This window comes from Actinacidiphila sp. bgisy144, assembly GCF_057708105.1.
Window position 1 is genome coordinate 1 of record NZ_JBYIRM010000019.1, and the last position, 56,553, is coordinate 56,553.

The 56,553-nt window shown below is 73.8% G+C and carries 51 protein-coding genes (1 of these 51 only partly in view); 23 read left to right on the plus strand and 28 right to left on the minus strand.

What is annotated here, in order from left to right; genetic code table 11:
• Positions 1–222: 222 nt before the first annotated feature.
• From AC3EVP_RS21805 to AC3EVP_RS21820, 4 genes are read right to left on the minus strand one after another with little or no spacing between them, the layout of a single operon-like run.
• Positions 223–1,221 carry a S66 peptidase family protein gene (locus tag AC3EVP_RS21805; RefSeq protein ID WP_435132016.1) on the minus strand — a complete coding sequence of 333 codons (999 nt, stop codon included), beginning with the start codon at positions 1,219–1,221 and terminating at the stop codon, positions 223–225.
• Complete coding sequence (locus AC3EVP_RS21810) at positions 1,218–3,212, minus strand: prolyl oligopeptidase family serine peptidase (protein WP_435132019.1); 1,995 nt, start codon at positions 3,210–3,212, stop codon at positions 1,218–1,220. Before AC3EVP_RS21810 ends, AC3EVP_RS21805 begins: the two co-directional genes overlap by 4 nt.
• The gene (locus AC3EVP_RS21815; protein WP_435132022.1) at positions 3,209–4,597 is read right to left on the minus strand and encodes a M20/M25/M40 family metallo-hydrolase; all 1,389 of its coding nucleotides are present in this window, start codon (positions 4,595–4,597) and stop codon (positions 3,209–3,211) included. The genes AC3EVP_RS21810 and AC3EVP_RS21815 overlap by 4 nt, the downstream gene beginning before the upstream one ends.
• A complete protein-coding gene (locus AC3EVP_RS21820) occupies positions 4,590–5,426 on the minus strand; it encodes a M55 family metallopeptidase (RefSeq protein WP_435132024.1) in 837 nt (278 codons plus the stop codon). The genes AC3EVP_RS21815 and AC3EVP_RS21820 overlap by 8 nt, the downstream gene beginning before the upstream one ends.
• Positions 5,427–5,950: 524 nt before the next feature.
• Between AC3EVP_RS21820 and AC3EVP_RS21825 the strand changes: the two genes are divergently transcribed.
• Positions 5,951–7,657: an MFS transporter gene (locus AC3EVP_RS21825; protein ID WP_435132027.1), complete on the plus strand. Its 1,707-nt coding sequence runs from the start codon at positions 5,951–5,953 to the stop codon at positions 7,655–7,657.
• Positions 7,658–7,939: 282 nt separating this feature from the next.
• On the opposite strand, the gene AC3EVP_RS21830 is transcribed toward AC3EVP_RS21825, so the two are convergent.
• Positions 7,940–10,300, minus strand: coding sequence for an MFS transporter (locus tag AC3EVP_RS21830; protein WP_435132300.1), 2,361 nt, complete (start codon positions 10,298–10,300; stop codon positions 7,940–7,942).
• A gap of 406 nt (positions 10,301–10,706) precedes the next feature.
• Positions 10,707–11,150 (minus strand): SRPBCC family protein, encoded by a 444-nt coding sequence (locus AC3EVP_RS21835; protein ID WP_435132030.1) that lies wholly within the window; start codon positions 11,148–11,150, stop codon positions 10,707–10,709.
• 171 nt (positions 11,151–11,321) lie between these two features.
• On the opposite strand from AC3EVP_RS21835, the gene AC3EVP_RS21840 reads away from it, so the two are divergent.
• From AC3EVP_RS21840 to pssA, 10 genes are all read left to right on the plus strand, one after another.
• Positions 11,322–12,440, plus strand: a complete 1,119-nt coding sequence (locus AC3EVP_RS21840) for an Rv2578c family radical SAM protein (protein WP_435132032.1) — start codon at positions 11,322–11,324, stop codon at positions 12,438–12,440.
• 19 nt (positions 12,441–12,459) lie between these two features.
• Entirely contained in the window at positions 12,460–12,990 is a 531-nt protein-coding gene (locus tag AC3EVP_RS21845; protein ID WP_435132035.1) for a GNAT family N-acetyltransferase, read from the plus strand.
• A gap of 332 nt (positions 12,991–13,322) precedes the next feature.
• Positions 13,323–15,275 carry a 3-hydroxyacyl-CoA dehydrogenase family protein gene (locus AC3EVP_RS21850; protein ID WP_435132037.1) on the plus strand — a complete coding sequence of 651 codons (1,953 nt, stop codon included), beginning with the start codon at positions 13,323–13,325 and terminating at the stop codon, positions 15,273–15,275.
• A 181-nt stretch (positions 15,276–15,456) separates the two neighbouring features.
• Entirely contained in the window at positions 15,457–16,245 is a 789-nt protein-coding gene (locus AC3EVP_RS21855) for a TetR family transcriptional regulator (protein ID WP_435132040.1), read from the plus strand.
• A gap of 278 nt (positions 16,246–16,523) precedes the next feature.
• Positions 16,524–17,876 (plus strand): crotonyl-CoA carboxylase/reductase, encoded by a 1,353-nt coding sequence (gene ccrA / locus AC3EVP_RS21860; RefSeq protein ID WP_435132043.1) that lies wholly within the window; start codon positions 16,524–16,526, stop codon positions 17,874–17,876.
• Positions 17,877–18,078: 202 nt separating this feature from the next.
• Entirely contained in the window at positions 18,079–20,043 is a 1,965-nt protein-coding gene (locus AC3EVP_RS21865; RefSeq protein ID WP_435132303.1) for a protein meaA, read from the plus strand.
• 2 nt (positions 20,044–20,045) lie between these two features.
• A complete protein-coding gene (locus AC3EVP_RS21870) occupies positions 20,046–20,624 on the plus strand; it encodes a MaoC family dehydratase (protein ID WP_435132305.1) in 579 nt (192 codons plus the stop codon).
• 1 nt (position 20,625) lies between these two features.
• On the plus strand, positions 20,626–21,840 hold the full coding sequence (locus AC3EVP_RS21875; RefSeq protein ID WP_335978753.1) for an acyl-CoA dehydrogenase family protein: 1,215 nt from the start codon (positions 20,626–20,628) through the stop codon (positions 21,838–21,840).
• Between the two features lie 181 nt (positions 21,841–22,021).
• Positions 22,022–22,669, plus strand: coding sequence for a phosphatidylserine decarboxylase (locus tag AC3EVP_RS21880; RefSeq protein ID WP_335978755.1), 648 nt, complete (start codon positions 22,022–22,024; stop codon positions 22,667–22,669).
• The gene (pssA, locus tag AC3EVP_RS21885) at positions 22,656–23,495 is read left to right on the plus strand and encodes a CDP-diacylglycerol--serine O-phosphatidyltransferase (protein WP_335978758.1); all 840 of its coding nucleotides are present in this window, start codon (positions 22,656–22,658) and stop codon (positions 23,493–23,495) included. The genes AC3EVP_RS21880 and pssA overlap by 14 nt, the downstream gene beginning before the upstream one ends.
• A gap of 415 nt (positions 23,496–23,910) precedes the next feature.
• On the opposite strand, the gene AC3EVP_RS21890 is transcribed toward pssA, so the two are convergent.
• Positions 23,911–25,065, minus strand: a complete 1,155-nt coding sequence (locus AC3EVP_RS21890) for a glycerate kinase (RefSeq protein ID WP_435132048.1) — start codon at positions 25,063–25,065, stop codon at positions 23,911–23,913.
• Between the two features lie 85 nt (positions 25,066–25,150).
• Between AC3EVP_RS21890 and AC3EVP_RS21895 the strand changes: the two genes are divergently transcribed.
• On the plus strand, positions 25,151–25,675 hold the full coding sequence (locus tag AC3EVP_RS21895) for an NUDIX domain-containing protein (RefSeq protein WP_435132050.1): 525 nt from the start codon (positions 25,151–25,153) through the stop codon (positions 25,673–25,675).
• A gap of 22 nt (positions 25,676–25,697) precedes the next feature.
• On the opposite strand, the gene AC3EVP_RS21900 is transcribed toward AC3EVP_RS21895, so the two are convergent.
• Positions 25,698–26,177 carry an SCP2 sterol-binding domain-containing protein gene (locus AC3EVP_RS21900; RefSeq protein WP_335978764.1) on the minus strand — a complete coding sequence of 160 codons (480 nt, stop codon included), beginning with the start codon at positions 26,175–26,177 and terminating at the stop codon, positions 25,698–25,700.
• A 242-nt stretch (positions 26,178–26,419) separates the two neighbouring features.
• Between AC3EVP_RS21900 and AC3EVP_RS21905 the strand changes: the two genes are divergently transcribed.
• The 3 genes from AC3EVP_RS21905 (at position 26,420) to AC3EVP_RS21915 (ending at position 28,303) form a co-directional block, all read left to right on the plus strand.
• The gene (locus tag AC3EVP_RS21905) at positions 26,420–26,851 is read left to right on the plus strand and encodes a hypothetical protein (protein ID WP_435132053.1); all 432 of its coding nucleotides are present in this window, start codon (positions 26,420–26,422) and stop codon (positions 26,849–26,851) included.
• 69 nt (positions 26,852–26,920) lie between these two features.
• A complete protein-coding gene (locus AC3EVP_RS21910; protein WP_435132056.1) occupies positions 26,921–27,766 on the plus strand; it encodes a helix-turn-helix transcriptional regulator in 846 nt (281 codons plus the stop codon).
• A gap of 57 nt (positions 27,767–27,823) precedes the next feature.
• Positions 27,824–28,303: a PGPGW domain-containing protein gene (locus AC3EVP_RS21915; protein ID WP_435132058.1), complete on the plus strand. Its 480-nt coding sequence runs from the start codon at positions 27,824–27,826 to the stop codon at positions 28,301–28,303.
• A 37-nt stretch (positions 28,304–28,340) separates the two neighbouring features.
• On the opposite strand, the gene AC3EVP_RS21920 is transcribed toward AC3EVP_RS21915, so the two are convergent.
• From AC3EVP_RS21920 to AC3EVP_RS21955, 8 genes are all read right to left on the minus strand, one after another.
• Complete coding sequence (locus tag AC3EVP_RS21920) at positions 28,341–29,774, minus strand: phytoene desaturase family protein (protein WP_435132061.1); 1,434 nt, start codon at positions 29,772–29,774, stop codon at positions 28,341–28,343.
• Positions 29,771–30,703 (minus strand): inositol monophosphatase family protein, encoded by a 933-nt coding sequence (locus AC3EVP_RS21925; protein WP_435132063.1) that lies wholly within the window; start codon positions 30,701–30,703, stop codon positions 29,771–29,773. The genes AC3EVP_RS21920 and AC3EVP_RS21925 overlap by 4 nt, the downstream gene beginning before the upstream one ends.
• A 43-nt stretch (positions 30,704–30,746) precedes the next feature.
• The gene (locus tag AC3EVP_RS21930; protein ID WP_435132065.1) at positions 30,747–32,312 is read right to left on the minus strand and encodes an NCS1 family nucleobase:cation symporter-1; all 1,566 of its coding nucleotides are present in this window, start codon (positions 32,310–32,312) and stop codon (positions 30,747–30,749) included.
• 78 nt (positions 32,313–32,390) lie between these two features.
• Positions 32,391–33,407 carry a TIGR03842 family LLM class F420-dependent oxidoreductase gene (locus AC3EVP_RS21935; RefSeq protein WP_435132067.1) on the minus strand — a complete coding sequence of 339 codons (1,017 nt, stop codon included), beginning with the start codon at positions 33,405–33,407 and terminating at the stop codon, positions 32,391–32,393.
• Between the two features lie 58 nt (positions 33,408–33,465).
• Entirely contained in the window at positions 33,466–34,866 is a 1,401-nt protein-coding gene (gene hydA, locus AC3EVP_RS21940; RefSeq protein WP_435132070.1) for a dihydropyrimidinase, read from the minus strand.
• The gene (locus AC3EVP_RS21945; RefSeq protein ID WP_435132072.1) at positions 34,863–36,209 is read right to left on the minus strand and encodes an aspartate aminotransferase family protein; all 1,347 of its coding nucleotides are present in this window, start codon (positions 36,207–36,209) and stop codon (positions 34,863–34,865) included. The genes hydA and AC3EVP_RS21945 overlap by 4 nt, the downstream gene beginning before the upstream one ends.
• Positions 36,210–36,213: 4 nt before the next feature.
• Positions 36,214–37,056: a nitrilase-related carbon-nitrogen hydrolase gene (locus AC3EVP_RS21950; protein WP_335978781.1), complete on the minus strand. Its 843-nt coding sequence runs from the start codon at positions 37,054–37,056 to the stop codon at positions 36,214–36,216.
• Positions 37,057–37,223: 167 nt separating this feature from the next.
• Positions 37,224–38,483: a hypothetical protein gene (locus AC3EVP_RS21955; protein ID WP_435132074.1), complete on the minus strand. Its 1,260-nt coding sequence runs from the start codon at positions 38,481–38,483 to the stop codon at positions 37,224–37,226.
• A gap of 192 nt (positions 38,484–38,675) precedes the next feature.
• On the opposite strand from AC3EVP_RS21955, the gene AC3EVP_RS21960 reads away from it, so the two are divergent.
• The 4 genes from AC3EVP_RS21960 (at position 38,676) to AC3EVP_RS21975 (ending at position 42,248) form a co-directional block, all read left to right on the plus strand.
• On the plus strand, positions 38,676–39,107 hold the full coding sequence (locus AC3EVP_RS21960) for a MarR family winged helix-turn-helix transcriptional regulator (RefSeq protein WP_435132076.1): 432 nt from the start codon (positions 38,676–38,678) through the stop codon (positions 39,105–39,107).
• A gap of 43 nt (positions 39,108–39,150) precedes the next feature.
• Complete coding sequence (locus AC3EVP_RS21965; protein WP_435132079.1) at positions 39,151–40,710, plus strand: MFS transporter; 1,560 nt, start codon at positions 39,151–39,153, stop codon at positions 40,708–40,710.
• Between the two features lie 82 nt (positions 40,711–40,792).
• The gene (locus tag AC3EVP_RS21970; RefSeq protein WP_435132081.1) at positions 40,793–41,359 is read left to right on the plus strand and encodes an isochorismatase family protein; all 567 of its coding nucleotides are present in this window, start codon (positions 40,793–40,795) and stop codon (positions 41,357–41,359) included.
• Positions 41,360–41,507: 148 nt separating this feature from the next.
• The gene (locus tag AC3EVP_RS21975; protein WP_335978789.1) at positions 41,508–42,248 is read left to right on the plus strand and encodes a hypothetical protein; all 741 of its coding nucleotides are present in this window, start codon (positions 41,508–41,510) and stop codon (positions 42,246–42,248) included.
• A 37-nt stretch (positions 42,249–42,285) separates the two neighbouring features.
• On the opposite strand, the gene AC3EVP_RS21980 is transcribed toward AC3EVP_RS21975, so the two are convergent.
• From AC3EVP_RS21980 to AC3EVP_RS21990, 3 genes are all read right to left on the minus strand, one after another.
• Positions 42,286–43,305: a zinc-dependent alcohol dehydrogenase family protein gene (locus AC3EVP_RS21980; RefSeq protein ID WP_435132084.1), complete on the minus strand. Its 1,020-nt coding sequence runs from the start codon at positions 43,303–43,305 to the stop codon at positions 42,286–42,288.
• Positions 43,306–43,390: 85 nt separating this feature from the next.
• Positions 43,391–43,846, minus strand: coding sequence for a MerR family transcriptional regulator (locus AC3EVP_RS21985; RefSeq protein WP_335978792.1), 456 nt, complete (start codon positions 43,844–43,846; stop codon positions 43,391–43,393).
• 115 nt (positions 43,847–43,961) lie between these two features.
• Positions 43,962–44,714, minus strand: coding sequence for a ZIP family metal transporter (locus AC3EVP_RS21990; protein WP_335978794.1), 753 nt, complete (start codon positions 44,712–44,714; stop codon positions 43,962–43,964).
• Between the two features lie 250 nt (positions 44,715–44,964).
• Between AC3EVP_RS21990 and AC3EVP_RS21995 the strand changes: the two genes are divergently transcribed.
• Positions 44,965–45,357, plus strand: a complete 393-nt coding sequence (locus AC3EVP_RS21995; protein WP_335978796.1) for a DUF6479 family protein — start codon at positions 44,965–44,967, stop codon at positions 45,355–45,357.
• A gap of 53 nt (positions 45,358–45,410) precedes the next feature.
• Here the strand turns inward: AC3EVP_RS21995 and AC3EVP_RS22000 are convergent, their stop codons facing one another.
• The 9 genes from AC3EVP_RS22000 to AC3EVP_RS22040 all read right to left on the minus strand — a co-directional run bounded on the left by AC3EVP_RS22000 (position 45,411) and on the right by AC3EVP_RS22040 (position 53,612).
• Positions 45,411–45,713 (minus strand): TfoX/Sxy family DNA transformation protein, encoded by a 303-nt coding sequence (locus AC3EVP_RS22000; RefSeq protein WP_335978798.1) that lies wholly within the window; start codon positions 45,711–45,713, stop codon positions 45,411–45,413.
• Positions 45,714–45,936: 223 nt separating this feature from the next.
• Positions 45,937–46,716 carry an exodeoxyribonuclease III gene (locus tag AC3EVP_RS22005; RefSeq protein ID WP_335978800.1) on the minus strand — a complete coding sequence of 260 codons (780 nt, stop codon included), beginning with the start codon at positions 46,714–46,716 and terminating at the stop codon, positions 45,937–45,939.
• A 42-nt stretch (positions 46,717–46,758) separates the two neighbouring features.
• A complete protein-coding gene (locus tag AC3EVP_RS22010; RefSeq protein ID WP_435132089.1) occupies positions 46,759–47,391 on the minus strand; it encodes an MBL fold metallo-hydrolase in 633 nt (210 codons plus the stop codon).
• 36 nt (positions 47,392–47,427) lie between these two features.
• Positions 47,428–48,804 (minus strand): bifunctional 3-oxoadipate enol-lactonase/4-carboxymuconolactone decarboxylase PcaDC, encoded by a 1,377-nt coding sequence (pcaDC, locus tag AC3EVP_RS22015; RefSeq protein ID WP_335978804.1) that lies wholly within the window; start codon positions 48,802–48,804, stop codon positions 47,428–47,430.
• A gap of 60 nt (positions 48,805–48,864) precedes the next feature.
• Entirely contained in the window at positions 48,865–49,494 is a 630-nt protein-coding gene (locus AC3EVP_RS22020; protein ID WP_335978806.1) for a hypothetical protein, read from the minus strand.
• Positions 49,491–50,639, minus strand: coding sequence for an ROK family glucokinase (locus tag AC3EVP_RS22025; RefSeq protein WP_335978808.1), 1,149 nt, complete (start codon positions 50,637–50,639; stop codon positions 49,491–49,493). The genes AC3EVP_RS22020 and AC3EVP_RS22025 overlap by 4 nt, the downstream gene beginning before the upstream one ends.
• A complete protein-coding gene (locus tag AC3EVP_RS22030) occupies positions 50,636–51,580 on the minus strand; it encodes an ATP-binding cassette domain-containing protein (protein WP_435132307.1) in 945 nt (314 codons plus the stop codon). Before AC3EVP_RS22030 ends, AC3EVP_RS22025 begins: the two co-directional genes overlap by 4 nt.
• Positions 51,580–52,629, minus strand: a complete 1,050-nt coding sequence (locus AC3EVP_RS22035; RefSeq protein ID WP_435132092.1) for an ABC transporter permease — start codon at positions 52,627–52,629, stop codon at positions 51,580–51,582. Before AC3EVP_RS22035 ends, AC3EVP_RS22030 begins: the two co-directional genes overlap by 1 nt.
• Positions 52,626–53,612, minus strand: coding sequence for a sugar ABC transporter substrate-binding protein (locus tag AC3EVP_RS22040; protein ID WP_335978851.1), 987 nt, complete (start codon positions 53,610–53,612; stop codon positions 52,626–52,628). The genes AC3EVP_RS22035 and AC3EVP_RS22040 overlap by 4 nt, the downstream gene beginning before the upstream one ends.
• 331 nt (positions 53,613–53,943) lie before the next feature.
• Between AC3EVP_RS22040 and AC3EVP_RS22045 the strand changes: the two genes are divergently transcribed.
• The 3 genes from AC3EVP_RS22045 to iolC form a co-directional block, all read left to right on the plus strand.
• Entirely contained in the window at positions 53,944–55,008 is a 1,065-nt protein-coding gene (locus tag AC3EVP_RS22045; protein WP_435132310.1) for a Gfo/Idh/MocA family protein, read from the plus strand.
• 158 nt (positions 55,009–55,166) lie between these two features.
• The gene (locus tag AC3EVP_RS22050; protein WP_435132095.1) at positions 55,167–56,015 is read left to right on the plus strand and encodes a TIM barrel protein; all 849 of its coding nucleotides are present in this window, start codon (positions 55,167–55,169) and stop codon (positions 56,013–56,015) included.
• A 95-nt stretch (positions 56,016–56,110) separates the two neighbouring features.
• Positions 56,111–56,553, plus strand: the 5' end (the start) of a protein-coding gene (gene iolC / locus AC3EVP_RS22055; RefSeq protein ID WP_435132313.1) for a 5-dehydro-2-deoxygluconokinase. The gene runs 490 nt beyond the window's last position; only the first 443 of its 933 coding nucleotides appear in the window; its start codon is at positions 56,111–56,113; its stop codon lies off the right edge, out of view.

A 56,553-nucleotide genomic window follows, 5' to 3' on the forward strand; every position in this document is an offset into this window, starting at 1 on the left:
CCCGTCCGCTCCAGCTCGAGCCCGGATGGTCCCGCCGCGGGCCCGTCCGGCAGCGCCCGTACCGCCGGTAGCGGCGCCGCCGGACAGCTCCCGCACAGCCGGGACACAGCCCCGCCCCCGCACCCGCCGTGACCGGACGATATACGGCAGATACGCCGGTCCGCGGTCGGCGACCACCGCAGCCCCCGTACGCAAGGCCCGCCCGGGGCGGGCCTTGCGCCCTCACGCCAGCGCGGGCACCCCCATGCTCAGGACCGGGCCGGGCGCCGCCGGGTCGCCGGGCGCGGGCGGCGGCGCGTCGAGGACCGCCGGGACGCCGAGCGGCATCGTGAGCGTGGACGCGCAGTGACCGAAGCCGAACTCCTCGACGATCGGCACCCCGAGCGGCCCGAGCAGGTCCACCACGAGGTCGCGCACCGCCTCGTACGGGCCGCACTCCGCCCAGGAGCCCAGCACGACACCGGCGACCCCCTCGAACCAGCCGGCGCGCAGCAGCTGGGTGAGGTAGCGGTCCAGCCGGTACGGCTCCTCGCCGACGTCCTCCAGCAGCAGGATTCCGCCGGCCGCCGACGCGCGGGCGTACGGCGTGCCCAGGTCGGCGGCGAGCAGCGACAGGCAGCCGCCGAGGGTGACGCCCTCGGCCCGGCCGGGCACGAGGGTGCGGGCCCCGGCGGGAGCCATCACCTGGACCGACTCCGGCTCGAACAGGGTGCGGCGCAGGCCCTCCCGGGTCGGGGCGTCGTCGAGGAAGGTGGCGGCCGCGGCCATCGGGCCGTGCACGGTGGCCAGGCCCAGCCGGGTGGCCACCGCTTCGTGCAGGGCGGTGATGTCGCTGTACCCGATCAGGGCCTTCGGCGGTGCGGCCCGCAACTCCTCCCAGTCGAGCAGGTCGACCATGCGCTGCGCGCCGTAGCCGCCGCGGGCGCAGAGCACCGCGGTGGTGGCCGGGTCGCACCAGGCGTCCTGGAAGTCGTCCGCCCGGGCCGCGTCGTCGGCGGCGAGGTAGCCGCTGCGGTGGCCGTCCAGGACGTGCGGGGCCACCTGCGGCACCAGGCCCCAGCCGCGCAGCACCTCCAGGCCCGCGTCGAGCCGGTCGGCCGGTATCGGGCCGCTGGGGGCCACCACCGAGATACGGTCGCCCGGGGCGAGCCGCCGCGGGCGGATCAGCGCGGGCACGGGGACGCCCACGGCGTCGGCGACGCGCCTGAGTCGTTCGGTCATGTGGTCAGCTCCAGGACCGGCACCCCGTCCGGGGTGAAGCCGAAGACCTGCCCGTACAGGGACAGTTCGGCCTCCAGGCAGGTCACCATGGTGTCGAGGCGGCGGAAGCCGTGGCTCTCCCCGGCGAAGGCGCGGTAGGCGTGCGGGATGCCGCGCCCGGCGACGGCGGCGAGGAACCGCTCGCACTGCACCGGCGGGCAGATCACGTCGTCGAGCCCCTGGAGCAGCAGGAAGGGCACCGCGATCCGGTCGCTGCGGGTGATCGGCGAGCGCTCGCGGTACCGCTCGGGCACCTCGTCGACCGGGCCGACCAGCGACTCCAGGTACTGCGACTCGAAGTCGTGGGTCTCGCCGCCCTGCTTCGACCAGCCGAGCAGGTCCAGGATCGGGTAGATCACGGTGCCGCAGGCGTAGGTGTCGGTGCTGGTCAGCGCGGCCGCGCTGGTCCAGCCGCCGGCGCTGCCGCCGCGGATGGCGAGGCGCCGCGGGTCGGCGGCGCCCTCGGCGACCAGCCCCTGCGCGACCGCCGCGCAGTCCTCGACGTCCACCACGCCCCACTGCTCGCGCAGCCGGTTGCGGTAGGCGCGGCCGTAGCCGGTGGAGCCGCCGTAGTTGACCTCGGCGACGCCGATACCGCGCGAGGTGAAGTAGGCGATCTCCAGGTCCAGCACCATCGCCGCGCGGCTGGTCGGCCCGCCGTGCACCCAGATCACATACGGTCCGGGGCCCTCGGCGCGGAACTGCGGGTGGCGCGGCGGGTAGAGGTGGGCGTGCACCTCGCGGCCCCCGGGGCCGGTGAAGGTGCGGGCGACGGGCTCGGGGAGGTAGTCGGGGTCCACGGTGTCGTGGTGCGCGTTGCCGATCACCTGGGTGCGGCCGGTGGCGGTGTCCAGCTCGACCACCTCGTAGGAGGTGCGGGCGCTCGCGGCGATGCCGATCACCCGGCCGCCGGTGGCGGCGAGCGTCGGGTTCCACTCCGTCCACGGGCCGGGGGCGTCGGTGACCTCGCCGGTGGCGGTGTCGAGCAGGCCCAGCCGGGGGGCGCCCACGCCGTGCAGCACCGCGACCAGGCCGCCGTCCAGCGGCAGGAACCAGCGGTGGCCCAGCTTCCACAGCGCGCCGGCGAACTCCTCCTCGCGCGGGCACAGGGCGGCCGCGGCACCGCTGTCCGGGTCGATCCGGTGCAGGTTCCACCAGCCGGTCCGGTCGGTGGCGGCCAGCAGGCTGCCGTCGGGCGCCCACTCGACCTGCGGGAAGGACTCCTGCGGGCCGCCGATCAGGGTGCGGGCCGGGCCGAAGACGCCGTCGGCGCCGACCTCGGCGACCCGCAGCTCGGTGCCGTCCCACGGCATCAGCGGGTGGTCCCAGGCGAGCCAGGCCGCCCGGCTGCCGTCCGGCGACAGCCGCGGCCCCGTGACGAACCGGTGCCCGGCCGCGGCCAGTTCGCGGACCGCGCCGCGGTCCTCGGCGGCCGAGCCGTCCAGCGGGACGGCCGCGGGCACCCGGCGCACGTCGGACGGGCCGTCGCCGGTGAACTCCTCCAGCACGCCCCAGACCTCGCCGCGCTCCGGGCTGATCGTCAGATCCGCCCAGCGCAGGCCCTCGCCGACCGGCGAGAGGGGGGTGAGCGGTCGGGGGGTGCGGTCCGGCCCGTCCGGGCGGAAGGCGTACAGCCGCTGGTCGGCGTGGTGGGCGAAGACGATCAGCACGGAGCCGTCGAGGACCGCGCCGGCCCAGGGGGTGCCGCCGTACTCGATGACGCGGCTGCGGACGTTCCAGGGCGCGGGCAGCGGGCACTGCTCGGTGCCGTCGGGCAGGCGGCGGACCAGCGCGCGCCGGCCGCCCTCGGCGGGCCGGGGCGCGGTCCACCACACCTCGTCGCCGACGACGCCCACGAACTCCGGGCTGCCGTCGTGGGAGGCGGCGGTGGCGGCGTCGATCGGCGACGGCCAGCTGCCGTAGCCGACGGCCTCGCGGTCGGTGGTGGTCATCGGGCGCCCTCCCCTGCGGTGGTGGCGGGTGCGCCGGTGCGGCGCAGGAAGCGGTCCAGCACCTCGACGCCGAAGTGCAGCGCCTCGACCGGGACGTGCTCGTCCACGCCGTGGAAGAGGGCGTTGTAGTCGAAGCCGGGCGGCAGCTTCAGCGGCGAGAAGCCGTAGCCGACGATGCCCAGGCGGGAGAACTGCTTGGCGTCGGTGCCGCCGGACATGCAGAACGGCAGCACGTGCGCGCCCGGGTCGAAGTGCTCCAGGGACTCGCGCATCGCCGCGAAGGTGGGCGAGTCGACGGGCGCCTGGAGGGCGACCTCGCGGTGGTGGTACTCCCAGTCGACGCCGGGCCCGGTGAGGCGGTCCATGGTGGTGGTGAACTCCTCCTCGCCGCCGGGCAGCACCCGTCCGTCGACGAGGGCGGTGGCGGTGCCGGGGATCACGTTCACCTTGTAGCCGGCCTGGAGCACCGTCGGGTTGGAGCTGTTGCGGACGGTCGGCTCCACGAAGGCGGCGGCCGGGCCGAGCCGGGCGAGCAGGGCGTCGATGCTGTCGGGGTCGGTGGCGCCGTCCCCGTCGGTGACGCGGTCCAGGTCGATGTCCACGCCCTGGATCGCGGCCAGTTCGAGGAGGGCGGCGCGCACGGTGCCGGTCAGGCGCAGCGGCCAGCGGTGCTCGCCGATCCGGGCGATGGCCGCGGACAGGCGGGTGACGGCATTGGCGCCGTTGACCTTCGAGCCGTGGCCGGCCTTGCCGTGGGCGGTGAGCTTCAGCCAGGCGGTGCCGCGTTCGCCGGCGGCGACCGGGTACAGGCGCAGGCCGTCGCCGGCGTGGAAGGTGTAGGCGCCGGACTCGCTGATGCCCTCGGTGCAGCCTTCGAAGAGTTCGGCGTGCTTGTCGGCGAGGAACCCGGAGCCGTAGGCGGCGCTGTCCTCCTCGTCGGCGGTGAAGGCGAGCACGATGTCGCGGGCCGGGCGGTGGCCGGCGCGGGCCCAGGCGCGGACGGTGGCCAGCACCATCGCGTCCATGTTCTTCATGTCGATGGCGCCGCGGCCCCAGACCACGCCGTCGCGGATCTCGCCGGAGAAGGGGTGGACGCTCCAGTCGGCGGCCTCGGCGGGCACCACGTCGAGGTGGCCGTGCACCAGGAGGGCGTCGGCGGACGGGTCGGTGCCGGGGATGCGGGCGACCACATTGGCCCGGCCGGGGGCGGACTCCAGGATCTGCGGCTCGATCCCGGCGTCGGCGAGGTGCCCGGCGACGTATTCCGCGGCGGGGCGTTCGTTGCCGTCCCCGCCGCCGCGGTTGGTGGTGTCGATCCGGATCAGCTCGGAGGTGAAGCGGACCACCTCGTCGAGCGCCTGCGGGTCGACGGACTGCTCAGCCATACTGCTCCTCCACGGCCTGCGAAACGAGAGTGGTGACCGCCTTGAAGGCGCGGATCGCCTCGTACATCGTCGGCAGGGTGTAGGACACCCGCCGCTCGCCGGTGCGCTCGACACCGGGGACCACGGTGGCGGCGCCGGCCAGGTGCACCGCGTCGAACTCCAGCTCCACCGTGTAGGGCCCGGCGTCCGCCGGGGTGTGCTTGACGGCGAGCGCGGCGGCCGACGCGGCGGCGACGCGGATGTCGGCGGCGGTGCGCGCGGGCGGGCGGCACACCGCGGCGTACCGCGAGACGTAGTCCTTGACGGCCACCGTGTGCGCCTGCGGGGCGTACCCCCGGGCGTCGATGCCGGTGCGGTCGTCGCCGGTGACGAGCACCACCGGCACGCCGTACTCCGCCACCACGAGGGCGTTCAGCCGGCCCTCGCTGGCCTGCTCGCCGTTGACCCACACGCCGGTGATGGAGTTGGCGAGATAGGTGTGGGCGAGGACGCCCTCGGTGCCGGCGCCGGTGTGGTAGCCGACGAAGGCGATGCCGTCCACGTCGCCGTGCTGGACGCCCTCGACCATCGACAGGTCCTTGTGGCGGCCGGTGAGCATCTGGGCGCGCTCGTCGAGCTTCTCCAGCAGGAGGTTGCGCATGGACCAATGGGCTTCGTTGACAAGGACCTCGTCGGCGCCGCCGTCGAAGAAGCCGGCGATCGCCGCATTGACGTCGGACGTGAACATATGGCGGCAGCGCTGCCACTGCTCGCTGCCCGGCAGAACGTCGGCCGGCCACGTCACGCCGGTCGCGCCTTCCATGTCCGCCGAGATGAGGATCTTCGTCATGAGCGTCACGTTACGCGGCCGTCGGACACCCGTGCCAGGCCCCCTGGCCGCCCTGTGGAAAACGTCAGTGGACTGGACCAATTCACGGCCCCCGCCGGCCCGTCGCCGACCTTCCGGAATCGCCCGTTTCACCCCCGCGACCAGCGGCTTTCCCGCACCCCGCCGCCACCGCTCCGGCGCCGCGAACTCGGCCGCCGGCGGCGGTTGTTCACCGGTTGCCGGACGCGTCGGGACCCGCTCGGCGGCGCTGTGCGGCCGGGTGCGGGCCACCCGCTTCGGCCGGCCGGCCACCGTGCGTGAGGACCGGGAAATCAGTGGCGGATCACGCCGGTCCGTGATTCGTTGGCCTTGTCCCGCGTCCGCCGCGGGAGACCGTACGAAACCGGGCACGCCCGCACGAGGGCAACCGTCGCGAGCGTGCTAGCGTCCAAAGTCTGTGTTCGAACTCCTGTCACGGCGGGGGTCCGGCCCCGCCGGACGGGACCCGGCCGGGGCACTCCGCACCCGCTACCGGAAGAGGCCACGTGACCACCTGGCAGCCCGCGCGCGTCGCTGTCGCCCGCGGACCGAGGGGCCTGCTGCGGCGGGTCGACCTACGCCACCCGGTGGCCGTGGCCACCTTGCTGGCCGCCGTGCTGCACGTGCTGTGGGCGCTGTACCTGGCCAAGGACTCCGGCGACATGGCCGCCCAGTACGCGTGGACGGAGTTCATAAAGGCCCACCCCTCCGCGTCGTACAACCTGTCCTGGTACGGCGGCATGCACCCGGCCTCGTACAGCATCCTGTCGCCGTACATCATGGCCGCGCTCGGGGTGCGGATGACCGGGGTGATCGCCGGCACCCTCACCGCGACCTTCTCCGCGGCGCTGCTGATGCGGTCCCAGGTGAAGCGGCCGCTGGTGCCGGTGCTGTGGACGACGTTCGCTCTTTGGGGTGATGTCGTCTCCGGCCGGGTCACCTTCGCGCTGGGCATGCTCTTCGCGGTGGTCGCCACCCTGGCGCTCTACCCCGGGGAGCGCACCACGCGCGGCCGCTCGCCCCGGCTGGTGCTGGCCACCGCGATGGCGGCCTTCGCCACGATGTGCAGCCCGGTCGCCGGGCTCTTCCTGCTCGTGGTGGCCGCGGCGCTGTTCCTGACCGGCCGCCGCAAGGACGCGTACATCCTGGCCGCGGCTCCCCCGGTGGTGGTCGGGGCGACCTCGCTGCTCTTCCCGTTCTACGGGGTGCAGCCCTTCAAGTGGTACTTCGCCATCATCCCGTTCGGGGTCTCGGTGGCGACCGCGCTCGCGGTGCCCAAGGCATGGAAGGCCATCCACCTGGGCTCCTGGGTGTACGCGCTCGGCGTGGTGCTGACGTTCATCGTCCCCTCGCCGATCGGCAGCAACGTCGAGCGGCTCGCGCTGCTGTACGGCGGCACCATCCTGCTGATCGTGGCGATGGCCAGCACCTGGGGCACCAAGCGGTCGCTGCTGGTGTGGCTGGCGTTCGCCGGGACCGCGTCATGGCAGATCGCCAAGCCGATAGTGGACCAGGTCACCACCGCCTCGACCTCCTCCTCGGTGCAACACGCGTCCTCGCTCATCCACGAGCTGCACTCCCTGCACGCCGACCGGGGCCGCGTGGAGGTGGTGCCCCTGCGGTCGCACTGGGAGGCCTCCGGGCTCTCGCCCTACGTCAACCTCGCCCGCGGCTGGAACCGGCAGGCCGACGTGGAGCGCAACCCGCTCTTCTACGACGGCACGCTCACCGCGGACACCTACCGGGACTGGCTGCGGCGCTGGAGCGTGAACTACGTGGTGCTGCCCTCCGTCGCGCAGCCGGACGGCGCGGCCGTCGCCGAGGCGAAGCTGGTGGCCGCGGGGCAGCCGTGGATGACCGAGGTCTGGCACGACACGGACTGGCAGGTGTACTCCGTCGCCGGGGCGGACCCGATGGCGGACCCGCCCGCGGTGGTGGACCAGGCCGGGCCGGCCGAGCTGACCGTCACGATGCCGAACAGCGGGTCGGTGCTGCTGCGCATCCCCTGGTCGCCCGTCCTCGGGATCGAGGGGGCCACCGACAACGACAGCGGGTGCCTGGCGCCGGACGGCGACTGGACGCGGCTGTACGCGCCCAAGGCGGGCACGTACAAGATCGGCGGGACCTATGCGCTGATCCGCGGCACCCAGTGCGACAAGGCGCAGATCGAGGACGGGACGGGGCGCAAGCCGACGTCCTCCTCCGGAGGCTGAGCCGTCCCGCCCGGGGTGCCCCTGCGGCACGGTTCCCGGATCTTACGGTCCGTCCGGGCTTGTCGCGCAGTTCCCCGCGCCCCTGGGCGCGTGACAGCTCCTTCCGCACGAAGGGCCCGCACCGGCAGGGGCGCGGGGAACTGCGCGCCCAACAGGCCACCGGGCGGCAGCCGGAAACCCGCCGGCAGGGCAACGGCGGGATACCGCAGACCCACCGGCGGGTGGCCCCGGAACAGGCAGCACGTGGCGGCCCGGGGGGTTGGTTCGGGCCGCCCGCAGGGGCTAGTCGGCGTGGCCGAGTTGGAGGTCGCGTTCGGTGCGGCCGCCGCCGGCTACTTGGAGGACGGTGGCCACGGGCGGGTAGCCGGCGGCGATGACGGTGTACTCGCCGGCCGCGAGGTCGACGAAGCGGAAGTGGCCGTCGGGGCCGGTGGTGACGGAGTCCACGACGTTGCCCGCCGCGTCGAGGAGGGTGACGCGGGCGTCCTCGACGAGGCGGCCGCCGGGGGCGCGGACGATGCCGCGCAGGGAGGCGCCGCCGGCGAGTTCGACGTCCTGCCGGGTCTCGCGGGATGCCTGGACGGTGACGGGGAGGGCCGCCGGGCGGTAGGCGGGCGCGCTGGCGGCGAGGGTGTACTCGCCGGCGACGAGCTCGGTGAGCGTGTAGACGCCCTCGCGGCCGCTGCGTGAGGTGGCGACGACGTCGCCGCGCACGTCGGTGAGGGTGACGATCGCGTCGCGCACGGGGGTGCCGTCGGCGGTGTGCACGGTGCCGGCCAGCCGGCCGGCGCCGCCGAGGACGACGTCGAGCTCGACCGGGTGGTCGCCGACGGCGACGGTGACGGCCTGCGGCTGGTGCCCGCCGGCCGCGGCGATCAGGACGTAGCTGCCGGCTCCGGGGGTGCTCAGGGCGTACCGCCCGTCCTCGGCGGTGGCGCCGCGGCCCACCTGGCGGCCGGAGCCGTCGATGAGGGTGAGCGCGGCGCGGCCGACGGTGGTGCCGTCGGAGTGCTGGACGGTGCCGCAGACGGGCACGCCGCCCTGGCCGCGCCGGGCGCCGGGCACCGGCTGGTCGGGGACCGGCCCGGGGTTGACCGTGGTGGTCGTGGCCGTGGGGCCCGCGCCGTACAGGGGGTCGTGGCCGGACTCGTAGGGGGTGTCGTACCCGGGGTCGTAACCGGGTTCGTACGCCGCCTGAGCGGCGGGGCCGTGCTGGGTCACCAGGGGTTTCTCCTTGAGCAGGAAGGTGATGATGAAGCCGAGGACGAGGACCGGCACCAGGTAGAGGAAGATCCGCGGCATGGCGTCGGAGTACGCGTGCACGTATCCGTCGCGCAGGGACGCGGGCAGGGTGCGGACCAGTTGGGGGGTGACCGACTCGGGGTCGGGCAGTTTGACGCCGTGCGGCAGGTCGGCGGCGAGTTGGTGGCTGAGGCGGTTGGCGAACAGGGTGCCGAAGACGGCCGCGCCGACCGAGCCGCCGATCTGCCGGAAGTAGTTGTTGGCGCTGGTCGCCGACCCGATGTCGGCGGGCCGCACCGAGTTCTGCACGGCGAGCACCAGGACCGGGAGGATCAGGCCGATGCCCAGGCCCAGGACCGCCATGTAGACGCTGTACTCGGGGCGGCCGGTGCCGGCGTCCAGCCGGGAGAGCAGATACATGCCGATCGCGGACAGGGCGCTGCCGACGAGCGGGAAGATCTTGTAGCGGCCGGTGCGGCTGATGAGTTGGCCGCTGCCGATGGAGGCGACGACGACGCCGAGCATCATCGGGAGCATGAGCAGCCCGGACCCGGTGGCGCTGGCGCCGTCGACCATCTGCAGGAACGTCGGCAGGTAGCTGGCGGCGCCGAAGAGCGCGACGCCGACGACGGCGCCGATCAGCGCCGAGGTGTTGAACACCCCGTCGCGGAAGAGCCGCAGCGGGATGACCGGCTCCGCGGCGAACCGCTCCACGAGCACGAAGAGCAGCACGCACACGATGGTGCCCGCGCCGAGCCCGAGGATCTCCTTGGACCGCCAGCCGTAGGTGGAGCCGCCCCAGGTGGTCAGCAGCACCAGGCAGGTCGAGCCGGCCGCCAGCAGCAGGGCGCCGATGACGTCGAGCCGGGGCCGGGCGGTCGGCTTGGGCAGCTTGAGCACCAGGCTGACGACCAGGAGCGTGACCAGCCCGAAGGGCACGTTGACCGAGAAGCACCAGCGCCAGGAGGCGTGGTCGGTGAAGAAGCCGCCCAGCAGCGGTCCGGCGACCGAGGCGACACCGAAGGCGGCGCCGATCAGGCCCATGTACCGGCCGCGTTCGCGGGGCGGCACGATGTCGGCCATGATCGCCTGCACGCCGATCATCAGCCCGCCGCCGCCGATGCCCTGGACCGCGCGGAAGGCGATGAGTTCGTTCATCGTCTGGGACCAGGCGGCGAGCGCCGAGCCGATCACGAAGGTCAGGATCGCGAACTGGAAGACGCTCTTGCGGCCCAGCAGGTCGCCGAGCTTGCCGTAGATCGGCAGGCCGATGGTGGACGACAGCAGGTAGGCGGTCACGACCCAGGACATCCGGTCCAGGCCGTGCAGTTCGCCGACGATCTTGGGCAGCGCGGTCGCCACGATCATCTGGTCGAGAGCCGCCAGCAGCAGGGCGAGCATCAGTCCCAGGAAGACCAGCCGCAGCCGGCGGGGGGACAGGCCGCCCGGCGCCGCGTCCGGGCCGCCGGCCGGCGCGGCAGCCGCGCGCTCCGCCCCGCCCACCGCACCGCCCGGCGCGCCTTGCGCCTCCTCCCCCACCTGCTCCTTCGGCGGTGCCCCGCCCAGGACTTCGCCCAGGAACCCGCCCGGGCGGGGCTCCCCCTGCCGCTCGATCAGTGTGCCGCCGCTCACTGCCACTCCCCTCGTGCCACCTGTTCCGCCACCGTCTCCCGCCATGAGGCGACAACGACGGACGGACCCGGTGTGGTCTCAGGAAGTCGGCGAATTCACCCTTATCGGTGAACGGTCGCGAAACCGGGCGAGTACCGCGGGAGTTACTGCTCCGCGGCGGCGGAGCGCGGCGGGGTCAGCCCTCCACCTCGGCGGCGAGGTTGGCGAGCACCTGGTCGTGGATCGCGTTGAGCCCCTTGGGGGCGAACGTCCGCTCGAAGAAGCCGCCGACGCCGCCGGCACCCTGCCAGGCGGTCGCGTTGACCACCTTGCTGCGGCCGTCGCCGGCCGGGGTGACCGTCCAGGTGGTCACCATCGAGGAGTTGCGGTCGGTCTCGACGAGCGTGCCCTCCGCGGGGGCGGTGACGTCGAAGAGGCAGTCGCGGACCCGCTTGCTGGTGGCCTGGAGCTTCCAGTGCACGACCGTGCCCGCGCCCTCGCCGCCCTCGCGGACTTCGTACTCGCTGTACTGACCGGGCAGGACCCGGCCGCGGGTGCCGGCGTAGTCGGCCAGCGCGGCGAACACCCGCTCCGGCTCCGCCGCGACGATCCGCTCCGTGGTGGCCTCGACCAGCGCCATGAATTCTCCTCGGGTCCATGCCCGTTGGGGCATCGGGGGTTCGTGGTGCGCGCACCTGCGGCGCGCGACACACCAGCCAACCACACTCGCTTATCGAATCTGTGTTCTATTGTGGTGTGGAGGGCGGCCACGAGACCGCCGGTGGGGGCCGGACGACGGAAGGAGGGCGCGATGCGCTGGGACGGGCTGAACGCCGAGGACTCCGCGGGGGCGCTCTTCGGGACCTCGGCGGTGACGACGCGGACGTTCGACACCCCCGGATTCCGCGGCATCACCTTCCACGAGGTGCGCGCCCGCTCGATCCTCAACCGGGTGCCGGGCACCTCGCGGATGCGGTTCGAGTGGACGGTCAACCCGTACCGCGGCTGCTCGCACGCCTGCGTGTACTGCTTCGCCCGCAAGACGCACAGCTACCTCGACCTGGACACCGGGCACGGCTTCGACTCGCAGATCGTGGTGAAGGTCAACGCGCCGGAGCTGCTGCGCCGCGAACTGGCCGCGCCGCGCTGGCAGGGCGACCACGTCGCCATGGGCACCAACGTGGACTGCTACCAGCGCGCCGAGGGCCGCTACCGCCTGATGCCCGGGATCATCACCGCCCTGCGCGACCGGGCGAACCCCTTCTCGATCCTCACCAAGGGCTCGCTGATCCTGCGCGACCTCGAACTGGTGCGGCAGGCCGCGAGCGTCACCGACGTGTCCATAGCGCTGTCGATCGGCTTCCTGGACGGCGAGCTGTGGCGCAGCGTGGAACCGGGCACGCCTTCCCCGGAGACGCGGCTGGCGGTCTGCCGCACCCTGAGCGACAACGGCATACCCACCGGGGTGCTGATGGCCCCGGTGCTGCCCTTCCTGAGCGACTCCCCCGGCCAACTCCGCGCGGCGGTACGGGCGATCGCCGCGGCCGGCGCCACCTCCGTGACCCCCCTGGTGCTGCATCTGCGCCCGGGCGCACGGGAGTGGTACACCGCCTGGCTCCAGCGCCACCACCCCCACCTCGTGCGGCGGTACGAAGCGCTGTACGCGGGCGGCTCGTACGCGCCGAAGTGGTACCAGCGGCAGGTCACGCGCCAGGTGCACGAGTTCGCGGCGGAGTTCGGCTGCGGCCCGGCCCGCCTCGGCGCCGCGCGCGGCCTGGCGGCGGCCGGGGAAGCGCCCCCGGCGGGCCCCGGGGAGGCGTCCGAGGCAGCCAGGACACCCACGGAACCCACGGCACGGAGCACGGCGGAGCCGCCCGCCGGCGCGCCCGGTCCGGGGGCGCCGGAAAACACGCAGCTCACCTTGATGTGACCTGCCTAGAATGCGGCGCATGGTGCGGGTCAGGGAGATGAGCGAGCCGGACGTGGCGGCGGTGTCGGCGATCCGCGTCATGGGCTGGCGGCACGCCTACGCCGGACTGATACCCGCCGGCCACCTCGACGCGATGGACCCGGTCGCGGACGCCGTGCAGCGCCGCGAGTGGTTCGTCCGCTCCGCCGGCCGCGTGCACAACCTGGTCGCCGAGGAGACCGCCGGCGACGGCACGCCCGCGCTCGTCGGCTGGGCCTCGTTCGGGCCCTACCGGGGCGAGGACACCGGCACGGCCGCCGGGGAGCTGTACGCGCTGTACGTACGGCCGGACCGGATCGGTACCGGCGCCGGGCGCGCGCTGACCGCGGAGGCGGTCCGGCGCTCGGCCCAACTCGGCCGCACCCGGCTGTCGTTGTGGGTCCTGACCGGCAACACCCGGGCCCGCCGCTTCTACGCCGCCGCCGGCTTCCTGCCCGACGGCGCGACCATGACGGAGCTGTACGACGGCGTGCCCGTCGAGGAGACCCGCTACACCCGCGCCCTGCCGTAGGGGTGCGCCCGGCGCGCGACACCCGGCGTGACAGATGATCGATATTCGCTCATCTGTGAGTAACGCACATCACTTGTGCAGAAGACTGGCGGGCAAGTTACCCGCGGGTTACAGTCGAGGGACCCGCCGGCGCCCGGTGAACCGGGCGCTGGGCGGACGCCGTTGTCGGTTCGGCACTTTGCGGTGTGGCCCCGGGACAGGGCCCCGCCGACGCACGCGGGCGCACACGCGCCGGCCCTTGGCCGCGATCAAGCCCGCGACTCCACTTCATCCTTCCTGCCGTGCGCCCGCGCGCTGCGCGGCGCGGCTCCCGCCATCCCTGGAGTCACGCGATGGACCGTCCCTCCGCCCCGTCCGCGGCCGATCCGGCCGCAGTCCCCGCCCAGGCGTCCGCCAAGCCCTCCGCCCGGCCCGCCGCCGCGGTGTCGCCCGGGTCCGCGCGCCCCGAACCGTCCGCGCGCCCCGAACCGTCCGAGCAGCCCGCCCTGCCCGCCGTGGTGGCCGTGATCGGCCTGGGCACCATGGGCGCCGGCATCGCCGAGGTGCTGGCGTGCGCCGGCCACGAGGTGGTCGGCGTCGACATCGACGACGCGGCCGCCCGCCGGGCCGTCGCCGCGCTGGAGACCCGCACCGCCCGGCAGGTCGAGCGCGGCCGGCTGACCGCGGCCGAACGGGCCGACGTGCTCGCGCGGTTCCGCACCTTCCCCGAGCTGCGCGCGGCCGCGGCCGCGGACCTGGTGATCGAGGTGGTCGCCGAGCGCTATGACGTCAAGCGCGAGGTGTTCACCGCGCTGGACCGCATCGCCAAGCCGGAGGCGATCCTCGCGACCGGCACCAACGCGCTGTCGGTGACGCGGCTGGCGGCCGAGACCGGGCGGCCGGACCGGGTGCTGGGCCTGCACTTCTTCACCCCCGCGCAGGCGATGAAGCTCGTCGAGGTGGTCTCCACGGTGCTGACGGCGCCCGAGGCGACGCGGACGGTGACCGCGCTGGTGCGCAGCCTCGGCAAGGAGCCGGTGCCGGTCGGCGACCGGGCGGGCTTCATCGCCGACGGCCTGCTGTTCGGCTACCTCAACCAGGCCGCGGCGATGTACGAGGCGCGGTACGCCACCCGGGAGGACATCGACGCGGCGATGCGGCTGGGCTGCGGGCTGCCGATGGGCCCGCTGGCGCTGCTCGACCTGATCGGGGTGGACACCGCCACCACCGTGCTGGAGGCGATGTACGAGGCGAGCCGGGACCGGCTGCACGCGCCCGCGCCGGTGCTGCGGCAGCTCACGGCGGCCGGGCTGCTGGGCCGCAAGTCCGGGCGCGGCTTCTACAGTTACGCCTCCCCCGGCTCCGGCACGGTCGTCGCCGACGCCGAGACGCCGCCCGAGCGGGGCGGCGGCGCCCGGGGCCGTACGGTCCGCTCGGTCGGTGTGGCGGGCTCGGGCACCATGGCGACGGGTATCGCCGAGGTGTTCGCGAAGGCCGGGTTCGACGTGGTGCTGGCGGCCAGGACGCGGGAGAAGGCGGAGCGGGCGGCGGCGCGGCTGGCGGGGTCGCTGGAGCGCTCGGTGGCCAAGGGGCGGCTCACCGCGCAGCAGCGGGACGCGGCGCTGGCGCGGGTGGCGCCCACGGGGTCGTACGAGGCGTTCGCGCGGGTCGACCTGGTGGTGGAGGCGGTCGCGGAGGACCTGTACGTGAAGCAGGAGCTGTTCCGGGTGCTGGACAAGGTGTGCCGGCCGGGCGCGGTGCTGGCGACGACCACGTCCTCGCTGCCGGTGGTGGCGATCGCGCGGGCCACGGCGCGGCCGCAGGACGTGGTGGGGCTGCACTTCTTCAACCCGGCGCCGGCGATGAAGCTGGTGGAGGTGGTGCGGACGGTGCTGACCGCGGCGGACGTGGTGGCGACGGCGCACGAGGTGAGCGGGGCGCTGCGCAAGCACCCGGTGGACTGCGGGGACCGGGCGGGCTTCATCGTCAACGCGCTGCTCTTCCCGTACCTGAACAACGCGGTGAAGATGGTGCAGGACCACTACGCGACCGTCGACGCGGTCGACGCGGCGATGAAGCTGGGCGGTGGCTACCCGATGGGGCCCTTCGAGCTCCTGGACGTGGTCGGGCTGGACGTCTCCCTGGCGATCGAGCAGGTGCTGCACGACGAGTTCCGCGACCCGGGGCTGGCCCCGGCCCCCCTGCTGGAACACCTCGTCTCGGCGGGCTGCCTGGGCCGCAAGACCGGCCGCGGCTTCCGCGAGTACGGCCCCTCTTTCGCCGCCACCTCGCCTCCGGGCGCTTAGACCCGGTGTCGACAGTCGACCATGCTCGATTCCCTCGTGCCTCGGGAAACTCCGCGTGGTCTCCCTTTCGACACCGGCGCGCCCTTCGGCTCGGTGGCTACTCCGGCCGACCGCAGGACGTATCCGTGCCCCGGGAGGCGGCCCGTCGATCGCCCGCGACCGTACGTGTTACGTTCCCCGCATGCCTGAGAGTGTGAAGTCCGCCACCGAGAGCGCGAGCGGCCGCCGCGCGGCCGCTCAGCGCCAGCGGGTGCGGCAGGACATCGCGTCGGCGGCGATGCGGCTGTTCGCGACTCAGGGCTACGAGGCCACGACGGTGGACGAGATCGCCGCGAGCGCGGGTGTGGCCCGCCGTACCTTCTTCCGGCACTTCCGGTCGAAGGAGGAGGCGATCTTCCCGGACCACGACGACACCCTGGTCCGGGTGCAGGCGGTGCTGGACTCCGCCGACCCGCACGAGCACCCGTTGGACACGGTCTGCCGCGGCATCACCGAGGTGCTGCGGATGTACGCGAACGTGCCCGAGATGTCGGTGGAGCGCTACCGGCTCACCCGTGAGGTGCCGACCCTGCGGGAGCGGGAGATCGCGTCGGTGGCCCGGTACGAGCGGCTGTTCACGCGTTACCTGCTGGGCCACTTCGACGAGGGGGCGCACCGCGACGGCGACGACGACCCGCTGCTGGCGGAGGTGGCCGCCTCCGCGGTGGTCGCGGCCCACAACCATGTGCTGCGGCGCTGGCTGCGGGCGGACGGCAAGGGCGACGTGGAGGCGCAGCTCGACCACGCCTTCGAGGTGATCAAGACGACGTTCGGCACGGGGATCGGCGCGGGCCGGATACCTTCGCGGGCCGGCGCCGGCACCACCACGTCCGTCTCGCGGCAGGGCGAGGTGGTGGTGGCGGTGGCCCGGACGGACGCCTCGCCGGCGGAGATCCTGCGCAGCATCGAGGAGGCGCTGCGCAAGGCGTAGCGACCGCCGACTCCCCCCCACGACCCACACCCCCTGCGACCCCGCACAACGGCCGCCCGGCGCTTCCCGGGCGGCCGTTCGCGTTGCTCATCCGTGCCGCCGGCGCGACACTTGAGGAAAAATACTGGCACGCAGTGTCTTTACGTCTGGCACGCAGTGCCATAACGTGTCCGTACGCCGAGCACCTGTCCCCCCGGCCCGGCCCCCCGAGTTCCCCCTGTTCGCCGAACCGACAACGGCACCTCCATCCCCGTTCCGCTGCACCGGAGGCAAGCCACATGACGACGAGTTCCACCAGGGACGTCCTGGACGCGATCCAGGCACCGGATGCCACCGCCGCGGACTTCGCGGCCATGCCCCTGCCCGCGTCGTACCGCGCGGTGACCGTGCACAAGGACGAGGCGGGGATGTTCGCCGGGCTCGCGACCCGCGACAAGGACCCCCGCAAGTCACTGCACCTGGACGAGGTCCCGGTGCCCGAACTGGGCCCGGGCGAGGCCCTGGTGGCCGTCATGGCCAGCTCGGTCAACTACAACTCGGTGTGGACCTCGATCTTCGAGCCGGTCTCCACCTTCGCCTTCCTGGAGCGCTACGGCCGCACCTCGCCGCTGGCCGCCCGGCACGACCTGCCCTACCACGTGATCGGCTCGGACCTGGCCGGGGTGGTGCTGCGCACCGGGACCGGCGTGAACCGGTGGCGCCCCGGCGACCGGGTGGTGGCGCACTGCCTGAGCGTGGAGCTGGAGTCGGCCGACGGGCACGACGACACGATGCTCGACCCGGAGCAGCGGATCTGGGGCTTCGAGACGAACTTCGGCGGGCTGGCGGAGATCGCCCTGGTCAAGGCGAACCAGCTGATGCCCAAGCCCGCCCACCTGACCTGGGAGGAGGCCGCCTCCCCCGGGCTGGTCAACTCCACCGCCTACCGGCAGCTGGTCTCCCGCAACGGCGCCGACATGAAGCAGGGCGACAACGTGCTGATCTGGGGCGCCAGCGGCGGACTCGGGTCGTACGCCACCCAGTTCGCGCTGGCCGGCGGCGCCAACCCGGTCTGCGTGGTCTCCAGCCCGCAGAAGGCGGAGATCTGCCGCCGGATGGGCGCCGAGGCGGTCATCGACCGGTCCGCCGAGGGATACCGCTTCTGGAAGGACGACCAGCACCAGGACCTGCGCGAGTGGAAGCGGTTCGGCGCCCGGATCAGGGAGCTGACCGGCGGCGAGGACGTGGACATCGTCTTCGAGCACCCCGGCCGCGAGACGTTCGGCGCGTCGGTCTACGTCGCCCGCAAGGGCGGCACCATCGTCACCTGCGCCTCCACCAGCGGCTACACGCACGAGTACGACAACCGCTACCTGTGGATGAGCCTCAAGCGGATCGTCGGCTCGCACTTCGCCAACTACCGCGAGGCGTGGGAGGCCAACCGCCTGATCGCCAAGGGGAAGATCCACCCCACCCTGTCCAGGACCTACCGCCTGGAGGACACCGGCCAGGCCGCGTACGACGTGCACCGCAACCTCCACCAGGGCAAGGTCGGCGTGCTCGCGCTCGCCCCGCGCGAGGGCCTGGGCGTCACGGACCCCGAACTGCGCGCCCGCCACCTGCCCGCCATCAACCGATTCAAGGACGCGTGAGACCGCCACGATGACGGACAACCACCAGCCACCGGGCACCCACGTAAGAACGGCGCCCCCGGCGAGCGAGCCAAAGGGGGCGCCGGTGTCGAAAGCGACGAGCGACAAGCGAGGCACGAGCGCGGGAGCGAGGACCGTCGACGCCGGGTCGAAGCCCCCGGAGGCGAGCGAGCACAAAAGGGCGCGCGACCGGCCGTGGCTGATGCGGACGTATGCCGGGCACTCCACCGCGGAGGCGTCCAACGCGCTGTACCGGCGGAACCTGGCGAAGGGGCAGACCGGGCTGTCGGTGGCGTTCGACCTGCCGACGCAGACCGGCTACGACCCCGACCACGTGCTGGCGCTCGGCGAGGTGGGCCGGGTCGGGGTGCCGATATCCCATCTCGGCGACATGCGGCGGCTGTTCGAGGACATCCCGCTGGAGCGGATGAACACCTCGATGACGATCAACGCCACCGCGATGTGGATGCTGGCGCTGCTCCAGGTCGTCGCCGAGGAGCAGGGCGCGGACATCGCCACGCTCCAGGGCACCACGCAGAACGACATCGTCAAGGAGTACCTCTCCCGCGGCACCCACGTCTTCCCGCCCGGCCCCTCGCTGCGACTGACCACGGACATGATCACGTACGCGGTCAACCACATCCCCAAGTGGAACCCGATCAACATCTGCAGCTACCACCTCCAGGAGGCCGGGGCCACCCCGGTGCAGGAGATCGCGTACGCGATGTCCACCGCGATCGCCGTGCTGGACGCGGTGTTCGCCTCCGGCCGCATCCCGCGGCAGCGGCAGGGCGACGTGGTCGGGCGGATCTCCTTCTTCGTGAACGCGGGCGTGCGGTTCGTCGAGGAGATGTGCAAGATGCGCGCCTTCGGCCGGATCTGGGACCAGGTGACCCGCGAGCGGTACGGCGTGACCGACCCGAAGCAGCGCCGTTTCCGCTACGGCGTGCAGGTCAACTCGCTCGGCCTGACCGAGGCGCAGCCGGAGAACAACGTCCAGCGGATCGTGCTGGAGATGCTGGCCGTCACCCTGTCCAAGGACGCCCGCGCCCGCGCGGTCCAACTGCCCGCGTGGAACGAGGCGCTGGGGCTGCCGCGCCCCTGGGACCAGCAGTGGAGCCTGCGCATCCAGCAGGTGCTGGCCCACGAGAGCGACCTGCTGGAGTACGACGACATCTTCGCCGGCAGCCACGTGGTGGAGGCGAAGGTCGCCGAACTCGTCGAGCAGGCCACCGCGGAGATGGCGCACATCGACGAACTGGGCGGTGTGATGGCCGCGGTGGAGTCCGGCTACCTCAAGTCGCAGCTGGTGGCCTCGCACGCGGAGCGGCGGGCGCGGATCGAGTCCGGCGCGGAGAAGATCGTCGGCGTCAACATCCACGAGTCGACCGAGCCCAACCCGCTCACCGCGGACCTGGACCGGGCGATCATGACGGTGGACCCGGCGGGCGAGGCACGGGTGGTGGCCGCGCTGCACGACTGGCGGGTCGGCCGGGACCAGCCGCGGGCCGACAAGGCGCTTGCCGAGCTGCGGGCCGCGGCCGCCGGAACGGAGAACCTGATGCCTGCGACGCTGGAGTGCGCGCGGGCCGGGGTGACCACCGGCGAGTGGGCGTCGGCGCTGCGCGACGTGTTCGGCGAGTTCCGCGCGCCGACCGGGGTGAGCGGCGCGCCGGTCGCGGTGGGCGCCGAGGTGGACGGCGAACTCGCCGCCGTACGGCGGAAGGTGGCCGCGACCGCGGCCGAACTGGGCGGCGGGCGGCTGCGGCTGCTGGTCGGCAAGCCGGGCCTGGACGGGCACTCCAACGGCGCGGAGCAGATCGCGGTGCGCGCCCGCGACGCCGGCTTCGAGGTGGTCTACCAGGGGATCAGGCTCACCCCGGAGCAGATCGTGGCCGCGGCGGTCGCCGAGGACGTGCACTGCGTGGGCCTGTCGATCCTGTCCGGGTCGCACGCGGCCCTGGTGCCGGACGTGCTCGGGCGGCTGCGGCGGGCCGGGGTGGACGATGTGCCGGTGATCGTCGGCGGCATCATCCCGGCCGCGGACGCGGAGCACCTGCGGGCCGCCGGTGTGGCGGCCGTCTTCACGCCGAAGGACTTCGGTATCACGGGGATCATCGGCCGGATCGTGGACGAGATCCGCCGAGCGAACAAGCTGGAGGTATGACGGTGCAGTTCGGGCGTACTTACGAGGAGTTCGAGGTCGGCGCCGTCTACCGGCACTGGCCCGGCAAGACGGTCACCGAGTACGACGACCACCTCTTCTGCCTCCTCACGATGAACCACCACCCGCTCCACATGGACGCGCACTACGCCGGGAGCAGTACGGACTTCGGCCGCAACGTGGTGGTCGGCAACTACGTCTACTCGCTGCTGCTGGGCATGTCCGTGCCCGACGTGTCCGGAAAGGCGATCGCCAACCTGGAGATCGAGTCGCTGCGGCACGTGGCGCCGACCTTCCACGGCGACACGATCTACGGCGAGACGACCGTGCTGGGCAAGCGGCCGTCGAAGTCGAAGGACGACCGCGGCATCGTGGAGGTGGAGACCCGCGGCTACAAGCAGGACGGCACCCTGGTCTGCGTCTTCCGCCGCAAGGTGATGGTGCCGACCGCCTCCTACGTGGCCGAGCGCGGCGGCGAGCAGCCCGGCCGCCCCGAACCCGCACGCGCCGCGGGCACCGCAGAGACCGCCGGCCCCGCCGAACCCGCCGGCACCGCCGGCACCGACTCCCGGGGAGGGAAGTGACATGGCCGACCGCCTCGCGCAGACCGAGGGTCTGACCGACATCCAGCGGGAGATCCTCGCCACCGTGCGCTCCTTCGTCGACAAGGAGATCCTGCCGGTCGCCACCGAGCTGGAGCACCGCGACGAGTACCCGACCGAGATCGTCGCGGGCCTGAAGGACCTGGGCATCTTCGGCCTGATGATCCCCGAGGAGTACGGCGGGCTCGGCGAGTCGCTGCTGACCTACGCGCTGACCGTGGAGGAGATCGCCCGCGGCTGGATGAGCGTGTCCGGGATCATCAACACGCACTTCATCGTCGCGTACATGATCAAGCAGCACGGCACGCAGGAGCAGAAGGACTACTTCCTGCCGAAGATGGCCACCGGCGACGTACGCGGAGCGTTCTCGATGTCGGAGCCGGGGCTCGGCTCCGACGTGTCCGCGATCCGCACCAAGGCCGTCCGGGAGGGCGACGCCTATGTGCTGAACGGCCAGAAGATGTGGCTGACCAACGGCGGCTCGGCCAACCTCGTGGCCGTGCTGTGCCGCACCGACGAGGGACAGCCGGCCGACGCGCCCGCGCACCGGTCGATGACCACCTTCCTGATCGAGAAGGAGCCCGGCTTCGGCCCGAACCCCAAGGTCTCCGGGCTCACCGTGCCCGGCAAGATCGAGAAGATGGGCTACAAGGGCGTCGACACCACCGAGCTGGTCCTCCAGGACGTCCGCGTGCCGGCCGACCGGGTGCTCGGCGGAACCGGCGGCCGCGGCTTCTACCAGATGATGGACGGCGTCGAGGTGGGCCGGGTGAACGTCGCCGCGCGCGGCTGCGGGGTCGCCCGCCGCGCCTTCGAGCTGGGCATCTCCTACGCCCAGCAGCGCGAGACCTTCGGGCGGCCGATCGCGCAGCACCAGGCGATCCAGTTCAAGCTGGCCGAGATGGCCACGAAAGTGGAGGCCGCCCACCAGCTCATGGTCAACGCCGCCCGCAAGAAGGACTCCGGCGAGCGGAACGACCTGGAGGCGGGCATGGCCAAATATCTCGCCTCGGAGTACTGCAAGGAGGTCGTCGAGGACGCCTTCCGCATCCACGGCGGCTACGGCTTCTCCAAGGAGTACGAGATCGAGCGGCTGTACCGTGAGGCTCCCATGCTGCTGATCGGCGAGGGGACCGCCGAGATCCAGAAAATGATCATCGGACGGCGGCTGTTGGAGGAGTACCGTGTCGACGGGTGAATGTCCGCGTTCGCAGCGGTTTTCCTGAGATGAGAGTCACACTGCGTGAAAACGGCAGGTGCGGGAACCGGCCATCGACTCGCCCATCAGCTTGCCGAGTTGCCCGTGTCAGCCGATACCATCAGTGAAAGCCGCCGTCCCCAGAAGCATTTCGCGGCACCCTCCGCTACGAAGGTCTTCCATGCCCCACAGCCAATCCTCTGCACCTCGCCGCCGGGTCGGCCTCGCGCGCGGAGCGTCGCCGTGGCTCCTGCCGACCGCGGCCACGGCGGCGGTCAGCCTGCTGCGCGCCCGACGCTCCGGACGGTGGACGGCGGTGGCCGTCCCCGCCACCGTCCTCACCGCCGGCATGCTGTGGTTCTTCCGCGACCCCGAGCGGAAGATCACCGAGGGCGGGGTGGTCTCCCCCGCCGACGGCGTGGTCCAGAGCGTCATGCCGTGGAAGGACGGGCGCACCCGCGTCGCGATCTTCATGAGCCCGCTGAACGTCCACGTCAACCGCGCCCCGCTGAGCGGCACGGTCACCTCCGTCGAGCACATCCCCGGCGGGTTCGTACCGGCGTTCAACAAGGAGAGCGAGCACAACGAGCGGGTGGTCTGGCACTTCGACACCGAGATCGGTGACGTCGAGGTGATCCAGATCGCCGGCGCGGTGGCCCGGCGGATCGTGCCGTACGTGCCGCGCGGCTGCAAGGTCGAGCAGGGCGAGCGGATCGGGCTGATCCGGTTCGGCTCCCGGGTGGATGTCTACCTGCCGGAAGGCGTGGGCAGCGCGGTCGAGGTCGGCGAGACCATGACGGCTGGGGTGACGCGTCTTGACCGTGACTGAGCACGAGACGCACAACTGGGTCAGCGAGATCGAGGAGCAGGACGACGACCTGCCGCTGTCCACCCGGCTGTCGATCGCGGACGCGCTGACGCTCGGCAACGCGATCTGCGGCTTCATGGCCGTCTACTTCACCACCACCGGCGTGCTCGTCCCGCACCTCATGGGGAACAGCAGCAACGCGATGTCCAAGCACAGCGCGGCCAACGCGGTCACGCTGATGCTGATGGCGTCCGTCTTCGACCTCTTCGACGGGCTCGTCGCGCGGAAGCTGCGCAGCTCGGCGATGGGCGCCGAGCTGGACAACCTCTCGGACCTGATCAGCTTCGGGCTCGCGCCCGCGTACTTCGTCGTCGTGTGGGGGATCGTCACCGACGACGCCCACGGCAAGGTGGCCGCCGCCGCGGCCGTACTCGTCGTGCTCGCGGTGGTCCTGCGGCTCGCCCGCTTCTCCTGCACCACTCTGCGCGACGGCGTCTTCCAGGGCATGCCCAGCCCCTTCGGGGCGATGACCGTGGTGTCCCTGGTCCTGCTCGAGCTGCCCTTCGTCCCGACCGTGCTCGCGATCGTCGGGGTGGCGTGGCTCATGGTCAGCCGCGTCGAGTACCCCAAGCCGCGGGGGCGCCTCGCACTCGTCACGTTCTGCTGGACGCTGGTCAGCATGGGGTGCCTCGCCGCCTGGACCCTCGACATTCCCGGGGGGCACCAGCTACTCCAGGCCGGCTGCGCCCTCCAGTGCGTCGCCGCCGCCACGATTCCGGGGTTCGCGACCACCCGCCGCGTCAACACCTTCCGCGCCAACCGTCGCGAACGCGCTACCGCGCGGTAAACGCACCCCCCCGGGTGCCCCCGTCCCGTCCGCCCCGGGACCACCTCCCGGTGGGCGGTTCCTGCCCTCCGGGCGGGTGGGTTCCGCCGTCCCGGGATCACCTGCTGTCTGTGGCTTGTCGCGCAGTTCCCCGCGCCCCTGATTGCCTCGGCTCCCTTCGCGGAAGAGTCTGAAGCTTTCACCTGCCGACGGGCAGGATGGGGGCCGCGGAAGGGCCGAGCGGAACCAGGGGCGCGGGGAACTGCGCGACAAGCCCAGGACCGGCAGGTGGTCCCGAAGCAGACCGGACCGGGCTGGGCAGGGGGACGGCCGGCACGGAAAGGCCGAGCGGAACCAGGGGCGCGGGGAACGGCGCGACAAGCCCCCCACCGGGGGGTGGTCCTGGGTCGGCGGGACGGGGCTGGGCGGGGGGAGGTCAGCCGAGGAAATCCCGCGCCAGCGAGGCCGCCGCGAGCCGCAGGAGCCGCGCGGCATCAGCCATGCACCGTTGGACATCGGGTTCGAGCTCGGCAAGAGCATACGCACGGGTGATGCCGACGGAGGCGAGCTCCTCGGGGGAAAGGGCGAGGCGGCCGCAGACCGCGGCGACGGGCACTCCGCGGGAGCGGGCCGCCGCGGCGACGCCGACCGGCGCCTTGCCGTGGAGGGTCTGGGCGTCGAGGGAGCCCTCCCCGGTGATGACGAGGTCGGCGCGGCTGACCGCGTCGGCGAACCCGAGGACGTCGAGGAGGACCTCGATCCCGGGCCGGAAGGACGCGCGGAGCCCGACGAGGGCGCCGTACCCGATGCCGCCGGCGGCGCCGGCCCCGGGCGCGTCGGCTGCGGCGAGAGCCGCACCCCCGAGGGTGGCGCCGAGCACGGCGGCGTACTGCCCGAGCGCACCGTCGAGGAGCGCCACGTCCTGCTCGGAGGCGCCCTTCTGGGGCCCGTAGACGGCGGCGGCGCCCTTGGGCCCGCGCAGCGGGTTGTCCACGTCGCTGGCGAGCACGATCTCCGTGTCGGCCAGCCGCGGGTCGAGCCCGGACAGGTCCGCGGTGGCGAGCGAGGCGAGCGCGGCGCCGCCGGGCGCGACGGGCACCCCTTCGGCGTCGAGCAGGCGGGCGCCGAGCGCGGCGAGCATGCCCGCGCCGCCGTCGGTGGTGGCGCTGCCGCCGACCCCGAGCACGATGGTGCGGGCCCCGGCGTCGAGCGCGGCGCGCAGCAGCTCGCCGGTGCCGTACGTGGTGGCGGTCAGCGCCGCGAAGACCCCGGGGGGCAGGTGCCGCAGCCCGGACGCCTCGGCCATCTCGACGACGGCGGTGCCGCCGCGCAGCGCGTACGCCGCGTCGACCGGTGCGCCGAGCGGGCCGGCCACCCGCGCGGTGCGGCGTTCGAAGCCGGCGGCGACCGCCGCGTCCACGGTGCCGTCGCCGCCGTCGGCCACGGGCAGCGACGTGACGGCCACCTGGGGTGCCACCTCGCGCAGTCCGGCGGTGACGTGGGCGGCGACCTCCACCGCGGTCAGCGAGCCCTTGAACTTGTCCGCGGCGACGAGGACATGCCCCACCGGCCGCTGTGCTGCGTCGGACACGTGATCTCTCCTGATCCGGAACGGGACGTCGCGCCGGTTCGAGACCCTATCCCACCGGCCGTACGCACCCCGTAGGTTGGTGCGTATGACCACCGACTACGCCACGTACATCGCGTCGCTGCCCAAGATCCTGGCCAGTGCGAGCACCCTGTTCCGCTCGACCGACGGCCGGGTGCTGCTGGTCGAGCCCAACTACCGGGACGACGGCACCTGGACGCTGCCGGGCGGCACCATCGAGTCGGACCAGGGCGAGACCCCGCGGCAGGGCGCCCGCCGGGAGACGCTGGAGGAGATCGGCCTCGACGTGGTGCCCGGCGCGCTGCTGGCGATCGACTGGATCGCCGGCGCCGCCCGGCCGCCGCTGGTGATCTACCTCTACGACGGAGGCGTGCTCGGCGACGACGAACTGGCGGCGATCAAGCTCCAGGCGGAGGAGTTGGACTCCTGGCGGCTGGTGGCGCCGGAGGACCTGGAGCAGTACCTGTACGCGAACGGCGCGCGCCGGGTCCGGGCCGGGCTGGCCGCGCTGGCGGCGGGCACCGCGCCGGTGGAGCTGGTGGACGGCGACCCGGCGCAGGAGGCGGCCGCCGCCGCGCCCGAGGGTAGGTGACCGGCGGCCGCCGCGCCGGCGGCTACGCCTTGGGGATGTCGAAGAAGTACGTCAGACCGCCGGCGAGGCGGATGTCGCCCTTCACCTTCAGCTTGCGGGTGAAGAACAGGGTGGGTCCCGAGGCGTTGCCGGAGACCAGCTTCAGGAACTCCGGTGCGGCCATCGTCAGGCTCAACTGCGGTGTGCGGTCGGTGCGTTCGGTCGTCACCGTGCAGGCGCCGCCGGCTATGTGCGTCTCGTAGACGTCGTCGCGGTCGCCGGGCTCGGTGCCGGACTCGGTGATCCGCCAGCGGATCAGGGCGTCCCGGCCGCCGGCCGCCTCGGGCTTGAACCGGGTGTGCATCCGCCCGAACACCTCGTCCAGCACCCGGCGGCGCTGCGGCCCGGCCATGAACTCGCTGAGCCGGCGGCCCGGCAGGCCCTTCACGATCCGGGCGAACTCGCCCGGCTCCACGGACCCGAAGTCCAGCGCCTCCAGGTCGAGATCATCAAGTGCGGCCATGCTTACGCCTCTTCCTGACTTCGCAGTAACCTTACTGGCGAGTAAGGTTAGTGAACCGCCCTTCGACTGGCAAGGGTTACGGACTGAGGTGGGACACCGGTGCCCCCGCCGACTTAAGATTCTGCGCACGGGGGACGACGGCTTTTCGCTTGGCGGCGGCCATCTGTGCCGGCACGGCCGGACACGGGTCGGGTCGGCAGACCCCGGCCAGGTCACCACAGCGAAAGAAGGCGGAAAGTCCCATGGCGGAACGGCAGTACCTCGGGCGCGGCGTGAACACGTCGTGGGAGAAGTTCTGGTACGTCCTCGGCTGCATCTACTTCGGCGTGTACTACCTCGCCAAGGTGCCCGCGAAGAAGGCCCTGAGCGAGTACGGCCTGGTCCAGATGACCGGCGCCGAGCAGTTCTGGTACGTCGTGCTGTGCATATTCGGCGGGGGCGGCTACTTCAGCAAGGTGATCTTCAAGCGCGCGCTGTCGGAGGTGCGCGACCCGGCCGCGATGTACCAGGCCGGCGGCCAGCCGCAGATCGGCTACCAGCAGCCCGCCCCCGGCTACGGCACCCCGCAGCCCGGCTACCAGCAGCCCGCCCCCGGCTACGGCGCCCCGCAGCCGGGCTACCCGCAGCAGCCCGGCGCCCAGCCCGGCCAGGGCTACGGCTACCCCGGCGCCTGACCGCCCGCGTCCGTAGCCGGGGACCAGTTGTCCCTGGCTACGGACGGCGGCCGAGTGCATGGTGGAGGGGTGGACAGAACCGAACTGGCCGACTTCCTGCGGCGCTGCCGCACCCGGCTCTCCCCCGCCGACGTCGGGCTCTCCGAAGGGCCACGGCGGCGCACCCCCGGGCTGCGCCGCGAGGAGGTGGCGCGGCTGGCGGGGATGTCCACCGACCACTACACGCGGCTGGAGCAGGCCAGAGGCTCGTACCCCTCCCGGCAGATGCTCGCCGCGGTCGCCCGGGCGCTGCGGCTGAGCGGCGACGAGCGCGACCACCTGTTCCTGCTGGCCGGCGAGGAGCCGCCGCGCGGTGGCCGGCCGGCCACCGCACATGTCCGCCCGGGCCTGCTGCTCGTCCTGGACCGGCTGGCCGACACCCCCGCGCAGGTGGTGAGCGACCGCGGCGACGTGCTGGCGCAGAACGCGATGGCCAAGGCGCTGCACGGCGACGCGTCCGCCCGCCCGGAGGACCAGCGCAACATCGCCTGGCGCTACTTCACCGACCCGGCCGCCCGTGAGCTGTTCCCGGCCGAGGACCGCGACCGCGGCGCCCGTGCGGCGGTCGCCGACCTGCGCGCCACCCTCGCCCGGCGCCCGGACGACCAGCGGCTGGCCGGGCTGGTGCGCCGGCTGCGCGAGCGCAGCGCGGAGTTCGCGGCGCTGTGGGACGACCACGAGGTGGCCGTGCGGCGCAGCGACGTCAAGCGCTTCCTGCACCCGGTCGTCGGGCTGCTGGAGCTGGAGTGCGAGGTGCTGGCCAACCCCGAGCACGACCAGCGGCTGGTGGTGTACACCGCGCGCCCGGGCAGCGCGTCCCGCGAGCGGCTGGAGCTGCTGCGGGTGGTGGGCTTGCAGCAGCTGACCCCCGGCTGAGCCGCCCGCGGGGCGCGTTGCCGCGCCGCCCACCGGCCCGGCGGCTACGGTGAGGCGGTGAGCGCGGCGCGGCGTACGGGTCAGGGCGAGCCAAAGCGCCCCGGCGGGTCCGGTGTGCCCGGCGCGGTGGAGCGGTCCCGGCGGCTGCACCCGGCGAAGCGGCTGGCGCTGGGCGTGCTCGGTGGTGTGCTGCTGCTGGTCGGGGTGGCGCTGCTGGTGCTGCCGGGGCCGGGCATGCTGCTGGTGCTGGCCGGGCTGGTGCTGCTGTCGCGGGCGGTGCCCGCGGTGGCCCGCTTCGAGGAGCCGGTACGGGTCCGGGCGATGCAGGGCGTGGCGGCGAGCGTGGCCTCGCCGTGGCGGATCGCCGGGACCGCGCTGGCCGGGCTGGCGCTGATCGGCGCCGGGGTGGTGTGGGGCGCGCGGCTGGTGCCGCGGCTGCCGTTCGGCGGCTGGAGCACCGGGTCGAGTCTGATCCTGTCCGGGCTGGTGCTGCTCGGACTGCTGGGGTGGAGCTACCGCCGGACGCACCGCTCCTGACGCCCCGCGTGACCGCTCCTGACGGCCCGCGTGGTGTCTACGCGCGGGCCGCGGCCCGCCTCAGGTGCCGCAGCACCGCCTTCGCCGCGTTGTGGCCGCTCATGCCGTGCACGCCCGGCCCGGGCGGGGTCGCCGAGGAGCACAGGAAGACCCCGGGGCGCCGGGTCGCGTACGGGATCGCGGCCAGCCGCGGCCGCAGCACCGTCTGGAGCCCGGAGAACGCGCCGCAGGCGATGTCGCCCTCCACGTAGTTGGCGTTGCGGGCGGCCAGGCCCGCGGGGCCGGTCACCGCGCGGGCCAGCACCAGGTCGCGGAAGCCCGGCGCGAACCGCTCGATCTGCCGCTCGACGGCGTCGGTCGCGTCGCCGTGCCAGCCGCGCGGGACGTGCGCGTACGCCCAGAAGACGTGCTTGTCCGCGGGCGCGCGGGACGGGTCGACCACGGTCGGCTGCGAGGTGATCAGGAACGGCGTCTGCGGCATCCGGCCGGCCACGGCCCGGTCGAGGGCGTCGCCGATCTCGGTGTATGTGGGGCCGATGTGCACCGTGCCGGCCTCGCGGGCGGCGGGCGCGGTCCACGGCACGGGGCCGTCCAGCGCGTAGTCGATCTTGAAGACGGACGGGCCGTAGCGGTAGCCGCGGTAGGCGTCGCCGAGCGCGGCGATCCGGGCCAGCGCGGTGGGCGAGGTGTCGAAGACGTACGCGCGGGCCGGCGGGAGTTCGTCGAGCTTGCGCACGGTCACACCGGTGGTGACCGCGCCGCCGAGTTCGGCCAGGTGCGCGGCGAGCGCGTCGCTGATCGCCTGGGAGCCGCCGCGCGCCACCGGCCAGCCGCGTTCGTGGGCGGCCAGCGCGAACATCAGGGCCATGGCGCCGGTGAGCGGTTCGCGCAGCCGCGCGATGGCGTGCCCGGCCAGCCCCGCGAGCAGGCCGCGGGCCTTCGCGTCATGGAACCGGAGCGCCATCAGGCCGACCGGGGGCAGGCCGGTGAGGCCGAACCGGGCGAAGCGGTAGGGGTCCTTGGGCAGTCCCGCCCAAGGCGGCCGGAAGAAGTCCGCGGCCAGGGCGTCCCAGTGGCCGGTGTACGGGGCGAGCAGCTTGCGGTAGGCGGGCGCGTCGCGCGGCCCGAGCGAGGCGGCGGTCTCCCCGACCGTGCGGCCCAGCACGGCCGCGGTGCCATCGGGGAAGGGGTGCGCCATCGGCACCCGCGGGTGCAGCCACTCCAGGCCGTGCCGGGCCAGCGGCAACGCGCCGAACGCCGGCGAGCCGACGCCGAAGGGGTGGACGGCCGAGCAGGGGTCGTGGCGGAAGCCGGGGAGCGTCAACTCCTCGGTGCGGGCGCCGCCCCCGACGGTGTCGGCGGCCTCGTAGACCTGCACGGACAGGCCGGCGCGGGCGAGTTCGACCGCGGCGGTCAGGCCGTTCGGGCCGGCGCCGACCACGACCGCGTCGGCGACCACCGCGCGGCTCACCGCGGGCCGCCCGCGGGCCCGCTCGGCGCGCCGCTGTGCAGACCGTCCGCCGCACTGCCCGCCGCGCCGCTCTCCGAGAAACCGACACCCAGGGTGCGCACCACGCGCTCGGCGGTCGCCGCGTTCCGGGCCACCGTGAACGGCAGCCGGTTGCCCCCGGCGACGCGGAACGGCGCCCCCGCCGGCGTCAGGCTCGCGCCGCCCGCCTCCGAGACCAGCAGCAGCCCCGCGGAGTGGTCCCAGGGCGCCTCCCAGAAGAAGGCCACACCGTCGGCGATGCCCCGGGCGACCTCCAGGTAGGCCAGGCCGGCGCTGGTGACGCACGGCACCGTCTCGACGCCCGCCGCCTCCAGCCGGGCCAGCGCGGCGCGCTCCTCGGCGTGGCGGAAGACCGGGTTGGAGATCCATATCCGCAGCGGCTCGCGGTCGGCGGCCGTCCGCAGCCGCGCCCCGTCGAGGTACGCGCCCAGCCCGCGCCGCGCGGTGGCGAACAGGCCCAGCTGCGGGGCGTACGTCCAGGAGGCCACGGGCTCACCGCCGCGGACCAGGCTCACCAGCGTGGAGAATCCCTCGTCGCCCCGGACGAACGCCGAAGTGCCGTCGACCGGGTCCACCACCCACACCGGGGCGTCACCGCGCAGCAGTTCCAGCAGGGCCGGGTCGGCCGCGACCGCTTCCTCGCCCACCACCACCGACCCGGGCAGCAGTTGGGGCAGCCGCCGCGTGAGGGCCTCCTCGGCCCGCCGGTCGGCGGTGGTGACGAGGTCGTGCGGCCCGTTCTTCTCCACGACGTCGGCGGCGGCCAGCCGCCGCCAGCGCGGGGTCACTTCGGCCGCGACGACGTCCCTGACGACCGCCTCGACATCGGCGGTGAACGCGTCGGTCAGGTCCTCCGCGGTCGGCGGCGCCGTGCCTGCATCGTTGCCCATGCCCCCTATCCAACCAGAGACGGCCCCGGCCCCGTGCCCCGTCTCACCCGGCGCCGGCGGCACCCGGCGGCCGGGCGAGCATCAGGGCGAGGTACACCACGAGGGACGCCCCGAGGCCGACCGCCCAGCCGTAGTCCGCCAGGGGCTGGAGGAAGGGGATCAGCCCGTGCACGGGGAAGGGCCCCGCCTTCGTGCCGTCCGCGCCGAGGGTCGAGTACGAGCCGCCGACCGCGAGCAGGCCGCCGGTCGTGAACGCCGCGACGGCCCGCCAGTTCCAGCCGCCGGTGTACCAGTAGCGTCCGTGGTCGGCGTACAGGTCGGCCAGGTGCAGTTCGGTGCGCCGCACGATCCAGTAGTCGGCGATGAGGATGCCGGCGACCGTACCGAGCAGGCCGCCGACCACGCCGAGCCAGGTGAAGATGTACAGCTGCGGTGTGGAGGTCAGCTTCCACGGCATGACGAGGACCCCGACCACACCCGTGACGACCGCGCCGGTGCGGAAGGTGACGCGCTTCGGCGCGAGGTTCGCCAGGTCGTACGCCGGGGAGACCACGTTCGCCGCGACGTTCACCGAGATCGTCGCGATGAAGACGGTGACCAGCGCGAAGAGCAGGCCGAAGACGTTGTCGGTCCGGCCGGCGAGTTCCACCGGGTCCCAGATCGCCGCCCCGTAGACCTGCTGCGATCCCGAGGTGACCAGCACGGACATCAGCGCGAAGAGCGTCATGGTCGTCGGCAGTCCGAGGGTCTGGCCCCACGCCTGTGCCCGCTGCCCGCGGCCGAAGCGGGTGAAGTCGGGGATGTTCAGGGACAGCGTCGACCAGAAGCCGATCATGCCCATCAGGCCGGGGAAGAAGACCTTCCAGAAGCCCGCGCCCCAGCCCAGCTTCGACGGCTGGTGCAGCAGGGGGCCCAGGCCGCCCGCCTTGTGCGCGATCCAGACCAGCAGCACGGCCGCGCCCACCAGGACGAACGGCGCCGCCCAGTTCTCGAAGCGCCGCAGGGTCTCCATGCCGCGGTATATGACGGCGAGTTCGATCGCCCAGAAGACCAGGAAGGACAGCCACAGCGTCCACGGGTAGCCGCCGACCTCGCCGGTGTCGGCCCACCCGCCGAAGATCTTGCCCAGCAGCACGAAGATGCCCTGGCCGCCGATCCAGGTCTGGATGCCGAACCAGCAGCACGCCACCGCCGCCCGCACCAGTGCCGGCAGGTTCGCGCCGCGGACCCCGAACGAGGCCCGCGCCAGCACCGGGAACGGGATGCCGTACTTCGGGCCGGCGTGGCCGGTCAGCAGCATCGGCAGCAGCACGATCACGTTGGCGAGCGCGATCGTCAGCACCGCCTGCTTCCAGTCCATCCCCAGCGCCACCAGCCCCGAGGCCAGCGTCCAGGACGGGATGCAGTGCGCCATGGCCACCCACAGCGCGAGGTAGTTGTACACGCCCCAGGTCCGCTGCTCCACCGGGACCGGTACCAGTTCGGCGTTGGCGAAGGGTGCGGAGGCCACCGCGGACGGGTCGGACAGCGCGACCCGGCCGTCGGGGTACGCCTGCTGGGCGGAGCCGCCCGGGGACGCGGGCGGGGGTATGGGAGCGGTGTCGGTCATGGGCGGTCCGTCCGTTCGGAGGAGGGCGGCAGGGGGACGCGGTGCCGTGCGGGGGGCCGTCGAACCGGGAAGCGCGGGTCAGGGGTTGAGGGCGGGGATGATGTCGGTGCCGTAGGTGTCGATGACGGTTTCCTGGGCGTCGTGCATGTCGTAGACCGCGAACTGGTCGACGCCCAGGGCGCGCAGGGCCTCCAGCTTGGCGATGTGGGCCTGCGGCGGGCCCAGCAGGCAGAAGCGGTCCACGATGTCGTCGGGGACGAAGGCGGTGTCGGGGTTGCCGGCGCGGCCGTGGTGGGAGTAGTCGTACCCCTGGCGGGCCTTGATGTAGTCGGTGAGTTCGTCCGGGACGGCCGCGGAGTGCTCGCCGTAGCGGGAGACCAGGTCGGCGACGTGGTTGCCGACCATCCCGCCGAACCAGCGGCACTGGTCGCGGGCGTGGGCGAGGGCGGCCGGTGAGTCGTCCGCCGTGACGTACGCCGGCGCGGCCACGCAGATCGTGATCCCCGCCGGGTCCCGGCCCGCCTGCTCGGCGGCGGCGCGCACCGCCTTGACCATGTGCTCGGTGAGGTAGACGTCGGCGAGCTGGAGGATGAACCCGTCGGCCTTCTCCCCCGCCATCTTCAGCGCCCTCGGCCCGTACGCGGCCATCCACACCGGCAGTTCGCCGTCCTCGACCCAGGGCAGGCGCAGCGCGGTGCCGTCGACGGCGGCCTCGCGGCCCTCGGCGAGGTCGCGGATCACCGTGATCGCCTCGCCGAGCCGCGCGAGCGTGTTGGGGCTGCGGCCGGCCACCCGCATCGCCGAGTCGCCGCGGCCGATCCCGCACACCGTCCGGTTGCCGTACATGTCGTTGAGCGTCGCGAAGGTCGACGCGGTCACCTCCCAGGTGCGGGTGCCGGGGTTGGTGACCATCGTGCCGACCCGCAGCCGCTCGGTCCGCGCCAGGATCTGGCTGTGGATGACGAACGGCTCCTGCCACAGCACCGCCGAGTCGAAGGTCCACCCGTACGTGAACCCGCTGCGCTCCGCACGCTGCATCAGCGACACGACCCGCGAAGCCGGCGGGTCGGTCTGGAGAACGAGTCCGAAGTCCATGGCGGCACCGCTCCTTCAGCTTCGATGAATGGTCGACGGAACCCGCCGCGGCGGCGGGTCAGCCGAGGAACTGGCAGGTGCCGCGCGGCACGTACTGCCCGTGCCCGGCCCGCCCGACGTACGCGCGGTCCTGGATCACCGGCACCCCGCGGGAGAGCACCGTCTGCGCCTGCCCGGTGATGCGGCGGCCCTCGTAGGCGTTGTAGTCCACGTTCATGTGGTGGCTGCCGGCGGACAGCACCTGCTCGGCGTGCGGGTCGTAGACGACCACGTCGGCGTCGGCGCCGGGGGCGAGGGTGCCCTTGCGCGGGTAGAGGCCGAACATCCGGGCCGGCGTGGCGCAGGCGATCTCGATCCAGCGGCGGCGGGTGAGGTGGCCGTCCAGGACCGCCTGGTGCAGCAGGTCCATCCGGTTCTCCACCCCGGGCAGCCCGTTGGGGATCTTGGAGAAGTCGCCGCGGCCGATGTCCTTCTGCCCGGTGAAGCAGAACGGGCAGTGGTCGGTGGAGACCACCTGGAGGTCGTCAGTGCGCAGGCCCTGCCACAGCGCGGCCTGGTGCTCGCGCGGCCGCAGCGGGGTGCTGCACACGTACTTGCTGCCCTCGAAGCCGGGTTCGGCGAGGTTGTCGGTGGACAGGAAGAGGTACTGCGGGCAGGTCTCGCCGAAGACCGGCAGCCCCTGGTCGCGGGCGGCGATCAGCTCGGCCACCGCCTGCTGGGCGGAGACGTGCACCACGTACAGCGGGGCGCCGGCCACCCGGGCGAGCTGGATGGCGCGGTGGGTCGCCTCGGCCTCCAGCAGCGCGTGCCGGACCTCGCCGTGGTAGCGCGGGTCGGTCCGCCCGGCGGCGAGCGCCTGCCGCACCAGGACGTCGATGGCGATCCCGTTCTCGGCGTGGGCCATGATCAGCCCGCCGTTTCCCCCGGCCCGCTGCATCGCCCGCAGGATCTGCCCGTCGTCGCTGTAGAAGACCCCCGGGTAGGCCATGAAGAGCTTGAAGCTGGTGATGCCCTCCTCGACCAGGAGGTCCATCTCCTTGAGTACCGGCTCGTTGACGTCGGCGACGATCATGTGGAAGCCGTAGTCGATCGCGCACTTCGCGTCGGCCTTGGCGTGCCAGGCGTCGAGGCCGGCCCGGAGGGTGCCGCCGACCTGCTGGATGGCGAAGTCCACGATGGTGGTGGTGCCGCCCCAGGCCGCGGCGCGGGTGCCGGTCTCGAATGTGTCGGCGGCGACGGTGCCGCCGAAGGGCATCTCCATGTGGGTGTGCGCGTCGACGCCGCCGGGGATGACGTAGCGGTCGGTGGCGTCGATGACGGTGTCGGCGGTCCAGCCGGCCGCGGTGTCGCTGTCGTGGGCGGCGAGCGCGGCGATCCGGCCGCCCTCGATCAGCACGTCGGCGTGGACCTCGTCGGCGGCGGTGATGACCAGGCCGCCGCGGATGAGGGTACGGCTCATCGCGCGCCCCCTTCCGCGGGCTGCTTGGCCACTTCGGCGTGGGCGGCGGCCAGGGCCTCGCCCAGCGCGTCGGCGCCCTCCTCGGCCTCGGCCACGGTGAGGGTCAGCGGCGGGGCGATCCGCAGCGCGTTGCCGGCGCGGCCGCCCTTGCCGATGAGCAGGCCGCGTTCGCGGGCGGCCTCCAGGACGAGGGAGGCGGCGGCCGGCGACGGGGTGTCGGTGCCGGGTTCGACGAGTTCGACGCCGAGCATCAGGCCGCGGCCGCGCACCTCGCGGACCAGCGGGTTGCGGGCGGCGACCGCGTCCAGCCGGGCCCGCAGCAGGCCGCCGACCCGGCGGGCGTTGCCCTGGAGGTCGTGGTCGAGCAGGTAGGTGAGGTTGGCGAGGGCGCCGGCGGTGGTGATCGGGCTGCCGCCGAAGGTGGAGATGGAGTTGGCGTCCAGGCAGTTCATCACCTCGGCGCGGGCCACCACGCCGCCCATGGACAGGCCGTTGCCGATGCCCTTGGCGAAGGTGAGGATGTCCGGCGGGCCGGCCTCGGCGTGCGCCTGCCAGCCCCAGAAGTGGTCGCCGGTGCGGCCCCAGCCGGTCTGCACCTCGTCGGTGATCCACAGGATGCCGTGCCGGTCCAGCACCCGCTTGAACGCCGCGAGCAGCCCGTCGGGTCCGGAGGTGAAGCCGCCCACGCCCTGCACCGGTTCGGCGATCAGCGCGGCGATGGTGCCGCCCGCCTGCCCCAGCAGGTCTTCCAGGTCCGCCACGCAGGCGTCGGTGAACTCCGCGTCCGTCAGGTGCGCGTACGGGCCGCGGGTGCGCACCCCGCCGTGCACGTAGAGCGTCTGGAGCGGGGAGAGGCTGGTCGGGGACCAGGCGGAGTTGCCGGTGATGCCGATCGAGGTGAAGGACCGGCCGTGGTAGCTGTTGCGCAGCGCCAGCACCTGGTTGGAGCGGCGGTAGGTGGTGGCCAGCAGCAGCGCGGTGTCGTTGGCCTCGGTGCCGGAGGTGGTGAAGAACACCCGGGCGTCGGGGATGCCCGACAGCCGGGCGATCCGCTCGGCGAGTTCGACCGCCTGGCGGCTGAGGTAGAGCGTCGAGGTGTGCAGGATCTTCCCGGCCTGCTCGGTGACGGCCGCGGTCACCTCGGGCAGCGCGTGCGCGGTCATCGTGGTGAGGATGCCGCCGAAGAAGTCCAGGTAGCGCCGTCCCTCGGCGTCCCAGACGTGCCGGCCGGCGCCGTGCGTCAGCTCGATCGGCCGGGCGTAGTAGGTGGCCAGCCAGTTCGGCAGCACCGCCTGGTGGCGGGCGTGCAGCGCGGCGTGCGCGCTGCCGGTCGCGGTTGCCATCTGCTCACGCCTCCGTCAGGTCGCCGTAGGCGTCGGGCCTGCGGTCCCGGTAGAACGCCCAGGTCTGGCGGACCTCGTCGATCAGGTCGAAGTCGAGGTCGCGGACGAGCAGTTCCTCCTCGGTGTCGGAGGCGGCGCCGTCCACGAGCTGCCCGCGCGGGTCCACGAAGTAGCTGCTGCCGTAGAAGTCGTTGTCGCCGTACGGCTCGGTGCCGACGCGGTTGATCGCCGCGACGAAGTACTCGTTGGCGACGGCGGCGGCCGGCTGCTCCAGCTGCCACAGGTACGCCGACAGGCCGCGGCTGGTGGCCGAGGGGTTGTAGACGAGCTGCGCGCCGGCCAGGCCCAGGGCGCGCCAGCCCTCGGGGAAGTGCCGGTCGTAGCAGATGTACACCCCGATCCGGCCGACGGCGGTGTCGAAGACCGGCCAGCCGAGGTTGCCGGGCTTGAAGTAGTACTTCTCCCAGAAGCCCTCGACCTGCGGGATGTGGTGCTTGCGGTACTTGCCGAGGTAGCTGCCGTCGGCGTCGATCACCGCGGCGGTGTTGTAGTAGAAGCCGGACTGCTCGACCTCGAAGACCGGGACGACCAGGACCATCCCGGTCTCCTTCGCCAGCGCCTGCATCCGGCGCACCGTGGGGCCGTCCGGCACCGGTTCGGCCCACCGGTAGTGCTCGGCCTCCTGCACCTGGCAGAAGTAGGGGGCGTTGAAGACCTCCTGGAAGCCGATCACCTTCGCACCCTGGGCGGCGGCGGCCCGCGCGTGCTCCTCGTGCTTGGCGATCATCGACCCGGTGTCCCCGGTCCAGGTGGCCTGTACCAGCGCGGCCCTGACGACGTTGCTCATCCGCAGCTCCTCTGACGTGACGTCACGTCGGTTCTACGCCCGTAGATCCCAGCCGTCCGACGAACGTAAGTCCCGCGCACCACTGTGGCAAGGCCCGTGCCGTTACCACGGGGGAACAGGCTTGTTTCGCACCCGCCCGACCCGTACGGCGGCATCCGGACGGCGCGTCAGGCGTACAGCGCGGCCGAGATCTCGCGGTGGCAGGAGCGGGATACGCGGGCGGCGGCGGCCAGGAGGGGCTGGGCCAGGGCGGGCCGGACGCGGGCGGTCTCGGCGGCCGTGGCGGCCGGGCGGGAGCGGGCGAGGGTCTCGAGGAGTTCGCCGGCCTCGGCGGCGCGGCCGGCCAGGTGCAGGGCTTCGGCCACGACGGCGACGTCCTCGGCACTGCGGGCGGCGGCCTGGCGCAGCAGCGTACGGCAGTCGGGCGCGCGCCCGTCGGCGGCGAGTGCGGCGGCGGCCTCGGCGAGCGGGACGGGCGGCAGCGCGGCCGTCTCCCACAGCAGGGTGGAGACGTCGGCGGCGAGCCCGGTGCGCTCCAACTCCCTGATCACGTACGGGATTCGGTCGGCGGGTCCCTCGGCGGTGGCGCACAGCACGAGATAGGCGGCGCCGGACTCGCCGGCCCGCCGCAGGACGCCGAGCCGGGCCGCGGCGGCCTGGGCCTCCGCGGTCCAGCGGGGATCGCGGCCGGACGCGCCGGGTGGAGCGGCGGGCGCGGCCGGGGACGTGGGGGCGCCCGCGAAGCGGGCGCCGCTGGGTGCGGGCGGCGCCGCGGGCGCCGCCTCGACGGGGGCCGGCGCGGTGGGCGCCCCGGCGAACCGGGCACCGCGCGGCGCCGCGGACCGCACCCGGGCGGACGGCTCGGCCGCCGGCGCCTCGGGCGGCCCCGCGCCCGCCCCGGCGAACCGCGCCCCGGTGGGCCGCCGCACCGCCGGGACGCCGGCGGCGACCACCTCCGTCGTCCCCGCGACGGCCAGCAGACGGCCCCTTAACTCCTCGCAGCGCGCGGAGGCGCGCGCCAGGTCGTCGCGCGCCCAGGCCCGCTCGTCCGCGGCGCGGGCCGGCTCCTCGCCGGCCGGTTCCCCGTGGGCGGCCCGCGCGGCCGCCCGGTCGCGTGCGCGGAGCGCCGCGTCGAGCCGGCGGCGCAGCTCGGCGGCCGCGCCGGGTGCCGCGTCCTCGGCGGCGGCAGCGGCGCGGTGCAGTGCGTACGCCCGGCCCGCCTCGGCCGGATCGGCGTCCTGCGCACCGGCGTTGACCGCGACGTCGCGCAGCACCGTGCGGACCACGTCCCACGGGGGGAGCCGCCGCCCGCTGCCGTAGTCGGCCGCGGCCTCGGGGTCGCGCCGGGCGAACGCCCCGTACCAGCCCGGCCGTTCACCGAGCGCCGAGAGCAACGACCTGAAGTAGTAAGAGAATTCGGCTGCCACCGCGCCCTCCACCGTCATGGGCCGGGCTGCCACCGGCCCGGCTTCCGTCCGGCATTGGACACCCGTCCCGTTACGCCGCTGCTACGGCCGTTTTTCGGGCGCGCTCCCGCCGGTAGTCGGGCGGTGGCGGCGGCGTCCGGAATTCGACAGGCAAACTTGCAAGTTTTCCTGTCAACCTTCTACGCTGGAGGCATGTCACAGGCCGAACGCCTCCGCACCGCCGACGAGCTGACCACGCTCGTCGCGCACCTGTCGCGGCGCATGCGCACCGCGTCGAACGACGCGGAGATCACGCCGTCCCAGCAGTCGGTGATCAGCCGGCTCGACCGGGAGGGCCCCGCCACCACCGCGGCCCTGGCCCGGGGCGAACTGGTCCGCCCGCAGTCGATGCGGATGACGCTCGCCGCGCTGGAGGAGCGCGGCCTGGTCGAGCGCGCCCCGCACCCGACCGACGGCCGCCAGGTGGTCTTCTCCCTCACCGACGCGGGCACCGACCTGCTGCGCACCGGCCGCCGCGCCCGCCGCGGCTGGCTCGCCGAGGCGATGGAGGCGCAGCTCACCCCGGACGAGCAGCGCGCGCTGACGGACGTGGTGCCGCTGCTGCGCCGGCTGGTCGAGTCGTGACCCCCGCCCTCATACGTCCCTGCGCCCGCCGGGCGGTCGCGCGGTGACCCGGCCCCCGAACGGCCCGGCGCCCGAGCCCCACGCGTCCGGACCGGACATCTCCGGGCCCGGCGCCTCCGGGCCGCATGCCCCCGGGCCGCACACCTCAGGGCCCCACGCCTCCGGGACGCACACCCCGGAACCGGCCGCGGCCCCCGCGGGCGCGACCCCCGGCTTCGGCCCCCGCCTGGTGGTCCCGCTGATGCTCGGCGCGGTGCTCAACCCGATCAACTCCACCATGATCGCCACCGCGCTGGTCGCGATCGGCGGCAGCTTCCACGTCGGCGCCGCCGACACCGCCTGGCTGGTGTCGAGCCTCTACCTGGCCAGCGCCGTGGCGCAGCCGACGATGGGACGGCTCGCCGACCGGCTCGGGCCGCGCCGGGTGTTCCTGACCGGGCTGCTGGTCGTGGCCGCGGCCGGGCTGGTGGGCACCGCGGCGCCCTCGCTGGGGTGGCTGATCGGCTCCCGGGTGCTGCTCGGCATCGGCACCTCCTCCGCCTACCCGGCGGCGATGGCGCTGCTGCGGTCCCACTCGCAGCGGATCGGCGTGCCGACACCGCGCCCGGTGCTGGGGCTGCTGTCGCTGGCGGGCCTGTCGAGCGCGGCGGTCGGCCCGGTGCTGGGCGGCGTGCTCGCCGCGACGCTGGGCTGGCGCGCGGTCTTCGCGGTGAACCTCCCGCTGGCGCTGCTCGGCTTCGTCCTGGCCGCGCTCTGGCTGCCGCGCACTCCCCCGGCCCCGAACGAGAGCGGCGCCCCGGCCGAGAACGGCGCCCCGGCCGGCGCCGCCGGGCCCGTACGGCCGCAGGGCGGCATCGACCCGGTCGGCATCGCCCTGTTCGCCGCGCTGCTCACCGCCTTCATGCTGTTCCTGATGCGGCTGTCCGCCCCGCCGTGGCCGCTGCTGCCGGTGGCCGCCGTGCTGGCGGGCGTGCTGACCTGGTGGGAGCTGCGCCGCAAGACGCCCTTCCTGGACCTGCGGATGCTGGCCCGCAACCGCCCGCTGACCCTGACCTACCTGCGGCACGGCATGTCGTACCTGGTCGTCTACTGCGTGATGTACGGCTTCGCGCAATGGCTGGAGGACGCCCACGGCTACTCCTCGGCGACGGCCGGACTGCTCATGCTGCCGATGTCGGTGGCGGCGATGGCCACCTCGATGCTGGGCACGCGGACGAAGGGCATCAGGGCGCCGCTGACCACCGCCGCGGTGCTGCTGCTGGCCGGCAGCGGGCTGCTGCTGGCGGCCGGGCACACCACCCCCGCGGTCGCGCTGTGCGCGGCGGGCGCGCTGTTCGGCCTGCCCCAGGGCCTGACCTCCACCGGCAACCAGGCCGCGGTCTACGCGCAGGCGCCGCCCGGCGAGACCGGCAGCGCCGCCGGGCTCCAGCGCACCGCGCAGTACCTCGGCGCGATCACCGCGGCCAGCCTGATCGGCCTGTGCTACGGCCCGCGCGCCACCGACGCGGGGCTGCACGAGATGGCGCTGGCCACGCTGGTCCTCGGCGCCGCCGTCCTGCTGCTCACCGCGGCCGACCGCTCCCTGCGGGGCACGACCCGGTGACCCGCCCCACGACCTTTCCGTCCTTTCCGTACCGCACGGAACAGCACAGCACCACCCACCCCGTGAGAGAGAGCACTGCGCCATGACCGCCACCACCCTCGACGCCCGCACCGCGCTCGTCGTCATCGACCTCCAGCAGGGCATCACCGCGCTGCCGACCGTCCACCCGTCCGCCGAGGTGATCGAGCGCGCCGCGCGGCTGGCCGCCGCCTTCCGCGCGCGCGAGCTGCCCGTGGTCCTGGTGAACGTCACCGGTGTCGCGCCCGGCCGCACCGACGGCGGCCCCGGCGGCGCCGTGACCTTCCCCGACGGCTGGGCCGACCTGGTCAAGGAGCTGGACCAGCAGCCGGGCGACATCACCGTCAGCAAGCAGCAGTGGGGCGCGTTCTACGGCACCGGCCTCGACATGGAGCTGCGCCGCCGCGGGGTGACCCAGATCGTGCTGGCCGGCATCTCGACGAGCATCGGGGTGGAGTCCACCGCCCGCGACGCGTTCGAGGCCGGCTACCACGTCACGATCGCCACCGACGCGGTCACCGACACCGACGCGGACGCCCACGCCAACTCCGTGCAGCGGATCTTCCCGCGGCTCGGCGAGACCGGCAGCACCGACGAGATCCTGGCGCTGCTGCCCGCCGCGGCCAACTGAGCCGCACCCGCGCCCGGCGGGGGCGATGACCTCCGCCAGGAACCCTGCCGCGGCCGCCGCCGTACCCGCCCGGGTACGGCGGCGGCCGCGCGTGCGGGCCCGCACCGGGGGCGACGGCCCGGCTCGAACACCGCTACGATGCCGCGCCATGAGCGACGACGTGCGCAACCTCGTACTGGTCCTGGCCGGTCTGGTCATCGGCGGTCTGCTCGGCTGGCTGGTCCGCGGCTACCTGTGGCGCCGCCGGCTGCACCGCAAGCAGCGGTTCTTCGGGCTGCCGACGGACTCCGAGTGCCTGCTGGTGGTGCCGCGCGACCCGGGTGCGCGCGGCTGGAGCCTGGCCCGGCACGACGCCTTCGCGCTGCTGGAGCTCGCCGCGGTGATCAAGGAGTGCGGGGCGCACGCGGAGGTGCTGGCCCACGACACCGCCTGGCAGGGCTTCGGCGCCCGCACCGAGTTCTGCATCGGCGGGCCGACCGCCAACTTCCGGCTGGCCGCGCACCTGCGCTCGATGCTGCCGGGCGTGGAGATAGACACCGACCCGGCGCAGGGCCCGGAGCAGGGCGCGATCACCGTGGCCGGCGAGACGTACCGGCTGGAGAAGGGCGCGGTGGAGTACGTCCTGCTGGCCCGGCTGTCGTCCGCCCGCGACTCCGGCAACGAGCGGCCGGTGTTCCTGGCGTCCGGCCAGCGCGGCACAGCCAACCAGGCCGCGACCCGCTACCTGGCCCGCCACCACCCGCGGCTGATCCGCAAGTACGGCCTGGACTCGACCTTCTGCCTGCTGCTGCGGGTGGTGAACTCCCAGGCGTACGGCTCGGACGTGGTGGAACTCGTCGCGGACGTCACCAAGGCGGCGACCACCGCCCCCAAGGCGGGCAAGAGCTAGGGACGGTACGGCCGGGCCGGTGGTGCGGCGCGGGGCGTCAGGGCGTCAGCAGCACCTTGACGGCGCGGCGCTCGTCCATCGCCCGGTAGCCCTCGGCCGCCTGTTCCAGCGGGAGCGTGAGGTCGAAGACCCGGCCGGGTTCGATCTCGCGGTCCCAGATGAGCCGGATCAGCTCGGGCAGGTATTCGCGGACCGGGGCCGGGCCGCCGTGGAGGTGGACGCCGGTGCTGAAGAGCAGGTCGCCCGGGATGCTGACGCCGTGGGAGACCCCGACGAAGCCGACGTGCCCGCCCGCCCGCGCGGCGTGGATCGCCTGCATCATGGCCTCCTGCGTGCCGACCGCCTCGATGACGCCGTGCGCGCCGAGGCCGCCGGTCATCGCCTTGACCTTGGCCGCTCCCTCGTCGCCGCGCTCCTCGACGATGTCGGTGGCCCCGAACTCCCGGGCCAGCCGCTGCCGGTCGGGGTGGCGGCTGAAGGCGATGATCCGCTCCGCGCCCAGTTGCCGGGCGGCCAGGACGCCGAGCAGGCCGACCGCGCCGTCACCGACGACGGCGACGGTCCTGCCGGGCCCCGCCTGCGCGGCCACCGCGGCGAACCAGCCCGTGCCCAGGACGTCGGAGGCGGCGAGCAGGGACGGGACGAGATCGGCGTCGGGCAGGCCCGGGGTGGCCACCAGCGTGCCGTCGGCCAGCGGGACGCGCGCCCGCTGGGCCTGCGTGCCGATCGAGCCCATGACGGTGCGGTGCACACAGTGGGACTGGTAGCCCGCCCGGCAGATCTCGCAGGTGTTGTCCGAGGTCCAGAACGAGCCGACCACGAAGTCACCGGCCTTGACCGTCCTGACCTGCGGGCCCACCTCCTCCACCACACCGACGTACTCGTGCCCCATGACCTGGTGGTCGACCTGCTGCACACCGCGGTACGGCCACAGGTCCGAGCCGCAGACGCAGGTGGCGGCCAACCGGATGACCGCGTCCGTGGGCTCCTCGATCCTCGGGTCGGGGCGGTCCTCGACGACGATCTCACCGGGCCGGGTCATCACTACTTGACGCATGAAAGCTCCGTCTCACTTGCAGTTGCTTCCGGGCAGCGCGGATCAGCGGGCGAAGGCCGGGAGGGCGCTTCGCGAGCTGATCGTTTCACCTGGCCGGCTTGAGTTGCCCGACCAGCGCGCGCGCCTCGGCGGCCAGTCGTTCGGCCTCGGCCTCGTCGCCGGCGGCCACGGCGTGCCAGTAATCGATCTTGATCGTGACGTACTTGCGCCGGGCCCTGACCAGCCGGGCTTCTTCGGCCAGCCGCTCGGCGCGCTCGCTGAGCAACGCGATCTGCTGCGCCGCCGCGGCCGGGCCGAGCCGGCCGTTCTCGACGTAGTGCCGCATGTCGCTTACCGGCATGCCGGTCGCCGCCATGCACGCGACCGCGGTCAGCAGCTCCACGTCCGCGTCCGTGTAGACGCGGTGCCCGCTGCTCTCGCCGCGGGCGACCGGCGCGGTCACGCCGATCGACTCGTAGTAGCGCAGCGTGCTGGCGGGCAGCCCCGCGAGGGCCGCGGCTTCCTTGATCGTGTACGTTCGCTCGCCGATTCCTGCTGTCACCCCATCGACGGTAGAAACTTCGAGTGCTTGAAGTCAAAGAACGCGCTGACCTGGGGGTTCCGCCTCCGTCGGCCGCCGCCCCTTGGGCGGGAGGACGGTAGCGGTCGGGCCCGGCCTAGTTGGCGAGGCCGATCACCATCCACATGATCCCGGCGCCGCCCACCGTGCACAGCAGCGTGGAGGTGGACGGGTGCGGGCTGTGGGCCTCGGGGAGGATGTCGGAGGTGGCCAGGTAGAGCAGGAAGCCGGCGAAGAAACCGAGGTAGAGGCCGAGCACCCCGGCCGGGATGGTGAACGCCAGGGTGATCGCGGCGCCGGCCACCGGGGCCAGCGCGTCGGCGGTCAGCAGCACCTGCGCCCGGCGCCGGCCGTTCCCGTAGAGCCGGGTGATCGTGTACGTGTTGAAGCCGTCGGCGAAGTCGTGCGCGACGACCGCGATGGCCACGACGATGCCGACGGTGTCCCCGGCCTGGAAGGCGGCGCCGATCGCGAAGCCGTCCATCACGCTGTGCCCGACCAGGGCGCACGCCGCGGCGACGCCCACCCCCTTGACCGGGTCGTGCGCGTGGCTGTGGCCGTGGGTGTGCGAGGCGTACTCGCCCTCGTGGGCGCGGTGGATGGCGACCGCGCGCTCCACGACGTGCAGCGCCAGGAAGCCGGCCACGAACATCAGCAGGCCCGCGGGCACCCCGAAGACGTGCCGGGGCTGGTTCTCCAGCGCCTCCGGCAGCAGGTCGAAGCCGACGACGCCCAGCATGAGCCCGGCGGCGAGCCCCAGCACGAGATGGCGGCGGTCCCCGATGTGCTGCGCGACGACGCCGCCGACCAGGGTCATCACGAAGGCGCACATGGCTATCAGGACCGGCATGCGGTAATGATCCAGGACGGCGTCCGCGGTGGCGAATCCGGGTCGGCTTGACAGGGTGCCGGCCGGCGCGCGGACCAGGCGCGAAGTGCGCGGGCGTCCCGAGCGGCGCGGCCGGCGGCCCGGGGGCGGGCCCGGGGCGGGCCCCGGCGGGTCACGCCCGGTGACCGGCCGGTGCGGGTTCCGCTTTTCCCGGCCGCCGCCCGTGTGCCGGTGTTGATCGCGGGCATGCGTGGTGTGAGGAGGTGCCGAAATGTCTCTTTCCGAGCAGCACATGGTCCAGCTCGCGCTACCGGCCGGTTCGATCGGCCCCTTGGTGATCGGAATCTGCATCGTGATCGTCCTGATCGCGGCCGTGGTGTTCGGGATGCGGCGGATGGGCCGCGACCCCCGGGTGCCGACCGGTACCCGGCCGCGTTCGGGCGCGTGGGCGACCCGCCAGGAGCACGACCAGGGCGCGCCGCCGGACCACGGTCCCGGGCACCAGGGCGACGGCCGGCGCACCCACGACGCGCGGAAGATCGAGGCCGACGAGATGCCGCAGGACGGGCGGCGGCGGTTCCCGCACGAGGTGCACGACTCCGGCGTGCGCGCGGGCCGGGTGCCGAGCCACCCGCGCCGCCACAGCGGCCCCAACGTCGATTAGTGTCTGTCGTTCGGCCCCGCTCCTTCTCCCGCGGAGATCCGAACGACAGACCCTCAGTCGACCCGGCCGGATGCCGCGGTGCTGGGCGCTCCCGTGAGTTCGGGGGCGCCCAGCACGCGGTCGACCAGGGTGTCCCGCTCGGTCTGCGGGATCGCGGTCCACCGCATGCCGCGCAGCGCCCCTTCGAGCGCCAGCAGGGTGTGGGTGCGGGCGTCCTCGGGAAGCTCCGGGCGGATCTTCTCGAAGGCGCGGCCCGAGCCGAGCCGGCGCAGTTCGCCGGCGTCGCCCACGCCCGCGCGGCGCAGCCGGTCGGCGAGCACCGCTCCGATGTTCGGCAGTTGCTGAAGGGAGTCCACGTCATTCCTCCGTACAAGCCGGTGGTGAAGGTGGTCTGAAAGCTGAGGGAGCGTCAGAAACCGTCGGGGGACGCTCCGGTGTCCGTTGGCGCCATCATGCACGCGCGGCACGCGCCTTCGCCCGATCCGCGGCGGACACGCCCGTGGCGGTCCCCCGCGCTGATGACCCCGGTGGGCCGCACGCCGCACGGCCCGCCTCCCGCGCCACCACCCCTACCTCCGGTCACACCTGGAGGTCGACCACCACCGGCGCGTGGTCGGAGGCACCCTTGCCCTTGCGCTCCTCGCGGTCCACATAGGCGTCGGAGACGGCGGTCGCGAACGGCGCGTTGCCGTAGACGAGGTCGATGCGCATGCCGCGGTTCTTGGGGAAGGCGAGCTGGCGGTAGTCCCAGTACGTGTACGGGTGGTCGTACTTCAGCGGGCGGGGGACCACGTCGCTCAGGCCGGTGCCGCGCAGGGCGGCCAGGGCGGCACGCTCGGCGGGGGTGACATGGGTGGCGCCCTCGAACGCGGCCGGGTCGTACACGTCGGCGTCGGTCGGCGCCACGTTGTAGTCGCCGAGGACGGCGAAGGGGCGCTGCCCCGCCGCGTCCCCGGCGACGGCGGCGGTCAGCGCCTCGAACCAGCGCAGCTTGTAGGCGAAGTGCGGGTGGTCGACCTCCCGGCCGTTCGGCACGTAGACCGACCAGACGCGGACCGGGCCGCAGGTCGCGGCCAGCGCGCGGGGCTCGGCGAGTTCTTCGTACTGCGGGCCGTCGGGCAGGCCGTGCACCACGTCGGCCAGGCCGACCCGGGAGAGCACCGCCACGCCGTTCCACCGGCCGGTGGCCTCGACGGCGGCCTCGTAACCGATCGCGCGCAGCTCCTCGTGCGGGAACTGCTCGGCGGTGCACTTGGTCTCCTGGAGGCACAGCACGTCGGTGCCGCTGCTCTCCAGCCAGGCCAGCAGCCGGGGCAGCCGCGCGGTGATCGAGTTGACGTTCCAGGTCGCGATACGCATGCCCCCCAACCTAGCCGCTGGGTACGACAGACCCCGCGCGCCTCAGACGGCGAGGGCCTCCCCCGGGGCCAGCCGCAGGTGGTCGGCGCCGCCGAGGTTGCCGATCTGCATGTCGTAGATCGGCCGGGCGAGGTCGGTCAGCAGGGCGTCGTGCACGTCGACCGAGCGGCGCGGCCTGACCTCGCGGACGTAGTCGATCACCTCGGAGATCTTGCTCCAGGGCGCCTGGACCGGCAGCAGCAGCGTGTCCACGGCGTGGCCGGGCAGGGTCAGCGCGTCGCCCGGGTGGAAGACCGCGCGGTCGATCAGGAAGCCGATGTTTTTGATCCGCGGGATGTCCGGGTGGATCACGGCGTGCAGCTCGCCGTGCACCTGCACGTCGAATCCGGCGGCGGTGAAGCTGTCGCCGTGGCCGACGGTGTGCACCCGGCCGGGGAAGGCCGCGGACATCGCGTCCGCGACGCTCGCCAGTGTCCACAGCTCGGCGGCCGGGTTGGCCTCCAGCCCCGCCCGCAGCCGGTCCTCGCTGAAGTGGTCCGCGTGCTCGTGGGTCACCAGGATCGCGTCGACCCCGGCGACCGCGTCCGGCTCGGTGAACGCGCCCGGGTCGATGACGAGGGTCCGGCCCTCCCGCTCCAGCCGCACGCACGCATGTGATTTCTTGGTCAGCTCCATGTGCCCATCCTGCCCGGCCCCGCTCCGGCCCGCCCGTCACCCCTTGCCGGTGGCGGTCTCCTCGGCGATGACGCTGCGGGCGCGGTCGACGGCGGCGCGGGCGGCGGGCAGGCCGCAGTAGACGGAGGTCTGCAGGAGCGTCTCCTCTATCTCGGTGGGGGTCAGGCCGCCGCGCAGCGCCGCCCGGGTGTGGTCGGCCAGCTCCTCCAGCTGCCCGAGCACCGTCAGGGCGGTCAGCGCGACGAAGTTGCGGGTGCGCCGGTCCAGGCCCGGGCGGGTCCAGGTCTCGCCCCACCCCCAGCGGGTGGCGTAGGAGTCGAAGCCGCTGCCGAACGTCTTCGCCCGGGCGACCGCGGCGTCCACCTCGGCCTCGCCGATCATCTCCCGGCGGATGCGCAGGCCCTCCTCGTAGGCGTCGGGCCCGGGCGGCGGGGCGGCGGGCGCGGGCAGCCGGGGCGCGACCGGGGGCGGCGCGGGCGCGTACGGGACGGTGCCGGAGGTGCGGTCGGCCGTCCAGGCGGTCTCGAAGTGCCGGACCAGCAGGGTGCCGACGGCGGCCGGCTCCTCGACCGGCGCGAGGTGCCCGGTGGCGGGCACCACCGCGAGCCGCGCGTCGTGGATGCCCGCGACGAGCAGCCGGGCGTCGGCCGGGGGCGTCTCGGTGTCGTCGGCGCCGGCCACCACCAGGGTGGGCACGGTGATGCTGCCGAGCTGCTCGCGGATGTCGAACCCGGCGAGCGCCTCGCACGCGGCGACGTAGCAGGAGCTGTCGGTGGTCTTGACCATCTGCACGGCCCACTGGGTGATCGCCGGCTGGGTGGCGCGGAACGGCCCGGTGAACCAGCGCTCGGGGGTGTTGACGGCGGTGCGGTCCAGGCCGTTGGCGCGGACCACCACACCGCGCTGCCGCCAGGTGTCCGCGCTGCCGAACCGGGCCGCGGCCGACACCAGGGCCAGCGCGGCCAGCCGGTCGGGCCGCAGCAGCGCCAGCCGGGCCCCGACCGCCGCGCCCAACTCGCAGCCGGCGTACCCGAAGGTGTCGACCTCCTCGTCGTCGAGGACGGCCAGCAGCCGCCGGGCGAGGTTGTCCACGGTGGAGGCGGGCTCGGCGGGCGCGCCGCCGTGCCCGGGCAGTTCGTACCGCAGCACCCGCCACTGCTTGGTGAGTTCGGGCAGCTGCCGGTCCCACATGTGCCAGGTCGAGCCGAGCGCGGGTCCCAGGACCAGCACGGGGGCGTCGTCGGGGCCGTCGAACCGGTACTGCAACGGGGGTTGCAGGTCGTCGCGTTCGTCGTCCGGGTCGGTCGCGGAGTCGTCGTCGCCGGTCAGCGCGCCGCCCCGGTCGCCGTACGGGGGGTACGCGGCCGCGGCGTACGTGCCGAGCCGGTCGGTCTCGTCGGTCGCGTCGCTCATCGCCTCACGCTATCGAGTAAAAGGGCGGGACATGGCAGGGGCCTGACTCGCGGGTGGCGCTCAGCCGCCCCCGAACCCGTGCTGGAAGTTGACGGTCGACACGACGTAGACCCGGGGACGGTCGGGGTTGGTCATGTCGACCGTGATGTCGTGGTCGGGCTTGTCACCCGGCTGGTGCAGGCTCTCCCCCGCCCAGGTGCGGGGGATGGCGAAGTTCCAGCCCGCCGCCTTGCACTGGGCGGCGGACATGGCCACCGTGCCGGTGCGCAGCGCGGCGCGGCTGGTGCCGATCCGGGCGAGGAAGGTGTCCAGGCCGCCGGCGGTGGTGACGAACTCGGCGTACAGCTCGCTGTTGTCCCAGGAGTTGGTCTCCAGGTAGCGGACGTAGCGCGAGCCGCGCGGGATGGTCACCTGGTAGATCCGCTGCTGGAGCTGGGTGGGGTACACCTGGGTCAGCGCGCGGCCGGCCGCCTCCTGCCGGGCGTCCTCGCCGCTGCCGCGGCTCTGTGCGGCGGACACCCCTACGTAGCCCATCGGCACCAGCACCAGCAGCGGCACCACGGTCCAGCGCACCCAGCGCGGCGGGGTGCGCGGCGGCCGGGGTCCGGCGGCCGCGAACTCCGCCTCGGCCTCGGCGAGTTCGTCCGCGACGGCCGGTTGCGGGCCGCCGCTGTGCTGCGGTGGGGTCACGGCTGGGCCGCCTGCCTTCCGAGGGTGCGTCCGTACCGTTCGTAGCGCTCGACCCGGCGCCGGTTGGCGCGGCGGAACCGGCGGGCGACCAGCCGCGCGAGGTCCGCGGCGCCCACCATGCCCGCCTCCGGGCCGAGTTCGGCCTTGGCGATGCGCGCCTCGGGCCGGTAGCCGCGGCCGGTCAGGGTACGCCGGAACGCCTCCCGGGCCGGGGCGATCAGCAGGTCGTCGGCGGCGCTGACACCACCGCCGATGACGAAGCAGGACGGGTCGAGGGCGGCGGCGAGGTTGGCGATGCCGACGCCGAGCCACTGGCCGATGTCCTGGAACAGCTCCACGCACATCGGGTCGCCCTCGCGGGCCAGTTCGGTGATGAGCGGCCCGGTGATGTCGCGGACGCTGCCGCCGACCCGGTCGTTGATGCCGTACGCCACCGGGGAGTCGGCGGCGGCCATCTCGCGGGCCTCGCGGACCAGGGCGTTGCCGGAGCTGTACTGCTCCCAGCAGCCGCGGTTGCCGCAGGCGCAGCGGTGCCCGCCGGGCACCACCTGCATGTGGCCGAACTCGCCGGCCACCCCGTAGCGGCCGCGCTTGACGTGGCCGTCCTCCAGGATGGCGCCGCCGATGCCGGTGCCCAGGGTGATCATCACCAGGTCGGCCTCGCCGCGCCCGGCGCCGAAGCGCCACTCCGCCCAGGCGGCGGTGTTGGCGTCGTTGTCGACCATGACGGGCACCAGCAGCCGTTCGGAGAGCCGGTCCCGCAGCGGCTCGTCCCGCCAGGCCAGGTGCGGGGCGAACAGCACCCGGGAGCGGTCGGCGTCCACCCAGCCGGCGGCGCCGATGCCGACGGCGTGCACGTCGTGCCGCTCGGACAGGTCGAGCACCAGCTCCACGATGGTGTCCTCGACCACCTTGGGGCTCTTGGACTTGTCGGGGGTCTCGGTGCGCAGCGTCTCCAGGATCTGCCCGTCCGCGTCCACCACCCCCGCCATCACCTTGGTGCCGCCGATGTCGATGCCGACGGTGGGCACGCGGGGCGCGGTCAGGTGGGAGCGGCGCTCCCGGCGGTCGCGCATCCCGACGCTCTGCCACACCGTGGCGCGCGCTGCGCCGCCGCGGTAGACACGTTCTCGATTGGCACTCAAGCGCTGGTCTCCGGGTCGGCTGGGTCGGTGGCGGGCAGTGGCTTCGGCGTCTTCGGTGTCTCGGGCGCCTGTTCCGCGGACGGGGCGGACGGGGCGGCGTCCGTTGCCATTGTGCCGCCTCGCCGCGTCCGGTTCAGCTCGTGGGTCAGTTCGTCCAGCTCGCTGCCGCCGGCCATCTCCCGCGTCAGCTCGTCCAGCGTAATGTCCTTCTTGAGGTGGCTGCCGGACATGGTGCCGCGCTTGAGCAGCACGAAGCGGTCGCCGACCAGGTAGGCGTGGTGCGGGTTGTGCGTGATGAGCACCACACCGAGCCCCGCGTCGCGTGCGGCGGCCACATAGCGGAGCACCATCCCGGACTGCTTCACGCCGAGCGCGGCGGTCGGCTCGTCGAGCACCAGCACCTTCGCGCCGAAGTGCACCGCACGGGCGATCGCCACGCACTGGCGTTCGCCGCCCGACAGGGTGCCGATCGGCTGGTCCACGTCGCGCAGGTCGATGCCCATGCGCAGCAGCGCCTGGCGGGTGGTGGCGCGCATCAGGGCGGTGTCCAGGCGGCGCAGCGGGCCGCGGCCCCTGGTGGGCTCGGAGCCGAGGAAGAAGTTCCGCCACACCGGCATCAGGGGGACCACGGCGAGGTCCTGGTAGACGGTGGCGATGCCGCGATCCAGCGCCTGCCGGGGCGAACCGTGCCGGACCGGTTCGCCGGCGATCGTGTACGTGCCGGTGTCGTGGGGGTGCAGGCCCGCGATGATCTTGATGAGGGTGGACTTGCCGGCGCCGTTGTCGCCCAGCACGCAGGTGATCTGCCCGGCGTGCACTTCCAGGGACACCTCGCGCAGCGCCCGTACGTTGCCGTAGGACTTGCTGACGCCGGTGAGCGCCACCAGGGCGCCGGGCGCGGCGCCGGAGGGGCCGGGGGCCTTGCCGTCGTCGACCGTGATCACTTGCTCGCCTCCGCCCGCCTGCGCACCCACGCGTTGAGCAGGGTGGCGAGCAGCAGCATCGCCCCCAGGAAGAACTGGAACCAGTCGGGGTTCCACTGCGCGTACACGATGCCCTTGCTCGCCATGCCGAAGATGAACGCGCCGACCGCCGAGCCGATCGCGCTGCCGTAGCCGCCGGTCATCAGGCAGCCGCCGATGACCGCCGCGATGATGTACAGGAACTCGTTGCCGACGCCCTCGCCGGACTGCACCACGTCGAACGAGAAGAGCAGGTGCTGCCCGGAGATCCAGGCGCAGAAGGCCACCGCCATGTACAGGCCGACCTTGGTGCGGGCCACCGGCACGCCGACCGCGCGGGCGGCGTCCGCGTTGCCGCCGGCCGCGAAGATCCAGTTGCCGGCGCGGGTGCGCAGCAGCACCCAGGTCGCCACGGCGACCAGGCCCAGCCACCACAGGATGGTCACCTGGAGGTCGACCGAGCCGATCGTCCAGTGCGAGGCGAACAGGTCGCGGCAGCTGGGGAAGCCCTGCATGTCGCCGATCGACTTGGTCGCCACAGTGCCGCTGATCAGCTTGGTCAGGCCGAGGTTGAGGCCGGTGAGCATCAGGAAGGTGCCGAGCGTGATGATGAAGCTCGGCAGCCTGGTGCGCACCAGCATGATGCCGTTGAACGCGCCGAGCGCCAGCGTCACCAGCAGCGACACCCCGACGCCGACCCAGGTGTTCGCGGTCATCTGGAAGCTGAACATCGAGGAGACCAGCGCGGAGCTGGTGACCATCACGCCGGCCGACAGGTCGAACTCGCCGCCGATCATCAGCAGCGCCACCGGCACCGCCATGATGCCGATCGTGGACGACGCGTACAGCACGGTGCCCATGCTGGAGGCGCGCAGGAAGGAGTCGGCGACGACCGAGAAGAACAGGAAGACCGCCGCCGCGCCGACCACCGCGCCCAGTTCGGGCCGTCCCAGCAGCCGCCGCAGCACCGATCTGGGCGCCAGGCGCTCGTCGCCCGCACCGATCACGTCGAGGACGTCAGTGCTCACCGGGTGCCCCGCTTGGTGTACTCCAGCAGCGCGTCCGCGTCGTCCTTGGTGACGATCTGCGGGCCGGTCAGGACCGGCTGGCCGCCGCCGAGGGTGTCCTTGTTGTAGCGGTACAGCCACAGCAGGTCGACCGCCTCGTAGCCCTGGAGGTAGGGCTGCTGGTCGACGGCGAAGCCGAGGGTGCCGTCCTTCAGGGCGGCGGCGACCTGGGCGTTGAGGTCGAAGGTGTCGATCTCCGCCTTCGAGCCCGCCTGCTGCTTGGCCTTGGCGGCGGTCGGGGCGAAGGGCGCGCCGAGCGTCACCACGGAGTCGATCGACGGGTCGGACTGGAGCTTCGCCTCGATCGCGGACTGCACGTCGGGCATGTTCGTGCCGTCCACGTAGAGCTTGTCCATGCGGCCGTGGAAGTGCGCCTTCACCCCGGCGCAGCGCTGCTCCAGGCCGACGTTGCCCTGCTCGTGCAGGACGCACAGGGCGTGCTTGCGGCCGCGCGTGTTCAGCTCGTCGCCGACGGCGTTGCCGGCGACCGTCTCGTCCTGCCCAATGTGGGTCAGCGCGCCGAACTGCTCGGACTGCTCGGCGCCGGAGTTGACGGTGATCACCGGAATGCCCGCCTTGACGGCCTTCGTCACCGCGGCCTTCATCGCGTCCGGCTTGGCGAGGGTGACGATCAGGCCGTCCACGTGCTGGTCGATCGCGGCCTGCACGAGCTGGGCCTGCTGGTCGCCCTGGTCGCTGTTGGAGTACAGGAACTTGATGTTGTCCTTCTGCGCGGCCTGCTTCGCGCCGCTCTGCACGATGTCCCAGAACGTGTCGCCCGCGCCGGAGTGCGTCACCATCGCGAAGGTCCAGTGCGGGGTGTTCACCGCGGAGCCGTTCGCGGCCAGCTGCTTGGCCCGGTCCTCCGCGCGCTTCCCGCCGGTGGCGCTGCACCCGGCCAGCGCCGCGGCGCACAGCGCCACCGCGAGCAGGCCGCCGGCCAGCCGGCGCGTCCTGCGCTTCCCCCCGCGATCACCGCGGTCGCGTCCCGCCCTTGCCTGAGCCACGTGGCCCTGCCTTTCCTTCACGTTCAGTGGTGCCGCCGGGATGAGAGTGCTGCGTGAGACCCTCCCGGCGGCCCCAGTATCCGTCAACCCTCCGCACCTGCCGACTACCGCCTCCGGGTGACGCGCGCGGCCCGGCGGCGGGCGCGGTCTGACGCTCGCACGGGTGGCGGCGGGGCGGGAGGGCTGTTGGGAGGGGGTGGAGGGGGCATGATGGCGGGAGATCGTGTGGGCGACCGGGCAGGTGGGGGACGACGCGGAGGGGGCCATGATGCGGATCGGACTGGTGGGGGCCGGGCGGATCGGCGCTTTTCACGCCGGGACGCTGGCGGCGCACCCCGACGTGGCGGAGCTGCTGGTGGCGGACGCCGACCCGGTGCGGGCCGGGGAGGTGGCGGCCCGGCACGGCGGGCGGGCGCTGCCGGTGGCGGAGCTGTTCGCGGCGCGCCCGGACGCGGTGGTGATCGCGGCGGCGACCGGGACCCACGCGGAGCTGCTGGCGCGGGCCGCGCGGCTGGGGGTCCCGGTGTTCTGCGAGAAGCCGCTCGCGAGGGACCTGGCGGGCACCGTGGCGGCGGTGCGGGCGGCCGAGCGGGCCGGCACGCTGCTCCAGGTCGGGTTCCAGCGGCGCTTCGACCCGGAGTACGCCGCCGCGCGCGAGGCGGTGCGCGCGGGGAAGGTGGGCCGGCTGCACACCGTCCGCACGGTGAGCTCCGACGCGGTGCCGCCCCCGGCGTCCTATGTCCCGCTCTCCGGGGGCCTGTACCGGGACTGCCTGATCCACGACTTCGACGCGCTGCGGTGGGTGACCGGCCTGGAGGTCACCGAGGTCTACGCGGCCGGCGCCAATGTCGGCGCCGACTACTTCCGGGCCGCGTCCGACGTGGACACCGGCGCGGTGCTGCTCACCCTGGAGGGCGGGGTGCTGGCGACGGCGACCGCGACGCGGTACCACGCCGCGGGCTACGACGTACGGATGGAACTGGCGGGCACGGACGGGCAGGTGACCGTGGGCACCGGGCCGCGCGCGCCGCTCGGCGCTGCCCTGCCGCCGCCGCCCGGGCCCGGCCCGCGGCGGCCGGCCCCGCCACCACCGCCCTGGTCCGGCTTCCTCGACCGCTTCGCCACCGCGTACGCGGCCGAACTCGCCGTCTTCCTGCGGGTCGTGCGCGGCGAGGCCGCCAACCCCTGCCCGCCGCGGGACGCGCTGCGCGCGCTGCTGGTCGCCGAGGCGTGCGAGCGCTCCCGCGCCGAGCACCGCCCGGTGCGGCCGGCCGCACCGGACCGGCTCACCGAGGAGTGGGCGGCGGCCGCACCGGCGGCGCCGGGGGACTGAGGGCGGCAGAGCCGTCCGGGCGGGTAGGACGCGGGTAGGTCCTCGGACGGGGACACGACGCGGACACGGACGAGACGGACGGGACCGGACGAGACCGGAGCAGCAGGCGCCGGGCCGAGCGGCGGGCCGGCGGGCGAGCCGAAGGGAGTGGTGGTGGCATGAGGCGCGAGCGGATCGCCGGGGCACCGATTTCCTGGGGGGTGTGCGAGGTGCCCGGCTGGGGCCACCAGCTCACCCCGGACCGCGTGCTGGCGGAGCTGGCCGGACTCGGCATCGGCGCGAGCGAGTTCGGCCCGGACGGCTTCCTGCCCGGGCCGCTGCTCGCCGAGCACGGCGTCACCGCGGTCGGCGGCTTCGTGCCCGCCGTCCTGCACGACCCCGGCCGGGACCCGCTGCCCGGCATCCGCGCGGCCCTGGACTCCTTCACCGCCGCCGGTGCCCGCACCCTCGTGCTGGCCGCCGCGACCGGGCAGGACGGCTACAACGCCCGGCCCGCGCTCGACGCGGCCGGCTGGCGCACGCTCCTCGCCCGCCTCGACGCCGCCACCGACCTCGCGGCCGGCCTCGGTGTGACCACCGCCCTGCACCCGCACGTCGGCACCATGGTCGAGGGCCCCGCCGACGTGGACCGCGTCCTGGACGGCAGCCGCACCGGGCTGTGCCTGGACACCGGGCACCTGCTCGTCGGCGGCACCGACCCCGTCGCCCTCGCCCGCCGCGCCGCCGACCGCGTCACCCACGTCCACCTCAAGGACGTCGACGCCGCCCGCGCCGCGGCCGTCCGCGACGGCGCCGCCACCTACACCGCCGCCGTCGCCGCGGGCCTGTACCGGCCGCTCGGCACCGGCGACCTCGACCTGGCCGCGCTCCTCGCCACCCTCGAGGCCGCCGGCTACGACGGCTGGTACGTGATGGAGCAGGACACCGTCCTCACCGCAGAACCGCCCCCGTCCCGGGGCCCGGTCGACGACGTCCGCACCTGTCTGACCTGGCTGGCCGCGCAGTGACGGCCCCCGACCCCGCCCCCGACACGGCACTTGGCACCGCCCCCGGCACGGCCCCCGACACGGCTGCGGCCGACCGCCCCCGGCGCCCGCACGACGTGCTGACCCTCGGGCGGGCCGGCGTCGACCTCTACCCCCAGCAGAGCGGCGTCGGCCTCGCCGAGGTCGAGACGTTCGCCAAGTCCCTCGGCGGCACCGCCGCCAACGTGGCGGTGGCCGGCGCCCGCCTCGGCCTGCGCACCGCGACCATCACCGGCGTGGGCGCCGACCCCTTCGGCGGTTACGTCCGCACCGCGCTGCGCGGCTTCGGCGTCGACGACTCCTTCGTGCGCACCGTGCCGGGCACCCAGACCCCGGTGGTGTTCTGCGAGCTCTTCCCGCCCGACCGCTTCCCGATCCACTTCTACCGCCGCCCGATCGCCCCCGACCAGTGCCTGACCCCGCAGGACCTGGACCTGGCCGCGGTACGGGCCGCGCGGGTGCTGTGGATCACCGGCTCCGCACTGGCCGTCGAGCCGACCCGCAGCACGCTGTTCGCGGC

Coding starts and splice junctions, on each gene's coding strand:
- AC3EVP_RS21805 (WP_435132016.1), bottom strand. CDS start 1,221: ATGACCGAACGACTCAGGCGCGTCGCCGACGCCGTGGGCGTCCCCGTG.
- AC3EVP_RS21810 (WP_435132019.1), bottom strand. CDS start 3,212: ATGACCACCACCGACCGCGAGGCCGTCGGCTACGGCAGCTGGCCGTCG.
- AC3EVP_RS21815 (WP_435132022.1), bottom strand. CDS start 4,597: ATGGCTGAGCAGTCCGTCGACCCGCAGGCGCTCGACGAGGTGGTCCGC.
- AC3EVP_RS21820 (WP_435132024.1), bottom strand. CDS start 5,426: ATGACGAAGATCCTCATCTCGGCGGACATGGAAGGCGCGACCGGCGTG.
- AC3EVP_RS21830 (WP_435132300.1), bottom strand. CDS start 10,300: ATGCTCGCCCTGCTGCTGGCGGCTCTCGACCAGATGATCGTGGCGACC.
- AC3EVP_RS21835 (WP_435132030.1), bottom strand. CDS start 11,150: ATGGCGCTGGTCGAGGCCACCACGGAGCGGATCGTCGCGGCGGAGCCG.
- AC3EVP_RS21840 (WP_435132032.1), top strand. CDS start 11,322: ATGCGCTGGGACGGGCTGAACGCCGAGGACTCCGCGGGGGCGCTCTTC.
- AC3EVP_RS21845 (WP_435132035.1), top strand. CDS start 12,460: ATGGTGCGGGTCAGGGAGATGAGCGAGCCGGACGTGGCGGCGGTGTCG.
- AC3EVP_RS21850 (WP_435132037.1), top strand. CDS start 13,323: ATGGACCGTCCCTCCGCCCCGTCCGCGGCCGATCCGGCCGCAGTCCCC.
- AC3EVP_RS21855 (WP_435132040.1), top strand. CDS start 15,457: ATGCCTGAGAGTGTGAAGTCCGCCACCGAGAGCGCGAGCGGCCGCCGC.
- ccrA (WP_435132043.1), top strand. CDS start 16,524: ATGACGACGAGTTCCACCAGGGACGTCCTGGACGCGATCCAGGCACCG.
- AC3EVP_RS21865 (WP_435132303.1), top strand. CDS start 18,079: ATGCGGACGTATGCCGGGCACTCCACCGCGGAGGCGTCCAACGCGCTG.
- AC3EVP_RS21875 (WP_335978753.1), top strand. CDS start 20,626: ATGGCCGACCGCCTCGCGCAGACCGAGGGTCTGACCGACATCCAGCGG.
- AC3EVP_RS21880 (WP_335978755.1), top strand. CDS start 22,022: ATGCCCCACAGCCAATCCTCTGCACCTCGCCGCCGGGTCGGCCTCGCG.
- AC3EVP_RS21895 (WP_435132050.1), top strand. CDS start 25,151: ATGACCACCGACTACGCCACGTACATCGCGTCGCTGCCCAAGATCCTG.
- AC3EVP_RS21900 (WP_335978764.1), bottom strand. CDS start 26,177: ATGGCCGCACTTGATGATCTCGACCTGGAGGCGCTGGACTTCGGGTCC.
- AC3EVP_RS21905 (WP_435132053.1), top strand. CDS start 26,420: ATGGCGGAACGGCAGTACCTCGGGCGCGGCGTGAACACGTCGTGGGAG.
- AC3EVP_RS21925 (WP_435132063.1), bottom strand. CDS start 30,703: ATGGGCAACGATGCAGGCACGGCGCCGCCGACCGCGGAGGACCTGACC.
- AC3EVP_RS21930 (WP_435132065.1), bottom strand. CDS start 32,312: ATGACCGACACCGCTCCCATACCCCCGCCCGCGTCCCCGGGCGGCTCC.
- AC3EVP_RS21935 (WP_435132067.1), bottom strand. CDS start 33,407: ATGGACTTCGGACTCGTTCTCCAGACCGACCCGCCGGCTTCGCGGGTC.
- hydA (WP_435132070.1), bottom strand. CDS start 34,866: ATGAGCCGTACCCTCATCCGCGGCGGCCTGGTCATCACCGCCGCCGAC.
- AC3EVP_RS21945 (WP_435132072.1), bottom strand. CDS start 36,209: ATGGCAACCGCGACCGGCAGCGCGCACGCCGCGCTGCACGCCCGCCAC.
- AC3EVP_RS21950 (WP_335978781.1), bottom strand. CDS start 37,056: ATGAGCAACGTCGTCAGGGCCGCGCTGGTACAGGCCACCTGGACCGGG.
- AC3EVP_RS21960 (WP_435132076.1), top strand. CDS start 38,676: ATGTCACAGGCCGAACGCCTCCGCACCGCCGACGAGCTGACCACGCTC.
- AC3EVP_RS21970 (WP_435132081.1), top strand. CDS start 40,793: ATGACCGCCACCACCCTCGACGCCCGCACCGCGCTCGTCGTCATCGAC.
- AC3EVP_RS21975 (WP_335978789.1), top strand. CDS start 41,508: ATGAGCGACGACGTGCGCAACCTCGTACTGGTCCTGGCCGGTCTGGTC.
- AC3EVP_RS21980 (WP_435132084.1), bottom strand. CDS start 43,305: ATGCGTCAAGTAGTGATGACCCGGCCCGGTGAGATCGTCGTCGAGGAC.
- AC3EVP_RS21990 (WP_335978794.1), bottom strand. CDS start 44,714: ATGCCGGTCCTGATAGCCATGTGCGCCTTCGTGATGACCCTGGTCGGC.
- AC3EVP_RS21995 (WP_335978796.1), top strand. CDS start 44,965: ATGTCTCTTTCCGAGCAGCACATGGTCCAGCTCGCGCTACCGGCCGGT.
- AC3EVP_RS22005 (WP_335978800.1), bottom strand. CDS start 46,716: ATGCGTATCGCGACCTGGAACGTCAACTCGATCACCGCGCGGCTGCCC.
- AC3EVP_RS22010 (WP_435132089.1), bottom strand. CDS start 47,391: ATGGAGCTGACCAAGAAATCACATGCGTGCGTGCGGCTGGAGCGGGAG.
- pcaDC (WP_335978804.1), bottom strand. CDS start 48,804: ATGAGCGACGCGACCGACGAGACCGACCGGCTCGGCACGTACGCCGCG.
- AC3EVP_RS22045 (WP_435132310.1), top strand. CDS start 53,944: ATGCGGATCGGACTGGTGGGGGCCGGGCGGATCGGCGCTTTTCACGCC.
- AC3EVP_RS22050 (WP_435132095.1), top strand. CDS start 55,167: ATGAGGCGCGAGCGGATCGCCGGGGCACCGATTTCCTGGGGGGTGTGC.